The sequence below is a fragment of the Achromobacter insuavis genome, from assembly GCF_902859645.1.
GTDB classification, from domain to species: domain Bacteria; phylum Pseudomonadota; class Gammaproteobacteria; order Burkholderiales; family Burkholderiaceae_B; genus Achromobacter; species Achromobacter insuavis.
Genome location: NZ_CADIJR010000033.1, coordinates 1 through 55,225, shown reverse-complemented (window position 1 = coordinate 55,225; position 55,225 = coordinate 1). Strand labels below are relative to the sequence as shown.

The following is a 55,225-nucleotide window of genomic DNA, read 5'->3' as shown; positions in this document are numbered from 1 at the left end:
AGACCGCGCGCGCCCAGGTTGTCGCCGTGGTCGGAGGTGTACATCACGCGGGTGTCATCGGCCAGGCCGGCGTCCTCCAGCGCGTTGAGGATCTTGCCGATGTTCTCGTCCAGGAACGAGCACAGGCCGTAGTAGCCGGCGACGGCGCGCTTGACCGCGTCGCCCTCGAAATAATCGTCGTAGTTGAAGCTGTTGCGATAGTCGACCAGATAGGGGTGGTCCGGCCGCTCGCGCCGGTCGTACAGCTTGGGCAGCGGCAGGTTCTGGTTGAAATAGCGGTAATAGTGTTCAGGCGGCGCAGTCAGCGGGAAGTGCGGCGCCACCAGCGACACGAACAGCACCCACGGCTTGTCCGATTCGCGTCGCGCCGCCTCGCGCAGCCAGACCTGGGCGCGGGCCGTGATCTCACGGTCGTAGAAGGTGTAGGAACTCTCGCCGGGCCCCGCGAAGTGGGCCATTTTGTAGGCGCCCTTGCGCACCGGCAGTTCGCTGCGGACCAGGCCCATCAGATCGCCCTTGCCCTCGATGATATGCATGGGGATGATCTCTTCCGAAAACCCGTGGTCCTCGCCGGGCTGGCGGAAATGGAGCTTGCCAATCGAAACCACGTCGTGATCGCGTTCGCGCAACCGATGATGCCAGCTGGGCACCGCGCCATCGTAGGCGTCGGCGTTGTCCCAATAGCCGATCTGATGAATGTACTTGCCCACCGCGAACGAGGCCCGGGCGGGAATGCACACCGGGCTGGCGCAATAGGCCGAGCGGAACAGCGTGCCGCGCGCGGCCAGGGCATCGAGATGAGGGGTCTTGACGATCTCGCTGCCATAGCAGCCCAAGGCCTTGGGCGAGTGTTCGTCGGACATGATGATCAACAGGTTCTTCGGTTTCACGGTCATGGCTCTACTAGGTTGAATGGCTGATGTCAGCCGCTTGATAAATTCGAATCGGGAAACGCGAGATCGCGCGAGGTCGGGCCCAGGAAGAATTCCTGGTAGTACACGCACTGCCCGCGCCCGGACCGCGCCACGGCCTGCATGTAGATGCCGCGGTAGGGATGCGGCACGCCGATGCGCTCGCAGGACTCGGTGTCGAAATCGACCAGCTTCACCAGGTGGGTGATGTTGGTGATCGGCAACTTGAATTGCTGGATGATGACTTTCTTGAAATTGGCGCCGTTGAGCTTGTCCATGGGCATGTCCCACAGGCGCTTGAGCAATTGCCGGTCGGCGTAGAACCGGCTGGAGATGCGGAACTCGTCGTTGATGATGATGATGCGGTCAAGCCGCATGACATTGGCCTCGGTTCCCAGGTACTCGTTCCAGGGCCCCGCGCCGGTCACGGGCGTGCGCAGCACCGCTTGCGAAAAGATCGGCAGCACCGCGCCATCGTCGTCCAGGAAGCGGCAATGCCAGGGATCCTCGATCTGGCGAGGCGCCTCCGCGATGAAGCTGCCCAGGCCGTGCATGCGCACCACCAGGCCCTGCTCCACCAGGTCGCGCAACGCCCGCTGCACGGTGCCGAGGCTGAACGGCGTGAGCTGCGCCAGCTCCTCCTCGGCCGGCAACTGGTCGCCCGGCTGCCAGATGCCGCGCCGGACCGCGTCGACCAGCACCTCGACCAGCCGCTGGTACTTGGGCCGGCGGGTCGGATCGGGTGCATGCAGCGTCTCGAAGATTTCCAGACGACGTTCCAAGGTACTCATGAGATTTTCTCCCTGTCTTGCATGATCATGTCGGCGCCTTTCTCGCCGATCACGATGCTACCAGCGTTGGTATTGCCGGAAAGCAGCAGGGGCATGATCGAGGCGTCGACCACGCGCAGCCGGTCCACCCCGCGGACCCGCAGCCGGGTATCGACCACGGCATCGGCGTCGGCCCCCATGCGGCAGGTGCCGACGGGATGGAAGATGGTGGTGGCGTACCCACGAATGAAACGCAGGACGTCGTCGTCCGACTCGACGTTGAAGCCGGGTCGGTATTCATCGGCAACGTACGGTGACAGCGAACGGGTCCGCACCAGTTGGCGCGCCATCCGCACCCCTTCGACCATGGTGCGCCGGTCGAATTCGGTGTCCAGGTAGTTGAAGCGAGCCCGGGGCGCGGCCAGCGGATCGGGCGAGGCCAGGTCGAGCCGGCCGCGGCTGGTTGGCCGCAACTGGCAGACCGACAGGGTGAAACCGGAGAAATCATGCGGCCGGCCGGCCGTCATGTCGGCGCTGATGGTGCCGAAGTGGAATTGCACGTTGGGGGTCTGCTCGGCGTCGTTGGTGCGCGCGAACATGCCACCCAGCTGGATGCCGGCCGCCACCGGCCCGGCGCGGCGCAGGATCCATTGCAGGCCGATGCGGGCCGTGCCCCACCAGGTGCGCAGGGCGTCATTGGTGGTGATCGGCCGGGTGCAGCGGTACATCAGCCGCGATTGCAGGTGATCCTGCAGGTTGCGGCCGACTTCCGGCAGATGGTGCACCGGCGCGATGCCCAGCGAGCGCAGCGCGTCGGCGTCGCCGATGCCTGACAGCATCAGCAACTGCGGCGACTGGATCGCGCCGGCGCTCAGCACCACCTCGCGCCGGGCGCGGGCCTGGCAGGCCTGGCCCGCGCGCAGGTACGACACCCCCACGGCACGGCGGCCCTCCAGGATCAGGCCGGTGGCGTGCGCATCGGATTGCACGCACAGATTGTCGCCGGCGATGCCCGAGCGCAGATAGGCCTTGGCGGCCGAGCAGCGCAGGCCATTGCGGGTGGTCAGCTGGAAATAGCCGGCGCCTTCCTGCCGCGCGCCGTTGAAATCGTCGGTGCGCGGCACGCCCAGTTCATTGGCGCCGCCGATGATGGCCTCGATCAACGGGTGGCGGCCGCGGATATCGGACACCGCCAGCGGACCATCGCCGCCATGGCTGGCGTCGGCGCCGCGCTCGTTGGCCTCGGAGCGCTTGAAGTACGGCAACACATCGTCCCAGCCCCAGCCGACGTTGCCTTGCGCCCGCCAACGCTCGAAATCCTCTTTCTGGCCGCGGATGTAGACCAGGCCGTTGATCGAGCTGGACCCGCCCAGGGTACGGCCGCGCGGGATGTAGATCCTGCGGTTGTCGAGATTGGGCTCGGGCTCGGATTCGAATTGCCAGTTCAGTTGCGGGTTGAACATGGTCTTGCCATAGCCGATGGGGATGTGGATCCACATGTTGCGGTCCCGCGGACCTGCCTCCAGCAGCAGCACCGTGGTCTTGCGGTCCTGCGCCAGCCTGGCGGCCACGGCGCATCCGGCCGAGCCCGCGCCCACGACGATGTAGTCAAACTCCCTGGTCTCCACGTTCCTTCCCCTCAGATGTCCAGTACCACGGCGCCCTCGCGGACACGCGCGCAGCAGATCAGTACGCTGTCGGCGCGTTCGTCGTCGCTCAACAGGTAGTCGTTGTGTTCGATCAGGCCCGACAGATAGTGCAGCCGGCATTCACCGCACAGCCCGGCCTCGCAGGATGAATTGCAGGCCACCCCGGCGTCGCGCAGGGCCTGCAGGATGGTTTGCCCCGGCGCCACCGGCACCGACCGGTCGCTGCGGCGCAGCGTCAGGCTGGCCGGCTCGCTGTCCGCCGCGGGCGGCGGCGCCGGCGCCAGGTCTGCGCCGAAATGCTCCGAATGCACCGCCCCCGCCGGCCAATGGGCGCTGGCGGCCTGCACCGCGCGCATGAAGCCGGGCGGGCCGCAGAAATACAGTTGGCCATCGTCCGGCCACTGCGCCAGCAGTTGGCCGAGATCCAGGCCGTTGGCGGGGTTGCCGCCATCGTGGTGCAGGAAGACACGGCCGCGCCACTTGTCGCCGGCCAGATAGCCGGCGAAGGCGGTGCGCTCGGGCGACTGGGTGCAGTAGTGCAGCGTGTACGGCCGGCCCAGCGCGTGCAGCCGTTCGGCCATCGCCAGCAACGGCGTGATGCCGATGCCGCCGGCCAGCAGCAGCGAATGGCCGGCGTCCTCGCGCAGCGGGAAGTAGTTGTGCACGCCAGCCACCTCCAGCAGGTCGCCGGGCCGCACCTGTTCGTGCATGGCGCGCGAACCGCCGCGGCTGTCCGGCACGTGCAGCACGGCGATGCAATAGCGGTCAGTGCTGCCCGGCACGTTGCACAGGGAATAGCGGCGATTGACGCCGCCCGGCGTACGAATATCCAGGTGCGCGCCGGCTTCGAACGCGGGCAGCGGCGCGCCGCCCGGATCAACCAGGTCGAAAGCATAGATGCCTTGCGCCTCATACCGGATCGCACTGACTCGCAACTTCAGCATGGCTCTCTCCACATCCCTCAGCCGGCGGTGGCCGCCTGGCCCGCGCGGTCGATGCCGTCGAGCCGGACGCGCACGTGCGCATCGCGCTGGTCCGCCGGCAGCGCGTCGGCCGACCGCATGATCTCCAGCACCTGCTTGCCGGCGGCCGCCAACTGCTTGCGGTCCGCCTGCTTGTCGGCCAGTTCGGGAATGTCCAGCACCGAATCCTGGGCATAGATCGGCAGCGTCCGGCCCTGCTCCTGCAACTGCTGGTAGAGCGCGTAGGGCGCGGTCCTGTCCTGCACGGCGTTGCGCAGCAGCTTGCGGCACATGTACACGCCCACGTCCGAGACGCCCGGATGCTCGGCGCCGTGCGCGGCGATCCGGCCCTGGCTGACGATGGCCTCCCAGTCCCCCGGCGCGCGCTGTCCCTCGTCGTAGCTGCGGTTGCCGGTCTGCCCTTCCAGGAAGTCGATCTTGTCGACGCCGCAGTCCGCTTCGTTGCCCAGGCCGTCCGGGTCGACGGTGCTGTTGAAGTGGCGATAGCCGAAGATGATCATGTTCTCGTCGTCGACCGGCACGCTCCAGCGGGTGCAGCCGGCGGTGCCATGGCGTTCGCGCGCGGCGGTCGGCAGCAACGAGCCGATCTGCAGGTAGTTGGGGAACACCATTTCGGTGATGCGCACCCAGATCTTGTCGCCGGGCAGGCGGCGCGAGGCGATGAACACGCAGCCGTTGCCGTCGCGCGTCGCTTCCCATTGCATGACCGGCATGTCGCCGAAGCCTTCCAGCGACACGCCCGCCGAGGTCGCGGCGTCCACGCCTTCGACCACCATGTGGTTGTGCAGCACGGCGGTATGCATGTGGTCCATGATGTTCTCGTAGACCTGCAGCCAGTTGCACGGGTAGATGTTCGAGAACGGCACCAGCCGGGTATCGGCGGGCAGGCTGTAGGTATCGAATTGCGGGAACGGCGGCGCCTGGCCCGGGCCCATGTAGGCGAAGACCAGCCCATCACGCTCGAACGCGGGATAGGCGCCCTGGCACACGGTTTCCTTCAGGCGCGTGGCGTCCGGTTCGCACGGCGCGTCCAGCAGCGTGCCGTCCACACCGTAGTGCCACCCGTGATAACAGCAACGGATGCCGTGCTCGGCGATGATGCCGAACTCCAGCGAGGCGCCACGGTGGGCGCATTGGCGGTGCATGACGCCGACGTCGCCGCTCTTGTCGCGGAACGCCACCAGGTCCTCGCCCATGATGCGGATGGCCTTGGGCACGTCCGTCAGCTCCTGCGACAGGCACACCGGCTGCCAGTGGCGGCGCATGTACTCGCCCATCGGCGTGCCGGGGTTGCTGCTGGTCAGTTCCAGGTCCGGGCCGGGGCGGTTGCGTTGCTGGTAGCCGGAGAACCGCAACGGATGCTCGCTGCGGGTCGGGGGCACGGAACTCGTGGCTTGCGTCATGTCTTGTCTCCTGATGATTGGAATGGGTCAAACACGCATATTCGATTGGCTGATGAAGCGGATCTGCTGGTAGGCGTCCAGGCCTTCCGGCCCGCCTTCGTAGCCCAGCCCGCTGTCCTTGACGCCACCAACCGGCGCGTCGGCCAGCGAGGGCGTGAAGTTGTTGATGCCGATCCACGCGGCGTCGATGTCCTCGGCAAAGGTGGCGGCGCGTTGCAGGTCATTGGTGAACAGGTAGGCCGCCAGCCCATACTCGACGGCATTGGCGCGCGCGATGGCGGCGTCCAGGTCGCCGAAGGACAGGATTGGCGCCACCGGACAGAACGGTTCCTCGCGCAGGATGCGGGCGCTCGCGGGCACGTCGGTCAGCACCGTCGGCGGGAAGAAATAGCCCGCGCCCGCCCCACGCGCGCCGCCCAGCCTGACCTGGGCGCCGCACTGCCGCGCGTCGTCGACCAGTTCGGTCGCCGCGGCCAGGCGCCGCTCGTTGTTCAGCGGCCCCATGCGCACCCCGTCCGCCAGGCCGTCGCCCACCTGGAGCTGACTGGCGTACTCCACGAAGTGCGCGACAAAGGCCTCGTAGAGACTGTCCTGCACGAAGAAGCGGCTGGGCGACAGGCATACCTGGCCGCTGTTGCGGTACTTGAAGGCAACGCACGCCTGCGCGGTGCGGGCCACGTCGACGTCGTCGCAGACGATCACCGGCGCGTGGCCGCCCAATTCCATGGTGCACGGCTTCAGATGGCGCGAGGCCAGCGTGGCCAGCAACCGCCCCACCGGCACCGAGCCGGTGAACGAGACCTTGCGGATCACGGGCGAGGCGATCAGGCGCTCGGAAATCTGCGCCGGCTTGCCATACAGCAGGCCGATCGCGCCGGACGGCACGCCCGCGTCCAGGAAGGCCCGCACCAGCAGCATGCCGATGGCGGGGGTTTCCTCGGGCGCCTTGAGCACCACGGTGCAGCCAGCCGCCAGCGCCGCCGCCACTTTGCGGGCGGCCAGGAACGCCGGGAAATTCCACGGCACGAAAGCCGCCACCGGTCCGATCGGACGCTTGACGGTGGTCTGCGTCAGCAGCGCCGAGCGGGGCGGCAATTGCCGGCCGTAAGCGCGCTTGCATTCCTCCGCGCAGTAGACGATGCCTTCGATCACCCGGCTCAGCTCGCCGTCCGCATCGGCCAGCGGTTTGCCGTTCTCCAGCGTCAGGACCACCGCCAGCTCGCCGCGCCGCTCGTCGATCAGTTGCGCGGCGCGCATCAGGATCGCCGCCCGCTCCCAGGCGCTGGTGCGCGACCAGGTGGCGAACGCGCCGTCGGCGTGGCGCAGCGCGTCGTCGATGTCCTCGTCCGTGGCCACCGGCAACCTGCCCAGTTCGGCGCCGTTGGCGGGATTGCGCACCGCCAGCGTTTCCCGCCCCTGCGCACCGCGCCACTGTCCGCCCACGTACAGGGCGAGCGCGGGGGGATAGGCCGCCGCGTCCTGGCTCGCGGTCGCCGCGGCGGGCTCGTGTTTCGTTTGCTTCATGGCTCGTGACTCATCGTGGTTCTGGGAAAGGGAAGAAGATCCGTCATGACAGCCGCTGCGCGCCACCCGGCACGGCCCCGGCGACGGCGCCGGGCGCGGCGATCATTCGTGCCTGCATGCGCCGTCGGCTGGCCTGCGGATTGATGAACAGCACGCCAATGACGCTCACGCCGATGGCCAGCACCGCGGACACCAGGAAGCCCTGTTCATAGCCGGCCGCGACGGTGTTGCCGCTACCGATGAAACGGCCCATCAAGGCCGGCGCCACCAGGCCGCCGGTAGTCGCCAGCGCGCTGCTGATCGACATCGCGGCCGAGCGCTGCGAATCGAAGGAGATCTCGGCGACGATCGCCGAACTCAGCACGAAGGTCAGTTGCGGCAAGTTGCAGCCCAGCGCCAGCAGCAACACGCGCAGCGTGGGGTGTTCGGCCACATACAGGGACAGCAGGATGCAGGCACCGCCCAGCAGCACGAACGCACAGCTGAGCCAGCCGCGGGCGTAGATCGACGCGATGCCGCGCTTGAGCATGCGCTGCGACAGCCACGACCCGACCAGCACCAGCGGAATGTTGATGCCGGTGAAGATCATGAACATCCAGCCGGTTTCCTGCGTGGAGTAGCCCAGCGCCTTGCTCATGTAGGCCGGGATCCAGGTGAACATCACCGAGAAGATCCAGTACGTGGTCCAGTACAGCAGCATGTTGGCCAGGAAGGTGCGGTCCGTCAGCAGCACCCAGTACGGCACGCGAGCCTGCGATGCATCGGCGCTGGCGCCGGCGTTGCGGACCTGCCCGTCGCCGCCGAACAGCAGCCACAGCACCATCCAGACGATGCTCAGGACGCCCAGCAGCAGGAACGCCGCGTGCCAGCTGTGGTTGAGCATGATGTAGGTGAGCACCGGCCCGGAGATCAGCAGCCCGACCGTCACGCCCTGGAAGATCACCGACGATGGCACGTTGCGCTGGTCGTCGGCGAACCAGGAGTAACAGGAGTGCAGCGCCAGCGGATACGCCGGCCCCTCGCCGATGCCAAGCAGAATGCGCGAGAAGTACAGCAGCGGCACCGAGGCGAAGAAGGCCAGCGGCATTTGCGACACGCCCCAGATGCCGGCCAGCACCACCAGCACGATCTTGGACGACACCCGGTTGGCGAGGAAGCCGAAGCCGATCGCCGACACCGAAAAGAACAGGAAGAAGCTGCTGGCGATCATGCCGAACTGCGCCGGCTCGATGCTCAGTTCCTGCATCAGCGGCACGGCCACGATGCCGAGAATCGCCTTGTCCATGAAATTGATGACCATGAACAGGGCCAGAAGCACTGTCACGACCCACCCTCGTACATTCACCTGCGCTGGTGCTGCTGTTGCCATGTCTCGCCCCTTGTTTTTCGAGATCCGCCGCGTTGACGCCGCGCCGTGTCAAAACTATAGTCCTATATAGTTCTTAAATTCAATCCCGGGACTCACTAGGACTAACCCTAGCCCGACCGATCACCCCTCTTTTCGAGCCTCGAAACCCATGCAACGTCCCCACTGGCGTGACCACGGCAGCGACCCCGACTACCGTTACTCCCTGGCCAACGAGCGCACTTTCCTGGCCTGGATCCGCTCGGCGCTGGCGTTGCTGGCGGCCGGCCTGCTGCTCGACCAGCCCGGCATGGCGGGCAGCCCGATCGTGCGCACAGGGCTCGCGCTGGGCCTGTGCCTGCTGGCGGTGCTGGCCTGCGCCAGCGCCTATCTGCGTTGGCGCGGCAACGAAATCGCCATGCGCCACGCCAGCGGCCTGCCACACAGCCCGGCGCTGGCGCTGCTGTGCCTGGCCATGCTCGCCATCGGCGCCGGGGTGTGCTGGCTGGTGTTGGAACGGGTCTGATGCTCATGCCCTGCCGACCTGGCGCCGCCAGCCGATGAGTTATCCCCGCGATCCGGGCCTGCAGCCCGAACGGACCCTGCTGGCCTGGCGGCGCACCTGCCTGGGCCTGGTGATGAACAGCTTCCTGTTGATGCGCGGCGGCGCCCTGCACGATGAGCCCGCCGGCATCGGTGCGGGCCTGTTCGTGATCGTGCTGGCCGGCTGGCTATATGCCCGAATCCGCACCCGGCTGCGTTGCGCGCCGGATGATTGCACCCGCTCGCCGGATCGCCTGGCCCTGATGGCCGCCGCCGGCGCCGCCCTGCTGGTGTGCCTGGCCGGCGCCTGGCACGGCGCCGCCCTGCTTCATGCCACGGTCCGTTGAATGCTCAGGTCGACCTCTTCACGCTTCGCGCATCAGTCAGCCACCAGATACGCCTGCCCACCCGGTTTCAAATAGGGTTGCAGCGTCTTGAACGGCACGCTGCCGTGGGTGCCCAGGCAAGCGCCCGAGGCATGGCCCACGCCCGACACCGACAGGCTCAGCGCGCCCGGCGTCACGGCGCCCAGGGCCAGGTACTGCGGCCACAGATCGGCGCAGTCTTCCAGGTTGGGGCGCTGGTCGGCCTGGCTTTCGGGCGGGCCGGCCTTGACCACCTGGTCCACCAGCCCCAGCAATGCCGCGCTCGGTTCGCGGCCGACGCTGCGCTTGCCCGGCACGTAGGCGTCGAACACGCGGTTCCAGTCCAGGTACTCGCCGCGCAACAGGTCGAAGGTGTACGGCTCGAAATGATTGGCCGGATGGGCGCCGCCGCAATCCAGGCTGCCCGCCTCCGTCACGGTCATCAGTGCGCGCGACAGCCAGGTGACGTTGATGTTCTCGTCGTCGAACCCGCCCAGCGTGCCGCCGGCCTCGCTCTGGCTGGTGTAGGCAAACGCCATGCACTCCAGCGCGCCCAGGCTCTTGCGCCAGTGGCGTTGTTCCAGCAGATCGTTGACGCGCCGCATGACCTGCGGATCGGGATGGCGGCTCAACCGCGGATACGCGAACTGGGTGCGCGGGTCCACCCACATGCGGTAGGCCACCGCGCCCGCGCCGATTTCCTTGCCCACCGGCTTGGCGTGGCCCGCCAGCTTCAGCGTTTCATAGGGCGCGCGCTTGGCGTCGATGCCGGCCTTCAGGTCGACATCGCCCAGGTCGACCTGCTCGGCCCGCGCGCGGGCGCGGTCGCGTTCGAGCTGCTCGGTGTCGTAATGCGCAACCGGCCGCAGATCGAAGCGGCGCTGCTTGCCGGTGCGCGTGTCGGTCCATTGCCCGTGATAACCCTTGGCGTCACGCGTGCCTTGCCAGCTGGCCGCGCGGTCGGCCGCGTCGATCGTGGCCTTGTCCGAGGCGGGCGGCCGCGCCGGGTGCGGCTTGGGCTCGTACAGGACGTCGTCCGTGCCGCGCAGGGGAATGTCGACGCCGCTCCTGGGATAGAAGTAGCGCCCGCTCACGACCCCGTTGGCGCCGGCCGCGTCGTCCAGTTCCAGCACCACTTCACCGGCCCCTTGCAGGGTGCCCTGGTAGACGGTGCGCGGGGTGGCGCCGGCATTGAACGCGGCCAGCGACAGCATGGCGAGGATCAGCGCAGCCGGCGCGCAACGGAGATGGCGGGCGGGTGTCGAGGACATCGGGCAAGGCCTGCAAAAGTGGGCGTGGGGCTGACTATACCCGAGGCGGCATGGCGACCGCCGCCCGCCCCGGCCAAGCCGCTCAGCCCGCGGCGCGCAAGGCGTCGAGCACGGCATCCAGGTCCAATGCCGCCACGCTGGCCGAGCGCGGCATCGATTCGAGACCGCGCAGCAGCCATGCCGCCACATCGGGTTCTCGCTCCGCCTCGGCATCGCGCCGCGACACGTAAATGGCGACGGTCAGCTTTTCCGGCTTGCGCAGATAGCACGCCTGCGCCGTGAAGCCCTGCGCCGCGAAATCGGTGATGCTGCCGCCCACGTGCAGCGTGATGTCCAGCACGGCCAGGCCGTCCACGGCCAGCGGCGCCAGCGCGGCCTTCAGCCGCTGGCGATACGCGACGATGGCGGGCAGGCATGCGATGCCGGCCTCGGGTCCCCCCATCCTGCCGCTCAAGGTCACTTCCATCGGGTCTCCTCTCTTTTGGTAAAGGCTTGCAAACGATGACGTCCGGGCGGCTCGGCTGCGGTATAAACAAGGCCCTGTCGATTGCACACAGAGGAACGACTTGTCGAACGCACGCGGAGCACTTTCATTCTTCAACGCGACGGCGGGCGCCATCCGGCGCCATGGCCGCGCGATGCTGGCCGCCGCGCCGTGGTCGCTGGCGGTGTTCCTATTATCGCTGCCGTTCGCCATCCTGGCCGCGTCGCTGTACTGGCTCAAGGGCGGGCTGTTCCTGCTGTTCGCGCTGGTCAACCTGATTGCGTTCTCGCGCATGACGTTCGCCTGGCACCGGGTCATCGCGCGCGCGGACGATACGCGGATCGATGCCGGCGGCAGTACGGCGCAAGCCTGGCACCTGGTGATGCTGGGCCTGCTGGCGGTGGTCGTGACGGCGCTGGCGCGCGCCACCGGCGACCTGCCCTACGTGTTGTTCGCGCTGATGAACGGCCCGGCCTCGGGCCTGTTCTTCGCGGTGCTGGTGCCCGTGGTGCTGGTGCTCTGGCTGCCGATCCTGTACGGGCTGGCGCTGCTGGCGCCCGCCCTGCCGCGTGCCGCCGTGACCGGCGCAACCGGCTTGCGCGGCGTGCGCGCCGCCATGCCCTACCCGCGCTGGCCGCTGATGCTGGCCCTGGGCATCCTGGTGAGCGCGGGCGGCCTGGCCCACAGCGCGCTGTACGAGTACCTGGGCTACGCCGTGGACGGCGGACCATATTGGATCGTGGCCTATCTGACGCTCTTCATCGTGATGACGTTCGTCGTGGGCGCCATGGTCTCGGTGGCCTACCGGGACGGCGCGCCGGCGCGTCCCGCGCCCGACAAGGGCGGCGACAGCGACAGCATCAAGGATGCAGCGACAGCCCCTTGACCGCCTTGTCCACCGCCTTCTTCGGACCGCGCAGGGCGATGCCGACCAGGTCCAGATCGTCGGCCGGCTCGGCGCGGAACACCGCGCGGTTGGCCTCGTCGTGGCCGGTGGCGAACATGGCATGGACGAACGGCGCCAGCGTCAGCTCGCGGTCGCGCGCGATCCGGTGCGCCGCCTGCAGGCCGGCCCGGTCCCCCTCGAACACCAGGATCGGCTGCACCGACATGCCGGCATAGCGATGCCCCGCCGCGTCGACATAGGGTTCCCCCAGCATTTCGGGCGCGGCGCTGGCCAGGCCGGTGGACAGGAAAGCGACCACATTCAGGCGCTGCCAGGTCGCCAGATCATTGCGCACGATGATCGCCACTTTGGTATCAAACACGTCGAAACTCCCATTCAGGACAAAACGCCCATCCTGGCCCGACGGCGCGCGCGGATCTAGAACGTTTGTGCGCTGCGCAGGTACTTCGCGGGGGTGATGCGATAGGCGCGCTTGAACCAGCGCCCCAGGTGGCTCTGGTCGGCGAACCCGACCTGCGCGGCCACGTCCGCCGGCGAGATGCCGCGCGCCAGCAGCTCGCGCGCGCGCCGCAGGCGCAGGCTCACCAGGTAGGCGTGCGGCGCCAGGCCCAGTTCGCGGCGGAACTGGCGCGCCAGGGCATAGCGGTCCATGCCCGAGTCGTGGGCGACCTGGTCCATGCTGATGTCGGCGGCCATGTGCGCCTCGATGAACGCCTGCGCCCGCCGCAGCTTCACCGGCGCGGGCCGCGGGGCCGGCATGAGCAGGCGCTCGCCGTCGGCGGCCAGCTGCGCGATGAGCCGGTCCAGCGCCTCGTCGCGCGCCAATTGCAGGCCGCCCGGCGCGAAGCTGTGCAGCGTCCCGACGATGGCGTGGATCAGCGCCGGATCGCGCGACAACGAGGTCCGGAACATCGAGAACGCCTGACGCGCGGGCTTGCCCTCGCGCCGCGCCAGGGCGCCGTCGACCCAGGACAGCGGCAGATAGAGCATCGAATAGGTGAACCCCTGCTCGGTGCCGGCATGGCCGTCATGCACGGCGCCGGGTTCGATCAGCATGGCGTGACCCACCGTGCTGGTGACGGTGCGCCGCGCGCACTGGAACTGCTGCACGCCTTGCAGCGTGACGCCGACCAGCATCTCGTCGTGGTCATGCGGGTCGTAGGCATGCCCGCGAAAATGCGCATGCACCACCTCGATGCCCGTCGCGGGGTCGCGCCTGACCTGGATCCAGTCGTCTGATGTCATGGAGATGGGATGGCGGCGACCGGCCGGCGGCCGCCCTCAGTTGGCATACTGGGCCAGGCCATTGCCGAAGGACCAGTTTTCCTTCTTGACCTCGACCAGGCTGATGAAGACGTCTTCGCGGCGGATCGCCAGCTCGGCGTGCAGCCCGTCGGCGATGGCCAGGTAAAGCGCCTTCTTCTGGTCCAGCGTGCGCCCCTCGTTGAGGGTGATCTGGAGATAGACCAGCCCGTCGGTGCGCGCGATGTCCAGGTACGAAGGATCGTAGACGAAATGGCCGCCGTCATGTTCGTTGAGGATCTGGAAATTGTCCTTGTCGGGCACGCCGATGGTGGTCCGCATGGCGCGGTAGACCACCTCGCCGATCTTCCTGGCGAACAGGGGGTCGGCGTGCTTGCGGATATCGATGCGGACCAAAGGCATGGCGTCATTCCTTGCGTGGCGTGGGACGGGGACGGCAGCCGCGTCGGGTCCGGCAATGGCCGGGCGCGGCTTGCGCGTCAATTAGATTACATCAATAATCTATTTTGCAGCACCCCCGTCCCTTTGCCCGCAGGAGATTGCCCATGGCGCCCGCCTCATCCCCCGACCGACTGTATCTGGACGACCTCGCGGTTGGCGACACCTACACCAGCGCCACGCATCGGCTCGACCTCGACCAGGTGCGCCGCTTCGCCACCGAGTTCGACCCCCAGCCCTTCCACCTGGACGAGACCGCGGCGCGCGACTCGCTGTTCCAGGGACTGGCCGCGAGCGGCTGGCACACCGCCGCCATCACGATGCGCCTGCTGGTCGACAGCATGCCGCTGGCCGACGGCGTCATCGGCGCGGGCGCCGAACTGGCCTGGGCGCGCCCGACGCGGCCGGGCGACACGCTGCAGGTGAAAAGCACGATCCTCGGCATCACCCCTTCGCGCAGCAAGCCGGACCGCGGCATCGTCGTGGTCGAGAGCATCACCTACAACCAGCACGGCGAGGAAGTGCAGAAGCTGACCAGCAAGGTGGTCAGCTTCCGCCGCCGCTGAGCGCCATGGGACGCGTATCGCGGGAACAGGCGGACGAAAACCGGGCGCGCATCCTGGCCAGCGCCGCGCGGCTGTTCCGCGCGCAGGGCATTGACGGCGTGTCGGTCGCCGACATCATGCGCGACTGCGGCATGACCGTCGGCGGCTTCTACCGGCATTTCACGTCCAAGGAAGACCTGGCGGCGCAGGCCGTCTCGGCCGTCTTCGCGCAGGCGTCGGCCGCTTGGGACAAGGCCTTCGAGGCCGCCGGCAAGCGCAACGAGAACCCCGTGGCCGCGCTGGTGCCGCGCTATCTCGGCAACCGGCGCGCGGCGCATCGCTGCCCCTTGCTGGCCTTCGCGCCGCATGCGGACGGGGACGAGGCGGCCGCCGCCGTGGCGCAGGCCTACGCCGCGGGCGCGGGCAGGCTGTATGAACAGTTCATCGGCCAGGCGCCCGCCGCGCAGGGCGACGACACCGACGCCATGGTGCTGTTCGCGGCGATGATCGGCTACCGCGTGCTCGAACAGGGCGCCGGCCGCACGGACTGGGTGCGGGCCCTGGAGGCCGCGATCAACCAGAAAAGCGCCGCGCTCGATGCGGCGTCGACCGACGCGTAACCGGCGCTATGCCAGCGCAATCCCCGTCGCCTGGCGCAATGCGGCGAGCAACCGCGCCTGGAAGGACTCATCGCGCACCGCCGGATGGGGGTCGAGGCGCGCCTGGTGATGCCAGTATCCGCCGCTCTGGCCGATGGCGGAATCGTCGCCCGTCGCCAGCCAGGCCTGCGTGACGTGTCCCAGGCTGAGATCGCCCGGCGCATCCGGCCCGCCCATCTTGGTGGGCACCCAGCCGGGGTCCACCGCGTGGCTGGCCACGTCCGGCCACAACCGCGCCACCGCCGCCGCCAGCGCCGTCACGAACAGCTTGCTGTCCGAATACGAGCCGCTCTCGCGGCTGCCGTCCCACGCCATGCCCGTCAGGTCGGGCCGGCCGTCGTCATGCATTTCGCTGCTCAGGTAGACCAGGCGCCGCGGGCGCTGCATCAACGCGGTCAGCACATACGGCGCGATGACATTGACCGGCAGGATGGCGGGGCCGGTGAAGACCCCGGCATTGTGGATGACCGCGTCCATCCGGCCCAGGGCGTTGAGCTGGTCCGCCAGGTCCCGCGTCTGCGCCAGGTCGGCCAGATCGCCCACCACCGCCAACGACCCTTGCGACAGCAATTCCCGCGCGGCGCCCAGGCGCTCGCGATTGCGGCCATGCACGACCACCATGTGGCCGTCGGCCAACAGTGCGCGCGCGGCCGCCAGGCCCAGGCCGTCGACTGAACCGGTAATGAAGATGCGTGCCATGAATCCACTCCTAGAAAACCGGGCGCGGGCGGCGCGCGTCGCGCGCGACCGCCGCCGATAACGCGCCATGCAGAGGCGTTGGCAGTGTATCGGCATCGCAAGCGCCGCGTCGCCTTGACCCGCCAGCGCGTCCGGGAATTCCGGCGCCGGCCGGCGTGGCAGCGGCCCCACGCGCAGTATAGTGAGCCACGCGGCGCAGGCGCGCCCGACTTCCCCGATCACGAACTTCGCAGCAGGAGCCCCCCCATGTCCACCGAATCCCAGGCCCCCGTCATCCTGATCACCGGCGGCAGCCGCGGCGTCGGCGCCGCGACCGCGCGGCTGGCGGCGGCACAGGGCTATGACGTGGCGATCAGCTACGTCTCGAACGAGGCGGCGGCCCAGGCCGTGGCGGCCGATGTGCGGGCCGAGGGGCGCCGCGCCCTGGCCGTATGCGCCGACAGCGCGGATCCCAACCAGGTGGTCCGGCTGTTCGCTGCCATCGACGGCGAATTCGGCCGCCTCGACGTGCTGGTCAACAACGCCGCGATCATTGCGCGGCAATCGCGCGTGGAGGACCTGACGTTCGAGCGCATGCAGCGGATCTTCGCGGTCAACGCCATCGGCCCCATGCTCTGCGCCCAGCAGGCGGCCCGGCGCATGTCCCGACTCCACAACGGCCGGGGCGGCGCCATCATCAACGTGTCATCGGGCGCGGCGCGGCTCGGCAGTCCCAATGAATACGTGGACTACGCCGCCTCCAAGGGCGCGCTGGAGAGCTTCACGATCGGCTTTTCCAAGGAAGTGGCGCGCGAGGGCATCCGCGTGAACGGCGTGCGCCCGGGCCACATCTACACCGAGATGCACGCCAGCGGCGGCGAACCGGGACGGGTGGACCGCATCAAGGACACCGTGCCCATGGGCCGCGGCGGCCAGCCCGAGGAAGTGGCGCGCGCCATCCTGTGGCTGGCGGGCGCCGAGGCCTCGTACGTCACCGGGACGTTCGTCGACGTCACCGGCGGCAAGTAGGTCGCTGGCGGGGATCCCGCGCGGCGGGCGGGACGCTAGCGCAACGCGGCGACGTCCACCACCGCCGCCCCGCAGGCCTGCACCAGCTCGGGATCGTGGCTGGCGAACAGCACCACCCGGTCCCTGCCCCAGGCCTTGAACAACTCGGCCAACGCACGCCGTGCCGGCGTGTCGAGCCCATTGCTGGGACCGTCGGCGATGACCACCGCCGGGTCGCCCAGGGCCGCCGCGGTCAGGTAGACCTTGCGGCGCGTGCCGGTGGACATCTGCTCGAAGCGCTTGTCCAGGTGCGGCTCCAGCCCCAACCGGGCGGCCAGGTCGAGGATCGCGTCGTCGACCACCACCCGCTTTTCCGCCGCGACCTGCTCGAGCAGCCCGCGCCCGGTCTGCTCCGGCAGCGCCAGGCAGTTGTCGGGCACATAGGCCAGCCGGCCCTTGGCCTGCTGCGGCGACCGGGCCAGCGAATGGCCGTCGATCCAGACCTCGCCGCCATCCGGCGCGAGCACGCCCGCGATGATGCCGAGCAGGCTGGATTTGCCGGTGCTTTCCTCTTCGCACAGCGCCACGCAGCCGGGCGCGAACGTGTGCGTCAGGCCCTCGAAGACGGAGTGGTCGCCGTAGCGTTTGGTGAGATGGTCGATGCGTAGCATGGCGCCAGTGTACGCAGGAACGCCGGGCGCGGCCAGGACCCTGGTCAACGCGCGTCGACCGGCGGCGGCGGTTCCTCCAGGTACTGCTGCGCCACGCCCTCCTGCTGCATCTGGCGCCACTGCGCCACCGACGGCGTGGCCATCTGGAACGCGCGGCTCACCTCGCAATACCAGCCCGGATTGTGCAGCCGGCCGATCAGCTGCATCGGCAAGGGGTCGATGAACATGCGCTCGGCATCGGTCACCGCCGCATCGATCAGGTGCATGCCGACAATGTCGCCGATGACCAGCGTGCGGCGCGCATCGATGTCGACCAGCTGGCGCACGCGGCACTCCATCGAGGCGGGACTGTCCTGGATCCGCGGCACTTCCACGTTGCGGCCGGGCGCCAGCAGCAGCCCGGCCTCCATCGCCTCGTCGATGCTGGCATCGAAGTCGATGGCGGTCACGTTCATGCGCCGCGCCTGCGCCGCCGACACCAGGTTGACCACGAATTCGCCGCGCGCGGCGATATTGCGCGCGGTGTCCTTGAGGCGGCCGTCGCGCGAGCCGACGCAGAAGCACAGGATCGGCGGATCGCCGGACATCACATTGAAAAAGGAAAACGGCGCGACATTGAGCGCGCCGCGCGCATCGCGCGAACTGACCCAGGCGATGGGCCGGAGCAGCACGGTGGAATGCATGAGTTTGCTGCGCTGCTCGCCGCTGAGCGCTTGCATGTCGAAGTACATGGGTAGGCGGATCCAGAAGGTTTATTCGTTGCCCGCGCGCGCCGGATCCTGCTCCGGCTTGTCGATGCCGGCCCGGCGGGCATTGGACTGGTGCAGCTCGACCAGATTGCCGGCCGGATCGTGCAGGAACAGTTGCTTGAGGCTGGGCGAGGCGACGTTGTCGAGCGTGAAGTAGGCGATGCCGCGGGCGATCAGTTCCTGTTCGGCGGCCAGCACGTCTTCGACCGCCAGCGCGATGTGGTTCGACACCGGGTCCTGGCCCGGCCCCTTGGCGTAGCGCGACGGACCTTCACTGCCGAGGATGTGCAATTGCGTGCCATTGGGCAGGTTGATCCACGACCCGTAGATGCCAGGGATCTTCCAGCGCGCCGGATCCTGCGGCAGGCTCAGGACATCGCGATAGAAATCGAGCATGGCGTCGGCCTGGGCATGATTCACGCCGAATCCGACGTGGTGAAGTTCGAGCACTTTGACGGGCATGGCAGTCTCCTCTTGAAGATCAACGCGGCCTGCCGGGCAAGGCCCCGGGGTCGCGGAAATGGCGTGAACGCCGATGCGGCGAATATAGTACGTTAGACGTACTATATGCAAATCGTATTATTTGAGAAACGTATAATCCATGCCATCCACGCCGCCCTCGAACACGACCGCCCGCCGATTGCCCATGCCCGCCCGCAAGCCCGCCGCCCCGACCGCCAAGCCCCAACCCGCCCGAAAACCCGCCGGCGCCGCGCCCCGCGCCTCGGCCAAGGCTGGCGTCCCGCCCCCTTCGCAGGCCGCGCCCGACAGCGCGACGACACGCCAGGCCCAGGCCATGCGCGACGGCGCGGCCGCCGCCGCCCGCCCCCACCTGGCCTTGATGGCGCAGACCGCCGCGCGCGGCACCGACACCGGCGCCGCCGGCCTGGGCCTGTTGATGCTGTGGCTGGCCGACGACGTGGAGCACCGCGCCAACGCAGCGCTGGCGCCGTTCGGCGTATCGGAAAGCAAGCTGGACGTGCTGATGATCTTCGGCCTGGCCGAGCGCGGCCTGATCGACGGCCGCGCGGTGACGCCGTCGTACATCGCCGACTACTTCGGCGTCACGCGTTCGACGGTCACGGGCTTGTTGGACTGGCTGGAGAAACGCGAGCTGCTGACGCGGGCGCTCAACCACGACGACCGGCGCAGCATCTCGCTGACCCTGACCGACGCCGGCCGCGACCTGCTGGCCCGCGCGCTACCGGCGTTCTGGACGATGTGCGCGTCGCTGGTGGATTGCCTGGATGAAGCGGACCGGACGGCCTTGCAGGGCATCCTGGCGAAGGTCTGGAAGCATCTGAAGCGATAAGCCGCGTGACGGCGGGCCGTCACTTCCTCGGATATGACTTTTTTCCGCTATCGGTATAGCAGAAGGTGCCGCCTCGCGGCCCCGTGCAGTATTGGCCGTCGCGGCAGTGGCACGTACCGGCCGAACCGGTCGCGGGTGGCGGCGACACCAGGGATTGGGCGCCGCCGTCCGGCGCCGTGCAGACACGTTTCGATGCGCTGATCGAACCATCACGGCAGAGAAACCGCTCCCCGACACAACGTTCCACGCCGCCTTTCTTGCCGGAACAGGGGTAGTTCGCCGCATGGACCGTCGTCGCAAACAATACGGCCAGCGCCAGGAACACGGCGCGCATCGTCAATTTCCTGCCGGTCGGTCGCCGACCCAGGCCGAAAAGCGCAGCAGATAGCCATCGGGGTCCTGCACCAGGAACTGGCGTACCCCCACTTCGATGGCATCGCTGCGATACCAGCGCGCTTCGGGTTCGCGGTACAACGGCCAGCGGGCGGCCGCCAACCGCTCCAGCAAAGGATCGATGCAAGCCACCTTGATCTCGAAATTGATGCCGCGTCCTCGCGGCGCCTCCAGCGCGCCCGTGATCCAGTTGTCATCGCCGCGCACTTCCTCCAGCATGAACTGGGCGCCGTCCAGGTCCAGGTATGCAAAGCCCTCCGCCTCGCGTCGATAGGCAATCTGGAAACCGCACAGGTCCATCCAGAAAGCCAGGCTTCGCGACAGGTCAGCCACCAACAACTCCGGAACCATTCGGGCTCGGCGCAATTCGGTCATGCGTGTCTCCGCTTTTTTTGAGTGTTCGACATGATGACAGAATCGACGGCGGCCGCATTCCATCCCAGTAATGTCATCCCCCTCCCGCCCACACCAACGCCGCCAGCAGCCCCACCGTCCCCAGCAGATACAGCCACGCCCGCCGCACGGCGAACACCCACATCACCGCCACCCCATAGAACAGGAAGGCGCACAAGGTGCCCGCCACGACGGCCACCGGCCGGCCGACCCCACCCGCCGATGACAGCCATTGCGCCATGGCGGTCGCGGCCAGGGTGGCCAGCGCATAGCCGCCCACCACGGCCACCGCGACACGCGCCAGGACGCGCCAGCGATAACCGGGCGGCGCGGGTGGCGTGCGGCCCGCCAGCGGCGGCGACCAGCGTGCTCGCCCCGCCTTGCCGGCCAGCCACAGGAACAGCAAGCCGGCGAGCAGCACGACGCCCTCCACCGAGGCGGCGATCACGTCGCCCGCCCTGACATAGGTATGAATCGACTGCCCGGTGGTCAAGCCCTTGACGAGCGGCAGCGACAGGCACAACAGCGCCGCCATGCCGAACTGCTCGCGCCACGCGCGCGACGGCGGCCGGAGCAACGCGTGCAGCAGGGTCGCCAGCCAGGCCAGGAAGAACACCCGGATCTCCCACTGCCCGCGCGCGGGCCAATCCGCCGGGATCAGGCGGTTGCCGTGGAAATAGGCGATACAGGCCACCGCGCCGCCCGCGATGGCCGCGACATTGAGCGACTCGACCACGCGCTGGAAGACCGGCGTGGCCGCGCCGAACGCGCCATCGTGCCGGGCGCGCCGCTTCACGGCATACAACACCGCCCCGGTGGCGATCATCACCGTGCCCGCCAGGCCGAACAGGAAGTACATCCAGCGCAGGGGCCAGCCGCCATAGGTCGCCAGGTGCAGCCGCTCCATCACGCCATGCGCCACGTCGGCGCCGGACGGCGCGTCGGCCCGGCGCAGTTCGGTCATCTCGCCGCCGGCCGCGCGGAACGCGGCGCGGCCGGCCTGTGCGGTGAAACGGCGCACGGACGCCTCCTCGTCGACGCGGCCGAACACGCGGATCGTCTCCGTCGCCTGCCCGGGCCGTTCGACCATCAGCATGCGGGCGGGGCTGTCCATCGCGGTCTGCGCCGCCGCCAGGAACGCGCCCAGTTGCCGGCGCGCCGGCACGCCGGGCGCCAGCCGCGCGTCCGTCATGGCGTCGCGGGAGGCGGCGGCCGGCCCGGCCGCCGCCAGTTCCTGGTGCCACCCCTTCATGCCCTGTTCGCCGTACAGGACCCGCAGCGGCCCCGGCATGTAGCTGGTGTAGAAGATCGCCAGGCCGGTGTAGACGATCATCAGCTGGAACGGCAGCGTCAGCACCGCGCTGGCGTTGTGCCCGTCCAGCCAGGCGCGCGCGCCCCGGCCCGGCCGGAAGGTGAAGAAGTCCTTGAAAATGCGCTTGTGCACGATGACGCCGCTCAGCAACGCCACCAGCATGCCGACCGACAGCCAGCCCACCAGCCAGAAGCCGAAGTCGCCGCCGTACAGGGTGTAGTGCAGCACCATGAAGTGGCGGCCGCCCTCGGTCTTGCGGCCCCAGGGCCGCGGCAGCCGTTCGCCGCTGCGCGGATCCATCGCCGCCTCGTGGGTGGCGCCGGCCGCGTCGCGCCAGAACACGCGCAACGCGCGGTCGGTGGCCGGCGGCAGCTCGATGCGCCAGAAGCGCGCCCCCGCGCCCTCCTGGTCGAGCAAGCGCCCGGCCGCCGCCAGCACGGCGGGCATGCCGACGTCCCGCGCGTCGCGCGGCAGGGCCGGTTCGGCGCTCATCCAGTGCGAGATCGGCGCGCGGAACACGCTGAGCGTGCCGGCCAGGAAGATCAGGCATAGCAGCCAGGCGCAGACCAGGCCGCACCAGGTGTGCAGCCAGGCCATGCGCTGGCGCAGCCCGCCCTGGCGCATCAGAACGTGCCGCGCAGCGTCAGCATGGCATTGCGGGGATCGCCGTAGTGCACGCCGTTGACCATGTTGCCAATGGCGCTGTAGTAGGTCTTGTCGAAGATGTTGTTGAGATTGAGCGTGGCGGCCCAGTTGCGGTTGATCTGGTACTTGGCGTAGGCGTTCCACACCGCGCGGCCGCTGGCCTTGGCCGTCAGCGTGCCGATCTGGCGCGACTGGCCGCTCTGCACGTTGACGCCGCCGCCCACCGTGAAGGCGTTCAGGTCGCCCGGCAGCTGGTACGTGGTCCAGAGCCGGAAGATGTGCTTGGGCGTGTGCCAGGCGAACGCCTGCCCTTCGCTGCTGACGTCCTTCAGGTAGCGGGTGGTGTTGAAGGTATAGCCCGCGTAGACGTTCCAGCCGCGGGTGACTTCGCCGTTGATTTCAGCGTCGAAGCCCTGGCTGCGCACCTTGCCCGCGTCGGTGTAGCAGTAGTAGTTCTCGGCGCAGGTCGGGCTGGAGCTGAAGTCCACCTGGGCGCGGTTGCTCTGGTCGATGCGGAAGATCGCGAACGCCGTGTTGATGCGGCCGTCCAGCAGCTCGCCCTTCAGGCCCAGCTCGTAGTTCTCGCCGACGATCGGCTTGAGCGACTGGCCGGACGCGTTGACCTCGCTCTGCGGCTGGAAGATGTCGGTGTAGCTGACGTAGGTGGTCCACTGCGGCGACAGGTCCAGGATCAGGCCCGCATAGGGCGTGAAGTGGGTGTTGGCCTGCACCGTCTGGCCGTTGGTCAGCCTGCCGGCGCTGGTGGTGTCGGTGGTCCAGATGCGGTTGGAACGGCTGAAGCGGCCGCCCAGCACCAGTTTCAACGGATCGGTCAGCTGCAGGCGGGTCGCGCCGTAGAAGCCCACTTCGCGGGTGGTGCCGAGGCGGACTTCGTCGGTGAACGCACGCAGCGCGGCCGTGGTCGGCTCGGGCAGGTCCGGATTGAACTGGAAGGCGTTGAAGGTGGCGTAGTTGGTGAGGTAGGAATACGACGTGTCGATCTTGGTGTGGGCGTAGTTGGCGCCCACCACCACCTCGTGGGTGCGGCCGAAGGCCCGGAACTTGCCGGTCAGGTTGGCATCCATGCCCGAGGCGTCGAGGTCGGCGACCGTGCGCGCGACGTTGACCAGGGCCATCTGCGTGACCGGATTCACGCCGCGGCTGGACGCGGTGTACTTCAGGTACTGCTTTTCCTGCACGTAGGCGCCCGTGGCCTTGAAGCGCCAGTCGTCGTTGAAGGCGTGCGTGAAGTCGGCGTAGAAGCCCTGGTTCGAGGTCCGCTGCCGGTTCCAGTTGGCGCCGTAGCTGGTGGAGCGCTTGAAGTCGATCTCTTCGCCGTCGCTGTAGCGCGGCAGGCCCGAAATCGACGGGCGGCCGCGCAGGTCTTCGTAGCTGTAGCCCAGGTTCAGCTGCGTATAGGGCGTGAAGTCGTATTCGAGCGTGCCGTAGAAGGTCGTGTTCTTCATGTGGACGCGGTCGATGAACGAATGGTTGTCCTGGCGGTCCACCAGCGCGCGGCCGCGCAGGCTGCCATCGGCATTGAGCGCCCCGCTGCCATCGACCTGCAGGCCATAGCGGTCCCAGCTGCCGGCCTTGGTCTCGACCATGAAGCGGTCTTCCGCCAGCGGACGCTTGCGCACCAGGTTCACCGCGCCGCCGGGCGAGCCCGAGCCCTGCAGCAGGCCGGCCGCGCCGCGCAGCACCTCGACGCGGTCATACATGGCGGTGCCGCCCGAGTAATTGCTGGCGCGGCCGTAGAAACCGCGTTCCAGCGGCACGCCGTCGTACTGGATGACGCTGTCCTCGAAGCCGCGCGAATAGATGTACTTGCCGCCCTGCGGACTCTGCTGCAGGGTCACGCCGGTGGTGTTTTCCAGCGCGTCGTAGACCGAGGTCAGGTTCTGCTCGTCCAGCCGCTGGCGCGTCACGACGCTGACGGACTGCGGGATGTCGCGCAGGCGCTGGTCGCCCTTGCCGATCATGACCGAGGGCACGGTGTAGGAGCCGGAGCCTTCGGACATGCTGCGGTATTCCTGCCCGGTCACCGTCACCGCGTCCAGCGTGACGGCGCTGCCGCGCGCGGCGCGCCGCACCGCGTAGCCGCCGCTGGGCTGGCGCACGCCCTCGAAGCCGGTGCCGGCCAGCAAGGCCGCCAGGCCGCCCGCGGTGGTCCAGCGGCCGTTCAGGCCCTGCGTCTGCGCGCGCTCGACCTGGGACGCATCGAACGACACATTCACCCCGGCGGCGCGCGCGAACTGGTTCAGCGCCTGGTCCAGCGGGCCGGCGGCGATAGCGAAGCCGCGCTCGGCCTCCTGCACCGCGGGCGCGGCTTGCGCCCGCACGGCGGCGACCGGCCAGGCCGCCAGGGCGGCGCCGCACAGGATGCCGGACAGGGCCGTGCGCAGCACGGTGGGAACGGGCGTCAGGCGCGCCGTCTTCGGGGTACGAGCGAGTGTCATTGCGTAGTCTTGAAGGCCAGGTTGAAAGGTGTCTTTCCCTGTAGGCCGGACAAGAACGCGAATCCCCTCATTTTTTCAGCAACTTTTTTTTCGGCCCTTTTCAAGGCCGGATGGTGACGCGGCATGAGGGCCTCAGGCCGGGCCGACCGTCACCCAGTAGCGCGTCCAGTAGCGCACCCGGACCGGCAGGGTCTGCGCCAGGAAGGCCAGCGTCCGGTCGGTGTCGTCGACGTGGTAGGTGCCCGATACCCGCAGGTCCGCCACCTCGGGGGCACAGTTGATGCGCCCGCGGCGATAGCGCGACAGTTCCGCCAGCAGGTCGGCCAGCCGCATGTTCTTGCCGGAGATCGCGCCTTCGACCCAGGCCGCGCTTTCCATGGCCGGCGGCTGCAGGGGCTGTGCGTGCCAGCGGTCGAGCCAGCCCTGCTGACCCGCCTGCACGATGACACGGTCGCCGCCCTCGGCCGGCGTCAGGGCCACGGCGTGCTCCTGCACGCTGACGCGGGCGCCATCGTCATCCAGCCGCACGACGAAGCGGGTGCCCAGCGCCTCGACGACGCCATAGGGCGTGCGCACCCGAAACGGCCGCCGCGCCGGCGAGCCGGGGTCGCTGCCCGTGTCCAGCGATATCTCGCCGCGATGCAGCACCACCACGCGTTCGGCGCCGTCCAGCAGCAGGCTCACGGCGCTGTCGGTGTTCAGCACCAGGCGGGTGCCATCGGCCAGCGTCAGGGCCCGGCGTTCGCCCAGGCCGGTGCTGACATCGGCCACGAGGCGCTGCCACGGCACCTGCTCGCGCGCCGCCCAGCCCGTGCCCAGCGCGCCGCCGGCGAGCAGCAGGCTCTTGAGCACCACGCGGCGCTGGCGCCGGCGCGCGCCGTTCAGGGCGGTCAACGTATCCAGCGCCAACCCCTGCGGGACCGCGTTGAAATCCGCGTTCAGCGACTGCACCCGGGTCCAGGCCAGCTCGTGCTCGGGCGCGGCCCGGCGCCAGCGCTCGAACGCCGCGCGGGTGCGCGCGTCGGGCTGGCTGAAATTGAGCCTGACCGACCAATCGATGGCCTGGTCGACGATGGTGGCGGCGATCGGCGCCGCCGCGCCCGGCTCTCTCATGTCGGCTCGAACCGGAACTGGTAGCACTGGCGCAACCCGCTGGCGACGTAGCGCTCGGCGGTGGCCAGCGACACGTCCAGCCGCTCGGCGATCTCCGGGCAGCGCAAGCCTTCGAGCTGGGCCCAGAGAAAGGCCTGGCGCACCTTGGGCTTGAGGGTGTCGAGCATCTGGTCGATCCTGACCAGCGCCTCGAGGATGAGCATGCGGTTTTCAAGGGATGGGACTTGCGCCCACGGCGCGTGGGCCAGCGCCTCGAGCCAGGCGCGTTCCAGTTCGCGGCGGCGCCAGTGGTCGACCAGCAGGCCGCGCGCGATAGTGCTCAGGAAGGCCCGCGGCTCGCGCGTGTCGGCCACGGCCGGCCGGCGCAGCAGGCGCACGAACACATCATGCGCCAGATCGGCGGCCTCGAACGAATTGCCCAGCTGACGGCGCAGCCAACCGTGCAACCAGCTGTGGTGATCCACATAAAGCGATTCGATTCGATCCTGCGTCGTGGGGGGCATGGCCGCGCGCCCTCGCGGGCAAATGAATGATAACCATTCTCTATTGTAATAACGAGACACAGCCATCGGCAAGCGCGAGTCCCGGCGCGGCTGCGCGCCCCGCGGCGACGCGTCCGGTTCAGGCCTTGGGGCCGTCCGAGGCAAGCCTGTCCGCGACAGCGGCTGGCGCCCCGCTTTCGCGGTGAAAGAACAGCGGCGCCAAGCCGCCCTTGCCCCGGTCCAGGTACTCGAACGCCACCCGCTCCCCGGGATGCGCCGGGCCGCCGCCGTGGCTGAGGTGATATAGCTCACCGCCCAGTCGATAGACATACAGCGGGGTCCACGACGCCTCCTCCGGCATCTGCACCTGATAGGTCAGGACCTCATCCACCCGGCCGCGCACCCCGTACTTGACGGTGGCGCGCCGCAGGGCCCGGCCCGGCCGCCCCGCCCACCATGCCGCCGCCAGGCACAACGCGGCGGCGCCATACAGCGGCCACGCGAACCACCCCGCGGCCAGCAACGCCAGCGCCACGCCCAGCAACACATTGCGCAACAAGGTCGCATCCCGCCGCAGCCGCGCCCGGTCGGCATCGCTGATAGTCTCGTAGGCCTTCTGCACGTCGCCCGGCCCGTCGTATTCCGCGCGCAGCAGCACCGGCGCCCGCCCCGGCCACAACGCCAGCAGGTGCAGCCGCACCGGCGTCTCCAGCCTGGCGGCGCAGCGTTCGGGGTTCTTGCCGCCATCCCCGGGCATGGTGAAGCCGTTCATGAACGGCAACGCCACCTCCAGCTTGCGCCCATCGATGCCGTACCGCACACTGCCCGCCGCGCCTGGTTCGAAGCCGGTGAGCACGCCGCGGACCACCTGCTTCGGGACGCCGCCGCGCAGCACCTGGCGCCAGCGCCGGCGCACCGCCGGGCCGCGCAGCAGGCGGAGGCCGAAATGCAGCGTGAAGCCGGCGAGCGCCAGGATCATCACGCCCAGCACCGGATCGCGCGCCGTGGTCGAAGGCCCCCACCACCAGAGCCCGGCCAGGGACGCCGTGATGGCCAGGAACACCGTGAAGAACACCGCCGTCAGGGCCGTGTCCGCGCCGTGATGGCGCGTATGCCGGCGCAACCAGGCCAGATCCTGCTCGGTCAACGCCTCATCGTGGGTCTGCATGCCGCGCGCCTCCTCGTCTCGATCCGATTGCCCGCCATGATGACAGAAGCGCCGGCCCGCCCGGCTTGACAAGTCCCCCTTGCGCCTCCGAACATAGGGCCATCCACCCGGGGAGCTTCGGCAAGAAGCTGAGATTCCGATGGCGGCCGCGCCTGTCGCGCGGCACGCGGCGCGCGAGACCCGTCGAACCTGATCCAGACAATGCTGGCGTAGGGAAGGTGCGCATCCCGCCGGCCCCCGCTGCCGCGCCACGCCGCCCTGCCCCGCCGCTTGTCCCCTTGCAAGGACCCCTCGGCATGGCTTCTTCCGCCCTCTCCCCCTCCCCCTCCCCGTCCGCGCTGGCGCTGGCCTCGCGCGACCTGTACGCCGCCGTGCGCCGCGACGCGCCGCTGGTGCAGTGCCTGACCAATTTCGTGTCCATGAACACCGCCGCCAATACGCTGCTGGCGATCGGCGCCTCACCCGCGATGGTGCATGCGGTGGAGGAAGCGCCCGAATTCGCCGCCCTCAGCGGCGCGGTGGTGATCAACATCGGCACGCTCTCGGCGCCGTGGCTGGACAGCATGCTGCTGACGGCCGCCGCAGCGGGCAAGGCCGGCACCCCCTGGGTGCTGGACCCCGTGGCGCACCACGCCACGGCGTTCCGGCGCGACGCGGTGCGGCGCCTGCTGGACCTGCGGCCCGCGGTGATCCGCGGCAACGCGTCGGAGATCATCGCGCTGGCCGGTGGCCAGAGCGCGGGCAAGGGCGTGGATGCGCGCGACCCGGTGCAACAGGCCGAGCAGGCGGCGCGCGACCTGGCGCGGGCGCACGCCACGGTGGTGGCCGTGACCGGCGAAGTGGATTATGTGACGGACGGCCGGCGCGACGTGCGCGTGACCGGCGGGTCGCCGCTGATGCCGCAGGTCACCGCCACGGGCTGCGCGCTGACGGCGGTGGTGGGCGCCTTCGCGGCGGTGGCGCGCGATGACGCCTACACGGCGGCGGTGGCGGCGTTGTCCTGCTTCGGCATCGCCGGCCAGCGCGCCGGCGCGCTGGCGGACGGCCCCGGCTCTTTCGCCTGGCGCTTCCTCGACGCGCTGGCGGCGCTGGAAACGGACAGCCTGGCGGCGGAATCACCGCTGCGCTGACCCGGCGGCCGCGCGCCAGCCCCGCGCGCGGCGCCCTGATGCCTTACATGCGGTACTGCAGGCTCAGCATCGCGTTGCGCGGCGCGCCCGGCATGTTCAGGTTGGGGCTGGTGCCGTGGGCCGAGACGATATAGCCGGCGTTGAACAGGTTGTACACGTTCAGCTGCACCGAGTACGGCCCCTGGCGCCACCACGCCGCCGCGTCCGCCGTCAGGTAGCCCGGCAGCGTGACCGTGTTGCCCGGGTTGGCGAAGCGCGCGCCCACCAGGTTCAGGCCGGCGCCGGCGCCGAAACCGTCGCCCAGATCCTTGGTGATCCAGACGTTGCCGGCATGGCGCGGCGTCAAGGTCGCGCGCTTGCCTTCCACGCTCTTGCCGGCGTCCACCGCGACCGACTGCGTCACGCGCGCATCCAGGTAGGCGTAGCCCAGCACCGCGCGCCAGCCGTTGGACAGGTCGCCCGACAGCGTCCATTCGGCGCCGTCGGTGCGCTGCGTGCCCACCGGCACCAGCGTGTTAGTCACCGGATTGGTGACCTTGATGTCGGTACGCTCCAGGCGGAACACGGACACGGTGGTCGACAGCTTGCCGTCCAGGAAGTCGTACTTGGCGCCGACTTCGTAGTTGGTGGTCTTCTCGGGCGCCAGGTCGACGTTGTTGGCGGCCAGCGCGAAGGCCTCGCCCGAGGGCTGGTACGAACGGCTCCACGACACGTAGTACGACTGCACGCTGTCCGGCTGGAACACCAGGCCCAGGCGCGGGCTCAGGTTGGAGTCGGTGCGCTGCAGGTTCTGGCCGCTGCGGCGGTCCTCGGTCTTCTGCTCGAAGCGGTCATGGCGCACGCCGCCCAGCACCTTCCAGTGCTCGCCCAGCGACACCATGTCCTGCACATACAGGCCGAGCGTGCTGAAGCGGCCCAGGCTGTCGGAGCCGGGCGCGCCCACGGCCTGGCGCTGCAGCGTCGGCAGTTGCGGATCGAACAGGTTGACCACCGCCACGTTGGCGTTGGAATAGCTCACCAGGTCCTTGTTCTGCTGCCCCACTTCGACGCCGTACAGGATGTCGTGGCGCACCGAGCCCCACTGCACGCGCTGCATCAGCTCGGTCTGGTTGGTCCAGCCGTGTTCGTCGCGCAGCACGTTGCCGTGCGTCAGCGAAACGGTTTGCGCCGCTTCGTTGACCGAGCCCGGCAGCGTGTTGTTGCGGTTCAGCGTGTAGTGGTAGTAGCGCGTGGCGTTGCGCAGCGACCAGTTCTCGTTGAAGCGGTGCGTCAGCGTGCCGGCATAGGACTGCACGCGGGTCTGCGTGTAATCGGTGTCGCGCGCGTTCTCGGCGCCGTAGTAGGTGGACGGGTCCACGTCCACCGGCCGGCCGTGATAGGCCGGAATGCCGAAGTCGGTCAGGCGGCGGTCTTCCAGGAACTCGGTCTGCAGCAGGAAGGTGGTGTTCTCGCCCAGCTTGAACTGGGCCGACGGCGCAATCGCCTTGCGGTCGATGAACTGCTTGTCGCGGTAGCTGTCGCCCTTCTCCACCGCGCCGGTCAGGCGCCACGACATGGAGCCGCTCTCGTTGGCGCGGCCCAGGTCCAGGTCGAGCCGGCGGTCATTCCACGAGCCGTAGCTCAGGCCGACCTGCGAGATGTCCTCGCCCGGCTTCTTGGTGACGCGGTTGATCAGGCCGCCCGACGAGCCGCGGCCGTACAGCACCGCGGCCGGCCCCTTGATGACGTCGATGCGCTCGACGTTGGAGAGGTCGCGGTAGTACAACGCGTCGTCGCGGAAGCCGTCGACGAACTGATCGGCGATGGCGGTGAAGCCGCGGATCGAGACCTGGTCGCGCTGGCCGTCGCCGGTCGAGAAGCTGACGCCCGGCACGTTCTTGAGCGCGTCCTGCACCGACATGGCGTGCTGGTCGCGCAGCACCTGCGCCGGCACCACGTTCACCGTCTGCGGAATGTCGCGCAGCGGCGCGTCGATCTTGGTGGCGCTGGTGGAGGCGGGCGGGTTGTAGCTCTGCGCGCTGTCGTCGGTGCCGACGACGCTGACGGCGGGCAAGGTGGCGGTGGGCGCGGCGGCCTGGCCGTGCGCGGCCAGGGGCGCCACGACGAACAGGGCGGCGGTGAGGGGGCGAAGGACGTGCATGGCCAGCGGGTCTTGTCGAAGTCGTTTGAAATGGAAGGATTCGCCATTCTCTTGACAACGAGAATCAATCGCAATGCTTTTATCATTACGTTGCCTTGCGGCCACGATAAATGAGACACGCGTCCAATTCAGATGCTTTTCAGCCGCCTTGTGCCACGCGTGCGCGCCGATCTCGTCCCCGTGATCGCACCCCTTTTTTTTCGCGGCAACCCTTAGCGGTAGTACACGCAGATGCGCTTGCCGCTGATCTCGTGCACGTCGATGGGCAGCTCGTACAGCGCGCCCAGGATTTCCGGGCGGATCAACTCGGCCGGGGCGCCATGGTGCGCCACCCTGCCCGCCTTCATCGCCACGATGCGGTCGGCGTAGGCCGAGGCGAAGTTGATGTCGTGCAGCACCAGCACCACGGTCTTGCCCAGTTCGTCGGCCGCGCGCCGCAGGGTGCCCATCATGGCCACGGCGTGCTTCATGTCGAGACTGTTGAGCGGCTCGTCCAGCAGCACATAGCGCGTGTCCTGGCACAGCACCATCGCCACGAAGGCGCGCTGGCGCTGGCCGCCGGACATCTCGTCCAGGTAGCGGTCGGCCAGCGGCTCCAGCTCCAGATAGGCGATGGCGCGGTCGATATGGGCCTTGTCGTCCAGCGTCAGCCGTCCGCCGGTGTGCGGATAGCGGCCGAACGCCACCAGGTCGCGCACCGTCAGGCGCAGCGGCAGGTGGTTGTCCTGCCGCAGGATGGCCAGGCGGCGCGCCAGCTCGCGGCTGTCGCTGCGCGCCACGTCCAGGCCGTCGACCAGGATGTGGCCGGCCGACGGCGGCAACAGGCGGCTGATCATCGACAGCAGGGTCGACTTGCCGGCGCCGTTGGGGCCGATGATGGCGGTCACGCCGCCCGCGGGCAGCGCCAGCGACACCTGGTCCACGACCACGCTGTCGCCATACTGCTTGCTGATTTGTTGGATATCGATCATTGGCGTCCCCTGCGCAAGATCAGGGCCAGGAACATCACTCCGCCCACGAATTCGATGACCACGCTGACCGTGGTGCTCAGCTGCAACACCCGTTCCAGCAGCGTCTGGCCGCCCACCAGGAAGATGACGCTGAGCAGCACCGCGGCCGGCACGGTGTGGCGATGCCGGTCCGACCCCATCGCCTGGTAAGCCAGGTTGCTGACCAGGAGGCCGAAGAAGGTCACCGGCCCCACCAGCGCGGTGGACACCGACACCAGCACGGCAATGGCGGCCAGCGTCAGCAGCAAGGTGCGGCGGTAGTCCACGCCCAGGTTCAGCGCGATCTCGCGCCCCAGCGCCAGCACGTCGTAGCGGCGCCGCATGCGCCAGATCAGCAGCGTGGCCACGGCCACCGCCGTCAGCGCGATCGGCAGGAGGCCGGTGCGCACCGAATTGAAATTGGCGAACATCCGGTCCTGCAGCACCAGGAACTCGTTCGGGTCGATCAGGCGCACGACAAAACTGGACAGGCTGCGGAACAACAGGCCGAAGATGATGCCGACCAGCATCATCAGATGCAGGCTGCGCACCACGTCGGTGAACAGCCAACGGAACAGCAGGCAGGCGAACGCCGTCATCGCGCACACCTCCAGCACGAAGGCCGCCACCGGATGGCTGACCGCGCCCGCCGCCTGGCCGAAGCCGAACACCACCACCGACTGGATCAGCAGATAGAGCGCGTCGAAGCCCATGATGGCCGGCGTCAGGATGCGGTTGTGGGTGACGGTCTGGAACAGCACCGACGACACCGCCACCGCGTACGCCACCAGCAGCATCGCCGCCAGCTTGCCGCCACGGAACGGCAGCACGAAGTCCCACTGGCCGTTGGCGCCGAGCATCATGAAGCCGGCCACGCACAACAGCGCCAGCGCGGCCAGCACGGCCAGGCGCCAGGCCTGCGGCGAACGCGCCGCGGCGGCGCGCGATACGGCGGAATCAGCCACGGCGGTTCCTCCGGCCGTGCAACAGGCACAGGAACAGGATGCTGCCCACCACGCCCACCACCGTGCCGAGCGGCACCTCGTACGGATGGATCACCAGGCGGCCGATGATGTCACAGGCCAGCACGAAGACGCCCCCCAGCGCCGCCACCCATGGAATCGAGCGGCGCATGTTGTCGCCCAGCACCAGGCTGACGGCGTTCGGCACGATCAGGCCCAGGAACGGAATGCCGCCGGCCGTCACCACCACCACCGCGGAGATCGCCGACACGATCAACAGCCCCGTCAACGTCAGGCGCGCGTGGTTCAGACCGAGATTGGCGGCGAACTCGCGGCCCATGCCGGCCACGGTGTAGCGGTCCGCCGCCAGATAGGCCGCGGCCGCCAGCGCGAAGCCGATCCACAGCAGTTCGTAGCGGCCGCGCAGCACGCCGGAGAAATCACCCGTGGTCCAGGCATGCAGCGACTGCAGCAGGTCGTAGCGATAGGCGACGAAGGTGGTGACGGCGTGGATCACGCCGCCCAGGATCAGGCCGATCAGCGGCACGATGAAGGGCGTGCGCAGCGGCACGCGCCGCAGCAGCGCCAGGAACAGCAGCGTGCCCGCCAGCGCGAAGCCGGTGGCCGTCAGCATCTTGCCGATCACCGGCGTGTCCGGCGCCAGCAGCGTCACCACCAGGATGCCGAGCGTGGCCGACTCGACGGTGCCGGCCGTGGTCGGCTCGACGTAGCGGTTGCGCACCAGCATCTGCATGATGAGCCCGGCCACCGCCAGCGCCATGCCGGCCAGCAGCAGGGCCAGCGTGCGCGGCACGCGGCTGACCAGCAGCAGGCGCCAGGCGCGCTCGGCGTCCGGCCCGCCCGCCAGCGCGGCGAACGAGAACGACCCCGCGCCCAGGCTGACGCTGGCCACGCACAACAACAGCAACAACAGCAGCAACGCCGCCAGTCCGGCCCAGCCGGTGATCATGCCACCCTGCTTCACCCGGCCGACTCCGGTTCCATCCAGTGAGCCATGCGCCTACTTCGTGCCCGACAGCGCGCGCGCCAGGTCATCCACGTTCTGCTGCATAGCGGTCAGGCCGGCACTGCCCAGCAGGTACCAGTTGTAGCCGTTCAGGTAGACCACGCGCTGCTGCTTCCAGGCCTTGGTCGGACGGATCAGCTCGTTGTCCAGCATGCGCTGGGCCGACGTGCCCTCGCGGCCGATGGCGGCGTCACGGTCGATCACGAACAGCCAGTCCGGATCGGTCTGGGCGATGAACTCGAACGAGATCGCCTGGCCGTGGTTCGACACGTTCAGGTCCTTGGCGGCCGGCGCGATGCCGAACGCGTCATGGATGACGCCAAAGCGCGAGCCCGGGCCGTAGGCGCTCATCTTGCCGCCGGTGGTCAGCACGATCAGGCCGGTGCCGGCGCCGGCGGCCTTGCCGTGCAGCGCGGCGATCGAGGCGCGCAGGGCGTCCAGCTTCTGCTTGGCCTGCGCCTGTTTGCCGTAGATGGCGGCCAGCGTTTCGGTACTGCGCACCACGCTGCCCACCAGATCCTTGGCGTCGGCGGTCAGGTCCACCGTGGGCGCCAACTTGGCCAGCTCGTCGTACTTGGGCGCCGAGCGGCCGGCCACGAAAATCACCTGCGGCTGCGCCGCGTGGATCACTTCGTAGTTGGGCTCGAACATGCTGCCCACCTTCAGGTAGCGCTTGTCGGCATATTGGGCCAGCTGCGGCGGCAGCTTGGCGGCCGTCGGCACGCCGGTGACGTCCACGCCCAGCGCATGCAGGGTGTCCAGCACCGCCAGGTCCAGCACCACGGTCTTGGTCGGGTTGGACGGCACGGCGGTTTCGCCGCGCGCATGCTTGACCGGCACGGTCTGGGCCGCGCTCAGCGCGCTGGCGGTGCCCAGGACCAGGGCCGCGGTGGCACACGCCAGCCAGCGGCCGGCGCGTCGCGCTTGGGTTTGTTTCATCGTCATGCTCATCTCTCCAGGTTGCGGGAACGCCGCCTGGCGGCGGCGGTCCCCGGGTGTTGCACGCGGGCTCAGAACTTCACGCCCACGCCCAGCCAATAACGGCGGCCGTCCTCGACATAGCCGTAGTCGTCGTAGCCGACCTTTTTGTCGAACAGGTTGTAGATGCCGGCGTACACCGACACCTTCTTGTTGACGGCGTAGGAGCCGCCCAGGTCGACGAAGGTGTAGGACGGCGCCACCAGCGACGACGAGGACGGGCCGGTGATCGGCTGGCTTTCCTTGCCGCGGTAGTTGACGCGGGCCCACGCTTCCAGCGCGTCGGAGGCCTGCCAGTTGACCGTGGTGGTGAACAGGTGCTTGGGCAACTGGTTCAGCGGCTGGCCCTGGTACTGGCCGGTCTTCTGTTCCGACTTGGTGAAGGTGTAGCTGCTGCTCAGCGACCAGTCGCGGCCCAGCGGCAGCTTCAGGTTGGCCTCGACGCCGCGCGACACCGCCTTGTCCACGTTCATGTACGTGGTGGGGTTGGCGCCGAACTGGTTGGGGCCCTCGGTGCACTGCGACAGCGGGCACGCGACGCGCGTGATCTTGTCCTTGAAGTCGTTGTTGAACAGCGTCAGGCCGGCGTTGAAGCCTTCGCCATCGTCATACAGCAGGCCGATTTCCTCGGTCACCGACTTCTCGGGCGTCAGGTTGGGGTTGCCGTACATGTTGCCGCCGCGGCTGACCTGGCCCCAGCCCGCGACCGTCTGGCGCAGATCGGGCGCGCGGAACCCGGTGGAGACGCCGCCCTTCAGGGTCCAGCGCTCGGCCATGTGCCACACGCCGTACAGGCGCGGGCTGAAATGGCTGCCGAAGTTCTCGTCCTGGTCCATGCGCAGGCCGCCGGTGAGCGCGAAGCTCTCGGCCAGGCGCCATTCGTCCTCTGCGAACAGCGCCCACTGGTAGCGCTCCACCTTGCTGGGGCCGCCGGCCAGCTGGTTGCCGGTCTGGTCGGTCAGGCGCTGCGTCAGGTAGCTGCCGCCCAGCGTCAGCATGTGCGAACCCAGCGGCAGCGACCAGCTGGTCTGCAGGTCCAGGTTCTTGATCTTCATCTGGCGCGAGCGGTTGTCGAATTCTTCCTGCTGCACGTAGCTGTCGGACACGCCCCAGCCCCAGCGGCCGGTGTGCGACAAGGCCCACTTGTTGCTGCGGTAGTCGGTTTCCGACGAGGCCGGGCAACCGGTGCGCGGGCACGCCACGCCCGGCGCCAGCGGCGCGACGGTCTTGCCCAGCGTGTTCTCGTATTTCTGGCGGCTGGAGGTGGCCTCCAGCACGATGTCGTGGTCGCGGTTGGGCGTGAGCGCCAGCTTGGCGGTGATGTTGGTGGCGTTGCGCTTGCGGTAGCCGTCGAAGATCTTGTCTTCGTCGCGCTGGGTCGCCTGGCCGTAGATCTGCAGGCCAAGCAGGTCGTTCTTGATCGGGCCGGCCAGGTAGAAGTTGCCCTGGTAGATGTCGCCGGACTTGCTGCTTTCCTGGATGGTGGTGTCCATGCGGATCTCGCCGCCCCACTCGCTGGGCACCTTGCGGGTGATGATGTTGATCACCCCGCCCATGGCGTCGGACCCATACAGCGACGACATCGGCCCGCGCACCACTTCGATGCGCTCGATGGCCGAGATCGGCGGCGTCCAGCCGCCTTCCACGCCGCTCGAATCGGAGTTGGTGCGGGTTTCACGCGAGTTCTGGCGCTTGCCGTCGATCAGGATCAGCGTGTACTTCGGGCCCATGCCGCGCAGGCTGATGTCCTGGCGGTCGCCGCCGCCGGTGACCACCACGCCCGGCACCTCGACCAGCGCGTCGGTGACGTCGCGGTAGAACTTCTTTTCGAGGTCCTGGCGCGTAATCACGCTGATCGACGCCGGCGCATCCTGGATCTGCTGCTCATAGCCGCTGGCCGTGACGACCACGGTGTCCAGCGTCCTGGTGTCGGCCGCCTGCCCCCAGGCCGGCTGGCCCATGGCGAGGCCCGCGCCGCACAAAGCGACGGCCAGGCGGGTGCGCGGGCCCAGTGCGCGACGCACGGCCAGATCGTTACTGCTCATGATTTCAACCTCTCCCGTCCCGGGTGACTACCGCGCCCCGTGCGCGGCGCCGCCCGCTCTCAATTTTTAATGAAAACCATTCTCATATTAGAATTGAGCCGGTCCGGGGGCTGCAACACGCTTTCCGCAACTTTTACTTTCTTCGCACTTCTTGACACTTCGGCCGCTGGCGACCCGCTATGCTGCCTCAGCAACAGAACCCAAGCGCATGTCCATCCCACCCTCTTTGACCACGCGCCGCATCCTGTTGATCGACGACGACGTCGACCTGGCATTGATGCTGCGTGAATACCTCGAACCCGGCCAGATCGAGCTGACCCTGGCGCACAACAGCGCCCAAGGTCTGCCTCTTGCAATGCAAGGTTGCTTCGACCTTGTCCTGCTCGACCTGATGCTGCCCGACGGCAACGGCCTCGACCTGTTACGGCGGCTGCGCCAGCATTCGCGCCGTCCGGTCATCATGTTCACCGCCCATGGCGGCGAAACCGACCGGGTGCTGGGGCTCGAGCTGGGCGCCGACGACTACCTGGCCAAGCCCTTCAGCCCGCGCGAGCTCAAGGCCCGCATCGGCGCGGTGCTGCGCCGCTTCGAGGAGACGCCGCAACCGCCGTCGCCCGAACTGAACGTGGGCGCGCTGTCGCTCGACGCCGCCAGCGGCCGCGCCCGCCTTGGCGCGCAAGAGGTGCTGCTGACCGGCGCCGAACAGCGCATCCTGGAAATCCTGATGCGCGCGCCGGGCCAGGTGGTGGCGCGCGACCAGATCAGCCTGTACGCGCTGGGCCGCAGCGCCGACCGCTACGACCGCAGCATCGACACCCACATCAGCAGCCTGCGCAGGAAACTGCAGCTGGACCAGGCCGGCGACGCCCCCGCCATCCGCAACCTGCGGGGGCTGGGCTACGTGCTGGCGGGCGCGGCCTGATGGCCTGGCTGCCGATACGCTCGCTGTTCTGGCGCGCCTTCCTGACCTTCTGGGGCGCGATGGCCATCATCACGGTCTGCGGCATGATGCTGACCGCGGCGGTGGCCTGGTACCGCGTCGATTCGCTGGACGGCCTGAATCCCGGCAACCTCACCCGCGATGCGACGCAGATCGCGCGCACCGACGGCGCCGACGGCCTGCGCCGGTGGCTCGCCGCCATGGATGCGCGCTATTCAGCGCTGAAGATCTATATCGTCGACACGCAGGACCGCGAGATCCTGGGGCGCCGCCTGCCGACCCGGCTGGGCGACTGGCTGGCGGCCTTCCGCGCCTCGCCCGATGCCAGCATGCTCACCGCCATCGACGTGGCCGCCGATCCCGACGCGCTGCGGGTGTCCTGGTGGGACCCGCAGCTGCTGATCCTGCCGGACCGCAGCCAGCTGCTGATGCTGTTCCTGCCATTCGATTCCTCGCACTGGGAGATGCTGGGCCTGACGCCGGTGGCGCTGGGGCTGCTGCTGTTCGCCCTGGCCATCACCGCGCCGTTCTGCTGGGCGCTGACGCGCCACGTGGCGGCGCCGCTGGATCACCTGCGCCGGGCGGCCCGCGCGCTGGCCGCCGGCCGGCTGGAAACGCGCAGCCCCGACGCCCTGGCGCTGCGCCAGGACGAAGTGGGCCTGCTGGCGCGCGACTTCGACGCCATGGCCGGCCGCCTGCAGGCGCTGGTGGACACCCGCGAACAGCTGCTGCGCAACATCGCCCACGAGCTGCGCTCGCCGCTGGCGCGGCTGCGCCTGGGGGTCGAGCTGGCGCGCCGCAAGGATGAACGCCAGGACCTGCAACTGGACCGCATCGAGCGCGAATGCGAGCGCCTGGACGCCCTGGTCGGCAGCACCTTGCGGCTGGCCCGCATGGGCGCCCTGCCCTCGCCGACCGAAACGCTGGACCTGGCCGAGGTGGTCGATGACGTGGTGCAGGATGCGCGCTTCGAAGCCGGCGACCGCGACATCACGATCGGCTGGCGCCGCCCCGCGCCGCTGCGCGTGGCCGCCGACCGCGACAGCCTGGCCAGCGCCATCGAGAACGTGCTGCGCAACGCGCTGCGATTCACGCCGGCGGGCGGCGCCATCCAGGTGCGCCTGCTGGCGGACGCCGGCGAGGCCAGCCTGGAAATCGAGGACAGCGGCCCCGGCGCGCCGGAAAAGGAACTGGCCTATCTGTTCGAGCCGTTCTACCAGAGCGCGGCGAACGCCGACGTCCCGCAAGGCGGCGCCGGCCTGGGCCTGAGCATCGCCCGCGCCGCCGTCGCGGCGCACAAGGGCCGGATCTCGGCGCGCAACGTCGCGCCGAACGGCCTGAGCGTGCGCATCGAGCTGCCGCGCGCGACGGCCTGAGCGCTAACGGAAAACGCCTGGCCGGCCCGCGGCGCGTGCGCCCGCGTCAGTCGTCGTCGGCCAGGATGGCGGCGGACAGCCGCGGCAACACCCGCAGGGCATTGGCCGTGGTGGCCTGCGCCACCTGCGCCACGGCAATGCCGCGCAGGTCGGCCAGCACCTGGGCGATGCGGCGCAGCTCGCCGGGCCGGTTGCGCCGTTGCGGCGGATGCAGCCAGGCCGGGGGGATATCGGGCGCGTCGGTTTCCAGCACCAGGTGCTGCAGGCCGACATCGGTGGCATGGCGGCGGATCTGCAACGCCCGCTCGTAGGTCATGGCGCCGCCCAGCCCCAGCGCGAAGCCCTGCTCGACAAAGGCCTGGGCCTGCTGCGCGCTGCCGTTGAAGGCATGCGCGATGCCGCCGATGCGGCCGTGGCGCCGCAGGTATTTCAACAGAATGTCCTGCGATTTGCGCACATGCAGCAGCACCGGCAGCTTGAATTCCGCCGCCATGGCCAGCTGGGCCGCATAGAAATGTTCCTGCCGCGCGCGCGGCTCGCCCGAGGCGATCTCGGGCACGAAGAAATCCAGGCCGATCTCGCCGATGGCGACGAAGCGCGGGTCGCCCAGCGATTGCCGGATGGCCTCGCGCAGGGCGTCCAGGTCGGCATCGACCGCGCGCTGCACATAGAGGGGATGGATGCCGAGCGCGTAGGCGCCGCCGGCCACCTGCGCCGCCAGGTCGCGCACCACGCCGAAGTTGGCGCGCTCGACGGCGGGAATGACGATGGCCTGCACGCCGGCGTCGAGCGCGTGCTCGGCCACCTCGCGGCGGTCGGCATCGAACTCGGCGGCATCCAGGTGGCAGTGGGTGTCGATCAGCATGGGCGCGGTCTCCTTGCCCGGGTCTCTTGCTCGATTATCGCGCCGCCGGCGGGGCAGCGTCAGCCCGAGACCAGCTTGCCGTTTTCCATCAGCAACTGGCGATCGGCGCGCGCCGCCAGCTCGGGATCGTGGGTGACGATGGCAAAGGCCGTGCCCGACTCGCGGTTGACCCGCGTCAGCAGCTCGAACATGTTGTGCGCGGTGTGGCGGTCGAGGTTGCCGGTGGGCTCGTCGGCCAGCACGCAGACCGGCCGCGTCACCAGCGCGCGCGCCAGCGCCACGCGCTGGCGTTCGCCGCCCGACAGCTGGCCCGGGTAATGGCCTTCGCGCGCCGCCAGGCCGACCAGGCCCAGCACCTCGCGCGCTGCCTCGCGGGCCTTGTCGCGGTTCTCGCGGCGCACGATCAGCGGCATGGCCACGTTGTCCAGCGCCGAGAATTCCGGCAGCAGGTGGTGGAACTGGTAGACGAAGCCCAGGCTGCGGTTGCGCACCTGGCTCTTCTTCGCTTCGCTCAGCCCCACGGCCAGCTGGCCGTCGACCGAGACCGAACCGCTGCTGGGCACGTCCAGCAGGCCCAGGATGTGCAGCAGCGTGCTCTTGCCGGAGCCGGACGCGCCGACGATGGCGACCATCTCGCCGCGCGCCACGGTCAGGCTGACGTTGCTCAACACCTCGATGCGGGCCGGGCCCTCGTCGTAGATCTTGACCAGCTTGTCGGCCTGCAGCGCCGGAGTCAGGGTATCAGTCATGGCGCAGCACCTGTGCGGGTTGCAGGCGCGAAGCGCGCCAGCTGGGGTACAAGGTCGCCAGCAACGACAGCACCAGGGAGGTCACGCCGATGGTCACGATGTCGCCCACCTGCGGGTCGGACGGCAAGGCGCTGATGAAATAGATCTCGCGCGGCAGGAAGTGCACGCCCAGCAGGCGCTCGATGAACGGCACGATCACGTCGACGTTGTAGGCGATGACGATACCGCCGGCCACGCCCAGCAGCGTGCCGATGACGCCGATCAGCGCGCCCTGCACCAGGAAGATGCGGGCCACTTCGCCCGGCCCGGCGCCCAGCGTGCGCAGGATGGCGATGTCCGACTGCTTGTCCTTGACCGCCATCACCAGCGACGACAGCAGGTTGAACGCGGCCACCGCGACGATCAGCGCCAGGATCAGGAACATCATGCGCTTTTCGGTCTGCACGGCGGCGAACCAGGTGCGGTTGTTGCGCGACCAGTCGCTCGCCATGACATACGGCGGCAGCACGTTGCGCAGCTCGGCCGCGACTTCGGGCGCCTTCTGCATGTCGGCCACGCGCAGGCGCACGCCGGCGGTGCCGCTGTCGCGGAAGACCTTGGCGGCGTCGTCGTTGTCGACGAAGGCCAGCGAGGAATCGTATTCGTAGTGGCCCGACGAGAACACGCCGACCACGGTGAACTGGCGCATGCGCGGCGCGAAGCCGGCCGGGCTGATGGAACCCTGCGGCGCCAGCATCAGCAGCGTGTCGCCCACCTTCACGCCCATGCCGTCGGCCAGCTCGTTGCCCAGCACCACGCCGAAGCCGCCCGGCTTCAGGTCGGTCAGCTTGCCCGCGACCATCTGCCGCGGCAGGTCCGAGACGTTGCCCTCGGTGGCCGGGTCGATGCCGCGCACCTGCACGCCGCGCAAGGCCTGGCCCCGCACCAGCATGCCCTGCGCCGCCACGAACGGCGCGCCGGCCTTGACCTCGGGGTTGCGCTTGGCGGCGTCGGCGAACTGCTGCCACTGTTCGAGCACCCGCTCGGGCGCGGCGCCCGGGATGTAAAGCTCGATGTGCGGCAGCACCGACAGCATGCGGTCACGGACCTCTTTCTGGAAACCGTTCATAACCGACAGCACCACGATCAGGGCGGCGACGCCCAGCGCGATGCCTGCCATCGAACTGGCGGCGATGAAAGAGATGAAGCGATCGCGGCGGCCGCGTCGCTGGCGGATCCGGGCCAACCCGGCATAGCGGGCGCCGATCCAGAGTTCGTAGGGTATTTTCAGCACGAGCGCATTATGGCATTAACCGGCCGGAAAACCGTCCCCGGATTGCGGGAATGGAAGACAAGCCATGACAAGCTATGGCAAGCGGGGCCGGGCTTAGTTCCCGCGCTGGGTCGGCATCCCGCCAGCGACTACAATCGCGGCCATGTTGATCGTCATTCCGGGCGCCTTGCCCGCCCTTCCCGTCGCCGCAGAACTGGCCAAGCTGCTGCCCGAGCGCGCGCCCACGCTGCACCGCTGGCTGCAGGCCGGCAGCGCCCGGGTCCAGGCCCACGACATCCGTACCCAGGGCTGTACCGCGTTCGAAGCCTGGCAGTTGCGTCAGGCGGGCTACACGCCCGAGGCCGGCCTGCTGCCGGGCGCCGGACTGGGCCCGCTGCTGGCCGGCGGCCAGGCCGGAGACGGCCCCGTCTGGCTGGCCGAACTGGTGCACCTGGCCCTGGGCACCGACCAGGCCACGCTGCTCGACCCCGCCCTGATGGAACTGCGCGACGAGGAAACCGCCGCGCTGTTCGAGACCGCCCGCCCCCTGTTCGACGGCACCGGCTTCGCGGTCGAAGCGCTGTCGGCCACCCGCTGGCGCCTGCGCCTGCCGGACGGCCTGCGGCCCCAGACCGCCAGTCCGCTGGCGGTGGCCGGCCAGCGCCTGAACGACTGGTGGCGCCAGGATGCCGAGACCCGGCCATGGCGCCGCCTGCTCAATGAAATCCAGATGTCGTGGCATGAGCATCCGGCCAACGAGGCCCGCGCCGCGCGCGGCCTGCCGCCGGTCAACGCCCTGTGGCTGTATGGCGGCGGCACCCCGTGGGCCATGCCGCCGGCCGGCCAGGGACAGGTCATGACCGACCTGGACGGACCGCAACGCGCCGGCGACTGGGCCGCCTGGCTCGACGCCCTGGCCGCGCTCGACCAGCGCCTGCGGCCGCTGGCCGGTCCCAAGGGCCTGCCGGACGCGCCCGCCGAACTGCTGCTGCTGGGCGACGACCGCAGCGCCACTCTCACCCTGAAACCGCGCGGGGGCCTGCTCGGCTTGCTGCCCGCGCCCAAGAAAAACTGGAGCGCCTGGTGGTCTCACCCCGCTTAACCGTCCGCCGCGCCGACCTCGCCGCCTGCCATGCCCTGGAAGCCTCGGGCATCCACCCGCTGCTGGCGCGCCTGTGGGCGGCCCGCGGCGTCACCCATCCCGACCAGACCAAGCTGGCCTGGCCGGCGCTGCTGCCGCCGGCCGGCCTGACGCATTCGGCGCACGCCGCCGGCGTGCTGGCCGACGCCATCCAGGCCGGCAGGAAGCTGCTGATCGTGGCCGACTATGACTGCGACGGCGCCACCGCCTGCGCCGTCGGCCTGCGCGCCCTGTCGGCCATGGGCGCCGATGTCGACTTCCTGGTGCCGAACCGCTTCGAGACCGGCTACGGCCTGTCGCCCGCCGTGGTCGAACTGGCCTGCCGCCACCGCGCCGGCAAGCCCGACATCATCATCACCGTGGACAACGGCATCGCCAGCGTCGACGGCGTGGCCGCGGCCAATGCCGCCGGCATCGGCGTGGTGATCACCGACCACCACCTGCCCGGCGACACGCTGCCGGACGCCCTGGCCATCGTCAACCCGAACCAGCCGGGCTGCGGCTTCCCGTCCAAGAACCTGGCGGGCGTCGGCGTCATCTTCTACATGATGCTGGCGCTGCGCGCCGAGCTGCGCCGCCGCGGCGTCTACGCCCCCGATGGCGGGCCGCGCCTGGACGCGCTGTCCGACCTGGTGGCGCTGGGCACCGTGGCCGACGTGGTAAAGCTCGACGCCAACAACCGCCTGCTGGTGACCCAGGGCCTGCAGCGCATGCGCAGCGGCCGCCTGCAACCCGGCCTGCGCGCCCTGTTCGCCGTGGCCGGCCGCGAGCCGCGCGCCGCCAACGGCTTCGACCTGGGCTTCGCGCTGGGCCCGCGCATCAACGCCGCCGGCCGCCTGGCCGACATGAGCCTGGGGATCGCCTGCCTGACCACCGACGACGAGGCCCAGGCGCTGGAGATGGCGCGCGAGCTGGACAACATCAACCGCGAGCGCCGCACCATCGAGGCCGAGATGCGCGAACAGGCCATGGCCGCCATGGAGGCGCCCGACGCCGCGCCCGGCGCCACGGTCTGCGTGTTCGACCCGGGCTGGCACCAGGGCGTGGTCGGCCTGGTGGCCTCGCGCCTGAAAGAGAAATTCTGGCGCCCCACCCTGGCCTTCGCGCCGGCCGGCGACGACGAGATCCGCGGCTCGGGCCGTTCGATTCCCGACGTGCACCTGCGCGACGTGCTGGACCTGGTGTCCAAGCGCCACCCCAACCTGATCCGCAAGTTCGGCGGCCACGCCATGGCGGCCGGCCTGACGCTGGGCCGCAACGACTTTCCGGCCTTCGCCCCGGCCTTCGACGCCGCCGTGCGCGAACTGACCGGCCGCGACACCTTCGAGCCCGTGATCGAGACCGACGGGTCGCTGGAATCCGGCTACGCCAACGCCGAGGTCGCCGGCCTGCTGCAGCAGCAGGTCTGGGGCGCGGGATTCGCCGCGCCGCTGTTCCTGGACGAATTCGTGGTGCGCAACCAGCGCCTGGTCGGCGAGAAGCACCTGAAGCTGTCGCTCGAACGCGGCCAGCAGCGCTTCGACGCCATCTGGTTCGGCCACGACCAGTCGCTGCCCGAGCACATCCAGGCGGCCTACCGGCTGGAGCAGAATGTGTGGAACGGGATGGTGTCGGTCCAGCTGGTGATCGAACACGCCGCATGATGTTGCCCCCACGCCGCGCCCGCTACGCGGGCTAGCTGCCCCCCGAGGGGGCGCTTTTGCCTTGGGGCGGCCCGGCGGCAAAGTAGGCCCCCACGCCGCGCCCGCTACGCGGGCTAGCTGCCCCCCGAGGGGGCGCTTTTGCCTTGGGGCGGCCCGGCGGCAAAAGGCCTTCTCGCCGACACCGAATAAAAACGGGCGCATCCTCGCGGATGCGCCCGTTTTTTTTGCCAGCCCCCGCCGCGCGGGGTCCGCGCGGCTACTTGTTGACCAGCTTGGCCGGCTGCGCCAGCGCCACCAGCGCGCCGACCACCAGGCACGCCGACAGCATGTACAGGCCGGTGTTGGTGGTGCCGGTCATGTCCTTGAGCCAGCCCACCAGGTAGGGACTGACGAAGCCCGCCAGGTTGCCCACCGAGTTGATCAGCGCGATCCCGGCGGCGGCGGCCGTGCCACCCAGCAGCGCGGTCGGCAGGCTCCAGAACAGCGGCAGCACCGTGCAGATGCCGATGTTGGCCACCGTCAGCGCCAGGATGGCCAGCACCGTGTTGCCGCTCCAGATCGCCGAGAACAGCAGCCCCACCGCGCCGCACAGCGCCGGGATGGCCACGTGCCAGCGGCGCTCGCGGTTGCGGTCGGAGTTGCGCGCGATCAGGATCATGCCGATCACCGCGAACAGGTTGGGCACGGCGGTCAGCAGGCCGATCGCCAGCGGGCTTTGCACGCCCGTGCTCTTGATCAGCGTCGGCATCCAGAACCCCACGCCGTACAGCCCCATCACGAACGAGAAGTAGATCAGCGCCATCGCCCACACGCGCGGACGCGTCAGCGCGGCGCGGATCGGCGGGTCTTCCTTGTGCTGTTCCTCGGCCGCGATGTTGCGGATCAGCACCGCCTTTTCATTGGCGGTCAGCCACTTGGCCTTGTTGATGCGGTCGTCCAGGTAGATCAGCACCAGCACGCCGATGATGACCGACGGGATGCCTTCGAGCAGGAACAGCCACTGCCAGCCGGACAGGCCGTGGTCGCCGTGGAAGGTGCTCATGATCCAGCCCGAGATCGGGCCGCCGATCAGGCCGGACATCGGCACCGCCGTCATGAAGAAGGTGGTGATGCGTCCGCGCCGGGCGGCGGGATACCAGTACGTCAGGTAGAGGATGATGCCCGGGAAGAACCCAGCCTCGGCCGCGCCCAGCAGGAAGCGCAGGAAATAGAACATGTGCACGCTGGTCACGAACATCATGCACGCCGAGATGATGCCCCAGGTGATCATGATCCGCGCGATCCAGACGCGCGCGCCGACTTTGTGGAGAATGATGTTGCTGGGAATCTCGAACAGGAAATAGCCGATGAAGAATATCCCCGCGCCCAATCCGTACACCGTCTCGCTGAACTGGAGTTCCTGCAGCATCTGCAGTTTGGCGAAGCCCACGTTGACGCGGTCCAGGTAGGCCACGACATAGCAGACGACCAACAGCGGCACCAGCCGCCACCCCACCTTGCGATAGATCCGGTCCTCCTCAGCCGCCGGGATCGCCGGCGAGACCCCGGGGGCCATAGTGTGTTCCATCAATGTCTCCTCCTCTGACGGGATAGGCCGGTCATGGACCGGCAGCTTGTCCGGTCCCGCGCCCCCAGCGGGGACATATGGGCCGGCAGACCAAGCCTAGAACCCCGTAGTTGACAAAAAACTGAACAACTATGCCCTCTGCGCGCAAACCCCTAGAACGAACCGGCGGAATCGGGCGGAACCTTGTCCGGACGGGTTTTCTGCTTCATCCGTCCCCCTGTGTACCGGCGCGTCCCACGGGACGGCGGCTTACACGGTAAAATGCCCGGTTTCGCACAAAAGTCATCAGGAATCATCATGGAAGCCGAACGTCAGAACCAGCTCGCAGCCCGCCTCGCCGACTACGCGGAGCGCGAACAGGCTCTACGGAGGTATCTTTGACTACGATGCCAAAACCGAACGCCTGCAGGTCGTAAACGCCGAGCTCGAAGACCCGGCCGTCTGGAATGACCCCAAGCACGCCCAGGACCTGGGCCGTGAAAAGAAATCCCTCGAAGAGGTGGTAGAGACCCTCACCGCGCTCGGCACGGGCCTGGCCGACTCGAACGAACTGTTCGAACTGGCCGCCGCCGACGACGATGACGCCACGCTCGAATCCATCGAACTGGACGCCAACGGCTTCCAGGAAAAGCTGGAAGGCCTCGAATTCCGCCGCATGTTCTCGAACCCGGCCGATCCCCTGAACTGCTTCCTGGACATCCAGGCAGGCGCGGGCGGCACGGAAGCGCAGGACTGGGCCTCGATGCTGCTGCGCCAGTACCTCAAGTACGCCGAGCGCAAGGGCTTCAAGGCCGAAGTGCTGGAAGAATCCGAGGGCGAAGTGGCCGGCATCAAGTCCGCCACCATCAAGCTCGAGGGCGAGTACGCCTTCGGCTACCTGCGCACGGAAACCGGCGTGCACCGCCTGGTGCGCAAGAGCCCGTTCGACTCGTCGGGCGGCCGCCACACCTCGTTCGCCAGCGTGTTCGTCTACCCCGAGGTCGACGATTCCTTCGAAGTCGAAGTGAATCCGGCCGACCTGCGCGTGGACACCTACCGCGCCTCGGGCGCGGGCGGCCAGCACATCAACAAGACCGACTCGGCCGTGCGCCTGACGCACATCCCGACCGGGATCGTGGTGCAGTGCCAGAACGACCGCTCGCAGCACCGCAACCGCGCCGAAGCGATGCAGATGCTCAAGTCCAAGCTGTACGAACTGGAAATGCGCAACCGCATGGCCGAGCAGCAGAAGCTGGAAGACTCCAAGACCGACGTGGGTTGGGGCCACCAGATCCGCTCGTACGTGCTGGACCAGAGCCGCATCAAGGACCTGCGCACCAACGTCGAAATCTCCAACACGCAGAAAGTGCTGGACGGCGACCTGGATCCCTTCATCCAGGCCAGCCTCAAGCAAGGCGTGTAAGTTCCGCGATACTTCCGTCCACCGTACCCCGAGGGTTCACGCATGTCTGACACCATCGCAATTCTCACCGGCGCTTCGCGCGGCATCGGCGCCGCCATGGCGCGCGGCCTGGCCAAACCGGGCACCCGCCTGATCACCCTGGCGCGCCGCGAAGACCCCGAGCTGGCCGCCTACGCCCGCTCGCAGGACGCGCAGCTGGAGCAGCTGTCCGTGGACCTCTCGGACCTGGCCGCGGCGGAAGCGGCCGCGCGCCGCATCTGCGACACGCTGCCGCGCGACGCCGGCCGCTACCTGCTGATCAACAACGCCGGCACCGTGCACCCCGTGTCCGGCACCGACGCGCTGATCGACGGCCCGGCGATTGCCGCCGCCTTCAACCTGAACGTGACGGCCGTGATGCTGCTGACCGCGCGCTTCCTGGCCGCGGTCGAAGACCTCAAGGCGGACCGCCGCGTGCTCAACATCTCGTCCGGCGCCGGCCGCAATCCCAACGCCGGCTGGGGCGTGTATTGCGCCACCAAGGCCGCGCTCGACATGTACTCGCGCGTGGTCAAGCAGGAACAGGGCGAGGACGGCGCGCGCGTCGTCTCGCTGGCGCCCGGCATCGTCGACACCGACATGCAGGCCGCCATCCGTTCCAGCGATCCCAAGAGCTTCCCGGCGCTGGCCAAGTTCCAGGACTTCCACGCCACCGGCAAGCTGTCCTCGCCCGCCAACGTGGCCTCCCGCATCCTCGCCTACCTGGATCGCGACGACTTCGGCACCACCGAAATCGACGACATCCGCAATTACGACTGATCCCCCGACCATGACCGACCACACGACCGCTCCGGCCCCCGCCCAGGATGAAAACCGCTTGATCGCCGAACGGCGCGCCAAGCTGGCCAAACTGCGCGAGACCGGGGTCGCGTATCCCAACGATTTCGTCCCCGACGCCCGCGCCGCCGCCCTGCACGACAAGTACGACGACCAGGAGCAGGAAGCCCTGGCCGCCGCGCCCGTCACCGTCAAGGTCGCCGGCCGCATGATGCTCAAGCGCGTCATGGGCAAGGCCAGCTTCGCCACGCTGCAGGACAGCACCGGCCGCATCCAGATCTACCTGGACCGCGGCACGCTCGGCGAAGACAGCTACGCCGCGTTCAAGCAATGGGATATCGGCGACATCATCGCGATCGAAGGGTCGGTCTTCAAGACCAACAAGGGCGAGCTGTCGGTGCACGCCGCCACGGCGCGCCTGCTGTCCAAGTCGCTGCGCCCGCTGCCGGACAAGTTCCACGGCGTGGCCGACCAGGAACTGCGCTACCGCCAGCGCTACGTCGACCTCATCATGACCGACGCCACGCGCCGCACCTTCGAGGCGCGCAGCAAGGCCGTGGGCAGCATCCGCCAGTTCATGCTGAACGCCGGCTTCCTCGAAGTCGAAACGCCCATGCTGCACCCGATCCCGGGCGGCGCGGCGGCCAAGCCCTTCGTCACGCACCACAACGCGCTGGACATGGAAATGTTCCTGCGCATCGCGCCCGAGCTCTACCTCAAGCGCCTCATCGTCGGCGGCTTCGAACGCGTGTTCGAGGTCAACCGCAACTTCCGCAATGAAGGCGTGAGCCCGCGCCACAATCCGGAATTCACGATGATGGAGTTCTACGCGGCCTTCGCGGACTACCGCTGGCTGATGGACTTCACCGAGGAACTGATCCGCCAGGCCGCCATCTCGGCCACCGGCAGCGCCGTGCTGACCTACCAGGAACGCGAGCTGGATCTGTCCAAGCCGTTCGACCGCCTGACCATCTGCGAAGCCATCCTCAAGTACGCCCCGGGCTACACCCAGGCGCAACTGGACGACCCGGCCTTCGTGCGCGCCGAGCTCAAGAAGCTGGGCGCCGACGCCGACGGCCCGGTGCTGTCGCGCGCCGGCCTGGGCGCGCTGCAGCTGGCGCTGTTCGAAGAGACCGCCGAAGCCAAGCTGTGGAACCCCACGTACATCATCGACTACCCGGTCGAAGTGTCGCCGCTGGCGCGCGCCTCCGACAGCCGCGAAGGCATCACCGAGCGCTTCGAGCTGTTCATGACGGGCCGCGAGATCGCCAACGGCTTCTCCGAACTGAACGACCCCGAAGACCAGGCCGAGCGTTTCCGCTCGCAGGTCGAGGCCAAGGATGCCGGCGACGAGGAAGCGATGTACTACGACGCCGACTACATCCGCGCGCTGGAATACGGCATGCCCCCGACGGGCGGCTGCGGCATCGGCATCGACCGCCTGGTCATGCTGCTGACCGACAGCCCCAGCATCCGCGACGTCATCCTCTTCCCGCACCTGCGCCGTGAAGACTAAGACGCGGGCGGCGTCATGATCGTCAAGATCCTGATGCTGGCCGCGGTGGTTGCGGCGCTGTTCTTCATGGTGATGCAACCCCGCCGCGGCCGCGGCGGCTACGCCACGGGCCCCGCGCCCGTGCGCCGCACGCCGCTGTTCATCGCGCTGTGCCTGGCCACCGCGCTGGCCCTGACCGGCACGCTGGTCACGGCGGTGATCTGGATGGGCAGCGTCGCTGGCGGCGTGACCGGCGGCGGCTACCACGGCGAAGCCGATTTCCTCCTGACCATCGCGGCCGCCCTGCTGGCGATCGCGGTGGCCTGCGGCGTCGGCGCCTTCCTCAAGCGCAAGGGCTGATCCCGCGCGACGGGCGGCCGCCGTGCGTGGCGCCGCCCTACCCCTTCTTCCTTATCGCGACCGCCAGGCGCCGCATGGCGAGATCGATCTCGTGCGCGCTCAGCGAGGCATAGCCCAGCAGCCAGCCTTGCAGCGCCGGCGTGCCCGCATACAGCCGCGCCAGGCCCGGCAACACCAGGCCGGCCTGCGCGGCGCGGCGGATGGTGTCCGCCTCCGACCACCCCGGCTCCAGCAGGCAGGGCACCTGCAGCCCGCCCTCGGGGCGCAGCGCGCGCGCCACCCCCGCCAGGTGTTTGCCGACCGCCGCCAGCATCGCCTCGCGCCGCGCCGCGTACAGCTTGCGCATGGCCCGCACGTGCGCGTTGTAGTGGCCGTCGGCCATGAAGCGCGCCAGCGTCAGTTGCAGGATCTGCGGCGTATGGCCGTCAACGATGCTGCGCGCGCGGCTGAAGGCGCCGACCAGCTCGTCCGGCAGTGCCATGTAGCCCATCCGCAGGCCCGGATAGAGCGTCTTGCTGAAGGTGCCGAGGTATATCGTGCGGCCATGCCGGTCCAGCCCCTGCACGCAGGCGGTCGGCAGGCCGTCGTAATGGAATTCGCTGTCGTAGTCGTCCTCGATGATCCACTTGCCGCTCTCGGCCGCCCAGCGCGTCAGGTCGAGCCGCCGCTCCAGCGACAGGGTCGCCCCGGTCGGATACTGGTGCGACGGCGTCACGTAGACGCAGCTGGCGCCGCTGCGGTCGGCCCGCAGCAGGTCGGTGCGGATGCCCTGCGCGTCGACATCGATCGGCACCACCCGGGCCTCGGCGAATTCGAATGCCTTGCGGGCGCCGAAGTAGCCCGGATTCTCCAGCAGGATCGGCTTGCCCGCGTCCACCAGCAGCTGCGCGCACAGGAACAGCGCCTGGCGCGTGCTGCTCAGCACCACGATCTGCTCGGCGCGGACCTTGGCGCCGCGCTCCAGGTTCAGGTAGGTCGCGATAGCCTTGCGCAAGGGCTCGGCGCCCTGCGGATCGCCATGCAGCAGCACCGTGCCGCGATGATCCTTCATCACCTGCCGCTGCAGCCGTTCCCACACGCCGGTCGGAAAGGTGCGGGTCTCGGGCAGGCCGGTGGCGAAGGCCTGGATCGTCTGCTGGTCGGCCACGCCGCCGCTGTCGAAGATCGCGCCCCCGCGCCGGCTCAGGCCCGCCGTCGGCGCGGCCGGTTGCGGCGCCTCGGGCCGGCGTTCGCGGGCCGGCGGGCGGCGCCGCGCCGATCCGCGCAGTTCGGTGCCGATGGTCTCGGACACGTAGCTGCCCGAGCCCTTGCGCCGCGCGATGAAGCCGTCGCGCTGCAACTGCACGTAGGCGTTTTCGACCGTGTCGCGGGCCACGCCCAGCGACTGCGCCAGCGCGCGCGTGGCGGGCAGTTTCACGCCCGGGTCCAGATCGCCGTCCAGCACCAGCGCGCGCAGGGCACGCTGGATGCGCAGATGCAGATCGAGCGGCGCCAGGTCGGCGTCGCCCATGCGGATCTTCAGGGTATCCAGCGCGAAGGTCTTGCTCATGCGGTCTGTCCGAAGGCCATGAAAGCGTCGATGAAAGGCGACCATTCTAGTCGCGGCCGGCCGCGCCGGGCTAAAAAAGTGGTCTGGCCTGGAACGATAAAGTGTACTGACGTGACAGTCCAATACGGCGCTACAAAGTGGGCTGCCACTCAACCCATCCCGCATCCCCTCGCCCCCCATGTCCTCCCCCAGCGCCTCCTCCCTGCTTCCGCGCGATCTCGTCCATCCCATCGTCGCCGGCCTGATCTCGGTGATCGTCAACTACGGCGGCACCTTCATCCTGGTGTTCCAGGCCGCCAAGGTCGCCGGTCTCAGTCCGGCGCTGACCGCCTCCTGGGTCTGGTCGGTGTCGATCGGCGTGGGCATCACCGGCATCGTGCTGAGCTGGCTCAGCCGCGAACCGGTCATCACCGCCTGGTCCACGCCCGCCGCCGCCTTCCTGGTCACGGCCCTGGCGACCACGCCGTATGCCGAGGCCATCGGCGCCTACCTGATCTCGGCCGCCGCCTTCGTCCTGCTCGGACTGTCCGGCTATTTCGACAAGGCCATCCGCCTCATCCCCCCGGGCGTGGCCGCCGGCCTGCTGGCGGGCATCCTGCTGCCGTTCGGCATCGGCGCCTTCGGCGGCATGAGCCTGGACCCGTTGCTGGTGGGCTGGCTGATCCTGGCCTATGTCGCGCTCAAGCGCTATACGGCGCGCTACGCCGTGGTCGGCATCCTGGTGTCCGGCCTGGCGCTGCTGCTGGCGCAGGATCGGGTCGACCTGTCGGGGCTGCGGCTGGAATTCGCCGCGCCCGTCTTCACCGCGCCCGCGTTCTCGCTCAACGGACTGCTGAGCGTGGCGCTGCCGCTGTTCCTGATCACGCTGACGGGCCAGTACATGCCCGGCATGCTGGTGCTGCGCAACGACGGCTTCAAGACCAGCGCCAACCCTATCGTCACCCTCACCGGCCTGGGCTCGCTGCTGATGGCGCCGTTCGGCTCGCATGCCTTCAACCTGGCCGCCATCACCGCCGCCATCTGCACCGGCCGCGAAGCCCATGACGACCCGTCCAAGCGCTGGATCGCCGGCGTCGCCGCGGGCGTCTTCTACATCCTGGTCGGCATCTTCGGCGTGACGCTGGCCGCCGTGTTCATGGCGCTGCCGGCCGCCTTCATCACCACCTTGGCGGGCCTGGCCCTGCTGGGCACCATCGGCGGCAGCCTGGCCAGCGCGCTGGCCGACGCCAAATCGCGCGAGGCCTCGCTCATCACCTTCCTGGCGGCCGCCGCCAACATCAAGCTGTTCGGCATCGGCGGCGCCTTCTGGGGCCTGGTGATCGGCCTGCTGGCGCACGCCCTGCTCAACGGCCGCCTGCCATGGCGCGCGGCCCGTTACACTGCATCGACGCGTTCCGACTCCGCGCACAAGCAACTGGTGAAATGATGACGACTTCCCCCGACAGCGCCGCGGCCACGCCGGCCGACGGTGACACCCAGACCCGGCACGACCAGCATGGCCGCTACCCGCAGGCCCTCAGCGTCGAGGATTTCCAGCACAACCTAGCGACGATCCACGCCCGCATGGCGGCCGCCTGCGATCGCGTCGGGCGCGATCCGGCCAGCGTGCAATTGCTGCCGGTCAGCAAGACCATGGACGAATCCCGCATCCGGCTGGCCCACGCCGCCGGCTGCCGCCTGCTGGGCGAGAACAAGGTGCAGGAAGCCCACCGCAAATGGGAAAACACCGCCGACCTGGCCGATCTGCGCTGGTCGGTCATCGGCCACCTGCAGACCAACAAGGCCAAGCTGGTGGCGCAGTTCGCCAGCGAGTTCCAGGCGCTGGACAGCCTGCGGCTGGCCGAGGCGCTGGACCGGCGCCTGCAGGCCGAGGGCCGCGCGCTGGACGTGTTCGTGCAGGTCAACACCTCCGGCGAGCCCAGCAAGTATGGCCTGGCGCCCGACGACGTGGCGGCCTTCCTCCAGGCGCTGCCGGCCTACTCCGCGCTGCGCGTGCGCGGCCTCATGACGCTGGCGCTGTTCTCCAGCGAGGCCGAACGCGTGCGCCAGTGCTTCGTGCTGCTGCGCGGCCTGCGCGACCGCCTGCGCCAGGAAGCGCCCGCGGGCATCCACCTGGACGAACTGTCGATGGGCATGTCCGGCGACTTCGAGATCGCCATCGAAGAAGGCGCCACCCTGGTGCGCGTCGGCCAGGCGATCTTCGGCGCGCGCGCGCTGCCGGACAGCCATTACTGGCCGGGCAGCGCCTGATCCGCCGGGCGCTTCATGCCACCGGCCAGCGCCCCGCCCCCTCCGGCAACGCCGGCAGGCTGGCCCGCAGCATCTCATCGATGAACGCCGCCGGCCGCAGCCGGCCGTCGGGCTTGTACCACTGCACCGTCAGGTTCATCGCGCCCAGCACGCACCGCTTGATCACGCGCGCGTCGCCGCGCAGCAGGCCGGCGGCCACCGCCGCCGCCACTGCGTCCTGCCACATCGCCTCGTAGCGGTCGCTCAACCCCTTGACGCTGGCCTGGCTCGGCGCCGACAGGCTGCGCCACTCGTAGACCAGCGCATTCATGGCATCGCCGCCAGCGCCGTGCAGCATGCTCCACATGTGCACGCGAAACAGCGCCGCCAGCCGGTCGGCCGGCGCCTGGTACAACGCCAGGGCCTGGCGGCCCGCATCCAGCACTTCCTGGATGCCGTTGTTCATCACCGCCACCAGGATTTCCTCCTTGCTGCGGAAATGGTGGAACAGACTGCCGGACTGCAGGCCCACGGCGCGCGCCAGCTCGCGCACCGTGGTGCGCTCGTAGCCATGCTTGCGGAACAGGCGGGCCGCCGTCAGGATCACCTCGGCGCGACGCAGCGATTCCGCGCCGTCCTCGTGTCCGATCGGCGCCGCGCCCAGGTCGTCCCTGTCGATCCGGCTCATAGGCGTTCGATGATCGTCGCGGTCGCCATGCCATGGCCGATGCACATGACCTGCAGCCCGAACTGGCCGCCGGTGGCGCGCAGTCCCGCCAGCATCTTGGCCATCAACGCCGCGCCGGTCGCGCCCAAGGGATGACCATGGGCGATGGCCCCGCCCCACGGGTTGACCTTCGACGGATCCGCGCCCAGCGTCTTCAGCCAGGCCAGCACCACGCTGGCGAAGGCCTCGTTGATCTCGATCCAGTCGATATCCGCCAGCCGCAGGCCGGCGCGCGCCAGGGCCTGATCGGTGGCGGGGATGACGCCAGTCAGCTGCAACACCGGGTCCGAGCCGATCGCCACGCGCGCGCGGAACCGCGCCTGCGGCCGCAGCCCGTCGGCCAGCGCCACGGCGCGATCCGCCAGCAGCACCGCGGCGGCGCCGTCGGCCAGCTGGCTGG

The 55,225-nt window shown here is 69.1% G+C and carries 53 protein-coding genes, 1 pseudogene and 1 riboswitch (1 of these 55 cut by a window edge); of the genes and pseudogenes, 18 read left to right on the top strand and 36 right to left on the bottom strand.

All coding sequences use genetic code 11. From position 1 onward, the window contains the following. The 7 genes in view from H0523_RS17395 to H0523_RS17365 are tightly spaced (at most 43 nt apart) and all read right to left on the bottom strand, a layout consistent with a single transcriptional unit that may run on beyond the window. On the bottom strand, positions 1-896 hold the 5' portion of the coding sequence (locus H0523_RS17395; protein WP_054429844.1) for a sulfatase family protein. The gene continues 562 nt to the left of window position 1, outside the view; only the first 896 of its 1,458 coding nucleotides appear in the window; its start codon is at positions 894-896; the stop codon falls past the left edge of the window. A gap of 26 nt (positions 897-922) precedes the next feature. Continuing rightward, positions 923-1,702: a GntR family transcriptional regulator gene (locus H0523_RS17390; protein WP_054429846.1), complete on the bottom strand. Its 780-nt coding sequence runs from the start codon at positions 1,700-1,702 to the stop codon at positions 923-925. Continuing rightward, complete coding sequence (locus H0523_RS17385; RefSeq protein ID WP_054429848.1) at positions 1,699-3,309, bottom strand: GMC family oxidoreductase; 1,611 nt, start codon at positions 3,307-3,309, stop codon at positions 1,699-1,701. Before H0523_RS17385 ends, H0523_RS17390 begins: the two co-directional genes overlap by 4 nt. A gap of 11 nt (positions 3,310-3,320) precedes the next feature. Then, a complete protein-coding gene (locus H0523_RS17380) occupies positions 3,321-4,274 on the bottom strand; it encodes a PDR/VanB family oxidoreductase (protein WP_054429849.1) in 954 nt (317 codons plus the stop codon). A 17-nt stretch (positions 4,275-4,291) separates the two neighbouring features. Beyond that, entirely contained in the window at positions 4,292-5,716 is a 1,425-nt protein-coding gene (locus H0523_RS17375) for a Rieske 2Fe-2S domain-containing protein (RefSeq protein ID WP_054429852.1), read from the bottom strand. Between the two features lie 27 nt (positions 5,717-5,743). After that, on the bottom strand, positions 5,744-7,240 hold the full coding sequence (locus H0523_RS17370; protein WP_082404392.1) for an NAD-dependent succinate-semialdehyde dehydrogenase: 1,497 nt from the start codon (positions 7,238-7,240) through the stop codon (positions 5,744-5,746). A 43-nt stretch (positions 7,241-7,283) separates the two neighbouring features. Beyond that, positions 7,284-8,564: an MFS transporter gene (locus H0523_RS17365; protein ID WP_231689755.1), complete on the bottom strand. Its 1,281-nt coding sequence runs from the start codon at positions 8,562-8,564 to the stop codon at positions 7,284-7,286. A 193-nt stretch (positions 8,565-8,757) separates the two neighbouring features. Here H0523_RS17365 and H0523_RS17360 point away from each other — a divergent pair, with 193 nt between their 5' ends. Together H0523_RS17360 and H0523_RS17355 are read left to right on the top strand one after the other, a co-directional pair. Continuing rightward, positions 8,758-9,111, top strand: coding sequence for a DUF202 domain-containing protein (locus tag H0523_RS17360; RefSeq protein ID WP_054429855.1), 354 nt, complete (start codon positions 8,758-8,760; stop codon positions 9,109-9,111). A gap of 34 nt (positions 9,112-9,145) precedes the next feature. Continuing rightward, positions 9,146-9,475 (top strand): DUF202 domain-containing protein, encoded by a 330-nt coding sequence (locus tag H0523_RS17355; protein ID WP_054429857.1) that lies wholly within the window; start codon positions 9,146-9,148, stop codon positions 9,473-9,475. Positions 9,476-9,507: 32 nt separating this feature from the next. On the opposite strand, the gene H0523_RS17350 is transcribed toward H0523_RS17355, so the two are convergent. Then, on the bottom strand, positions 9,508-10,764 hold the full coding sequence (locus tag H0523_RS17350) for a hypothetical protein (protein WP_054429859.1): 1,257 nt from the start codon (positions 10,762-10,764) through the stop codon (positions 9,508-9,510). Between the two features lie 82 nt (positions 10,765-10,846). Continuing rightward, a complete protein-coding gene (locus tag H0523_RS17345) occupies positions 10,847-11,230 on the bottom strand; it encodes a hypothetical protein (RefSeq protein ID WP_054429861.1) in 384 nt (127 codons plus the stop codon). Positions 11,231-11,330: 100 nt separating this feature from the next. Here H0523_RS17345 and H0523_RS17340 point away from each other — a divergent pair, with 100 nt between their 5' ends. Then, positions 11,331-12,134 carry a hypothetical protein gene (locus tag H0523_RS17340; RefSeq protein WP_180180101.1) on the top strand — a complete coding sequence of 268 codons (804 nt, stop codon included), beginning with the start codon at positions 11,331-11,333 and terminating at the stop codon, positions 12,132-12,134. Here the strand turns inward: H0523_RS17340 and H0523_RS17335 are convergent. Genes H0523_RS17335 through H0523_RS17325 form a run of 3 tightly spaced genes read right to left on the bottom strand, consistent with a single transcriptional unit; the run spans position 12,109 to position 13,820 of the window. After that, positions 12,109-12,516 carry a DUF2000 domain-containing protein gene (locus tag H0523_RS17335; protein WP_054429862.1) on the bottom strand — a complete coding sequence of 136 codons (408 nt, stop codon included), beginning with the start codon at positions 12,514-12,516 and terminating at the stop codon, positions 12,109-12,111. The genes H0523_RS17340 and H0523_RS17335 overlap by 26 nt on opposite strands. Before the next feature lie 56 nt (positions 12,517-12,572). Beyond that, complete coding sequence (locus H0523_RS17330) at positions 12,573-13,400, bottom strand: AraC family transcriptional regulator (protein WP_054429864.1); 828 nt, start codon at positions 13,398-13,400, stop codon at positions 12,573-12,575. A gap of 36 nt (positions 13,401-13,436) precedes the next feature. After that, complete coding sequence (locus H0523_RS17325) at positions 13,437-13,820, bottom strand: tautomerase family protein (protein ID WP_054429866.1); 384 nt, start codon at positions 13,818-13,820, stop codon at positions 13,437-13,439. A gap of 143 nt (positions 13,821-13,963) precedes the next feature. Here H0523_RS17325 and H0523_RS17320 point away from each other — a divergent pair, with 143 nt between their 5' ends. After that, positions 13,964-14,422 (top strand): MaoC family dehydratase, encoded by a 459-nt coding sequence (locus H0523_RS17320; protein ID WP_054429868.1) that lies wholly within the window; start codon positions 13,964-13,966, stop codon positions 14,420-14,422. 5 nt (positions 14,423-14,427) lie between these two features. Beyond that, a complete protein-coding gene (locus H0523_RS17315) occupies positions 14,428-15,021 on the top strand; it encodes a TetR/AcrR family transcriptional regulator (RefSeq protein ID WP_054429869.1) in 594 nt (197 codons plus the stop codon). A 6-nt stretch (positions 15,022-15,027) separates the two neighbouring features. On the opposite strand, the gene H0523_RS17310 is transcribed toward H0523_RS17315, so the two are convergent. Beyond that, entirely contained in the window at positions 15,028-15,759 is a 732-nt protein-coding gene (locus tag H0523_RS17310) for an SDR family NAD(P)-dependent oxidoreductase (RefSeq protein ID WP_054429871.1), read from the bottom strand. Positions 15,760-16,005: 246 nt separating this feature from the next. Between H0523_RS17310 and H0523_RS17305 the strand changes: the two genes are divergently transcribed. Further along, positions 16,006-16,767 (top strand): SDR family oxidoreductase, encoded by a 762-nt coding sequence (locus H0523_RS17305; protein ID WP_054429873.1) that lies wholly within the window; start codon positions 16,006-16,008, stop codon positions 16,765-16,767. A 35-nt stretch (positions 16,768-16,802) separates the two neighbouring features. Here the strand turns inward: H0523_RS17305 and H0523_RS17300 are convergent, their stop codons facing one another. The 3 genes from H0523_RS17300 to H0523_RS17290 are packed head-to-tail and all read right to left on the bottom strand — an operon-like array spanning position 16,803 to position 18,628. After that, entirely contained in the window at positions 16,803-17,417 is a 615-nt protein-coding gene (locus H0523_RS17300) for an ABC transporter ATP-binding protein (RefSeq protein WP_054430327.1), read from the bottom strand. A 44-nt stretch (positions 17,418-17,461) separates the two neighbouring features. Beyond that, the gene (locus H0523_RS17295; protein ID WP_054429875.1) at positions 17,462-18,148 is read right to left on the bottom strand and encodes a flavin reductase family protein; all 687 of its coding nucleotides are present in this window, start codon (positions 18,146-18,148) and stop codon (positions 17,462-17,464) included. 21 nt (positions 18,149-18,169) lie between these two features. After that, the gene (locus H0523_RS17290) at positions 18,170-18,628 is read right to left on the bottom strand and encodes a VOC family protein (RefSeq protein WP_054429877.1); all 459 of its coding nucleotides are present in this window, start codon (positions 18,626-18,628) and stop codon (positions 18,170-18,172) included. Between the two features lie 184 nt (positions 18,629-18,812). Here H0523_RS17290 and H0523_RS17285 point away from each other — a divergent pair, with 184 nt between their 5' ends. Then, positions 18,813-19,478, top strand: coding sequence for a MarR family winged helix-turn-helix transcriptional regulator (locus H0523_RS17285; protein WP_156349995.1), 666 nt, complete (start codon positions 18,813-18,815; stop codon positions 19,476-19,478). Between the two features lie 19 nt (positions 19,479-19,497). Here the strand turns inward: H0523_RS17285 and H0523_RS17280 are convergent, their stop codons facing one another. The 7 genes from H0523_RS17280 to H0523_RS17250 all read right to left on the bottom strand — a co-directional run bounded on the left by H0523_RS17280 (position 19,498) and on the right by H0523_RS17250 (position 27,443). Then, positions 19,498-19,812, bottom strand: a complete 315-nt coding sequence (locus H0523_RS17280) for a YdcA family protein (RefSeq protein WP_082380592.1) — start codon at positions 19,810-19,812, stop codon at positions 19,498-19,500. A gap of 2 nt (positions 19,813-19,814) precedes the next feature. Next, positions 19,815-20,246: a bleomycin resistance protein gene (locus H0523_RS17275; RefSeq protein WP_054429883.1), complete on the bottom strand. Its 432-nt coding sequence runs from the start codon at positions 20,244-20,246 to the stop codon at positions 19,815-19,817. 73 nt (positions 20,247-20,319) lie between these two features. Beyond that, a complete protein-coding gene (locus tag H0523_RS17270) occupies positions 20,320-22,200 on the bottom strand; it encodes a PepSY-associated TM helix domain-containing protein (RefSeq protein WP_054429885.1) in 1,881 nt (626 codons plus the stop codon). After that, positions 22,200-24,680, bottom strand: coding sequence for a TonB-dependent siderophore receptor (locus H0523_RS17265; protein ID WP_054429886.1), 2,481 nt, complete (start codon positions 24,678-24,680; stop codon positions 22,200-22,202). The genes H0523_RS17270 and H0523_RS17265 overlap by 1 nt, the downstream gene beginning before the upstream one ends. A gap of 132 nt (positions 24,681-24,812) precedes the next feature. Beyond that, positions 24,813-25,793, bottom strand: coding sequence for a FecR domain-containing protein (locus H0523_RS17260; protein ID WP_054429888.1), 981 nt, complete (start codon positions 25,791-25,793; stop codon positions 24,813-24,815). Next, positions 25,790-26,296 carry a sigma-70 family RNA polymerase sigma factor gene (locus H0523_RS17255; protein WP_054429890.1) on the bottom strand — a complete coding sequence of 169 codons (507 nt, stop codon included), beginning with the start codon at positions 26,294-26,296 and terminating at the stop codon, positions 25,790-25,792. The genes H0523_RS17260 and H0523_RS17255 overlap by 4 nt, the downstream gene beginning before the upstream one ends. 118 nt (positions 26,297-26,414) lie before the next feature. Continuing rightward, positions 26,415-27,443 carry a hypothetical protein gene (locus tag H0523_RS17250; RefSeq protein ID WP_054429891.1) on the bottom strand — a complete coding sequence of 343 codons (1,029 nt, stop codon included), beginning with the start codon at positions 27,441-27,443 and terminating at the stop codon, positions 26,415-26,417. Between the two features lie 98 nt (positions 27,444-27,541). Then, positions 27,542-27,677: riboswitch (TPP riboswitch) on the top strand. Positions 27,678-27,739: 62 nt separating this feature from the next. Here H0523_RS17250 and thiM point away from each other — a divergent pair. Then, positions 27,740-28,573 carry a hydroxyethylthiazole kinase gene (gene thiM, locus H0523_RS17245; RefSeq protein ID WP_180180100.1) on the top strand — a complete coding sequence of 278 codons (834 nt, stop codon included), beginning with the start codon at positions 27,740-27,742 and terminating at the stop codon, positions 28,571-28,573. A 43-nt stretch (positions 28,574-28,616) separates the two neighbouring features. Here thiM and H0523_RS17240 read toward each other — a convergent pair whose 3' ends face one another. The 6 genes from H0523_RS17240 to H0523_RS17215 all read right to left on the bottom strand — a co-directional run bounded on the left by H0523_RS17240 (position 28,617) and on the right by H0523_RS17215 (position 36,714). Continuing rightward, complete coding sequence (locus H0523_RS17240; protein ID WP_054429893.1) at positions 28,617-30,713, bottom strand: TonB-dependent receptor; 2,097 nt, start codon at positions 30,711-30,713, stop codon at positions 28,617-28,619. Between the two features lie 212 nt (positions 30,714-30,925). After that, positions 30,926-31,684: an iron ABC transporter ATP-binding protein gene (locus H0523_RS17235; RefSeq protein WP_054429895.1), complete on the bottom strand. Its 759-nt coding sequence runs from the start codon at positions 31,682-31,684 to the stop codon at positions 30,926-30,928. Continuing rightward, complete coding sequence (locus H0523_RS17230; protein WP_180180099.1) at positions 31,681-32,667, bottom strand: iron chelate uptake ABC transporter family permease subunit; 987 nt, start codon at positions 32,665-32,667, stop codon at positions 31,681-31,683. The genes H0523_RS17235 and H0523_RS17230 overlap by 4 nt, the downstream gene beginning before the upstream one ends. Next, the gene (locus H0523_RS17225) at positions 32,660-33,634 is read right to left on the bottom strand and encodes an ABC transporter permease (RefSeq protein WP_054429897.1); all 975 of its coding nucleotides are present in this window, start codon (positions 33,632-33,634) and stop codon (positions 32,660-32,662) included. The genes H0523_RS17230 and H0523_RS17225 overlap by 8 nt, the downstream gene beginning before the upstream one ends. 51 nt (positions 33,635-33,685) lie before the next feature. Further along, the gene (locus H0523_RS17220; protein WP_156349996.1) at positions 33,686-34,636 is read right to left on the bottom strand and encodes a siderophore ABC transporter substrate-binding protein; all 951 of its coding nucleotides are present in this window, start codon (positions 34,634-34,636) and stop codon (positions 33,686-33,688) included. Between the two features lie 65 nt (positions 34,637-34,701). Further along, positions 34,702-36,714: a ligand-gated channel protein gene (locus tag H0523_RS17215; RefSeq protein WP_054429899.1), complete on the bottom strand. Its 2,013-nt coding sequence runs from the start codon at positions 36,712-36,714 to the stop codon at positions 34,702-34,704. Positions 36,715-36,922: 208 nt separating this feature from the next. Here H0523_RS17215 and H0523_RS17210 point away from each other — a divergent pair, with 208 nt between their 5' ends. Together H0523_RS17210 and H0523_RS17205 are read left to right on the top strand one after the other, a co-directional pair. Further along, complete coding sequence (locus H0523_RS17210) at positions 36,923-37,636, top strand: response regulator transcription factor (RefSeq protein ID WP_054429900.1); 714 nt, start codon at positions 36,923-36,925, stop codon at positions 37,634-37,636. Then, the gene (locus H0523_RS17205) at positions 37,636-39,030 is read left to right on the top strand and encodes a sensor histidine kinase (RefSeq protein ID WP_054429902.1); all 1,395 of its coding nucleotides are present in this window, start codon (positions 37,636-37,638) and stop codon (positions 39,028-39,030) included. Before H0523_RS17210 ends, H0523_RS17205 begins: the two co-directional genes overlap by 1 nt. A gap of 46 nt (positions 39,031-39,076) precedes the next feature. On the opposite strand, the gene H0523_RS17200 is transcribed toward H0523_RS17205, so the two are convergent. The 3 genes from H0523_RS17200 to H0523_RS17190 are packed head-to-tail and all read right to left on the bottom strand — an operon-like array spanning position 39,077 to position 41,869. Continuing rightward, entirely contained in the window at positions 39,077-39,895 is an 819-nt protein-coding gene (locus tag H0523_RS17200; protein WP_054429903.1) for a TatD family hydrolase, read from the bottom strand. 59 nt (positions 39,896-39,954) lie between these two features. Then, entirely contained in the window at positions 39,955-40,644 is a 690-nt protein-coding gene (locus tag H0523_RS17195; RefSeq protein WP_054429906.1) for an ABC transporter ATP-binding protein, read from the bottom strand. Beyond that, positions 40,637-41,869, bottom strand: a complete 1,233-nt coding sequence (locus H0523_RS17190) for a lipoprotein-releasing ABC transporter permease subunit (protein WP_231689767.1) — start codon at positions 41,867-41,869, stop codon at positions 40,637-40,639. The genes H0523_RS17195 and H0523_RS17190 overlap by 8 nt, the downstream gene beginning before the upstream one ends. A gap of 190 nt (positions 41,870-42,059) precedes the next feature. Here H0523_RS17190 and H0523_RS17185 point away from each other — a divergent pair, with 190 nt between their 5' ends. Further along, positions 42,060-42,998: a hypothetical protein gene (locus H0523_RS17185; protein WP_054429909.1), complete on the top strand. Its 939-nt coding sequence runs from the start codon at positions 42,060-42,062 to the stop codon at positions 42,996-42,998. Beyond that, positions 42,980-44,680, top strand: a complete 1,701-nt coding sequence (gene recJ / locus H0523_RS17180; protein WP_054429911.1) for a single-stranded-DNA-specific exonuclease RecJ — start codon at positions 42,980-42,982, stop codon at positions 44,678-44,680. The genes H0523_RS17185 and recJ overlap by 19 nt, the downstream gene beginning before the upstream one ends. Before the next feature lie 256 nt (positions 44,681-44,936). On the opposite strand, the gene H0523_RS17175 is transcribed toward recJ, so the two are convergent. Continuing rightward, the gene (locus H0523_RS17175; protein ID WP_054478507.1) at positions 44,937-46,247 is read right to left on the bottom strand and encodes an MFS transporter; all 1,311 of its coding nucleotides are present in this window, start codon (positions 46,245-46,247) and stop codon (positions 44,937-44,939) included. A 297-nt stretch (positions 46,248-46,544) separates the two neighbouring features. On the opposite strand from H0523_RS17175, the gene prfB reads away from it, so the two are divergent. The 4 genes from prfB to H0523_RS17155 all read left to right on the top strand — a co-directional run bounded on the left by prfB (position 46,545) and on the right by H0523_RS17155 (position 50,320). Next, a protein-coding gene (gene prfB, locus H0523_RS17170; protein WP_156333266.1) for a peptide chain release factor 2 occupies positions 46,545-47,649 on the top strand; the annotation gives its coding sequence in 2 pieces (ribosomal slippage) (positions 46,545-46,625 and positions 46,627-47,649; 1,104 coding nt in all). A 42-nt stretch (positions 47,650-47,691) separates the two neighbouring features. Continuing rightward, positions 47,692-48,447: an SDR family oxidoreductase gene (locus H0523_RS17165; RefSeq protein ID WP_054429915.1), complete on the top strand. Its 756-nt coding sequence runs from the start codon at positions 47,692-47,694 to the stop codon at positions 48,445-48,447. A 10-nt stretch (positions 48,448-48,457) separates the two neighbouring features. Further along, positions 48,458-49,981, top strand: a complete 1,524-nt coding sequence (lysS, locus tag H0523_RS17160) for a lysine--tRNA ligase (protein ID WP_054429917.1) — start codon at positions 48,458-48,460, stop codon at positions 49,979-49,981. A 15-nt stretch (positions 49,982-49,996) separates the two neighbouring features. Then, positions 49,997-50,320, top strand: coding sequence for a hypothetical protein (locus H0523_RS17155; RefSeq protein WP_054429919.1), 324 nt, complete (start codon positions 49,997-49,999; stop codon positions 50,318-50,320). Positions 50,321-50,357: 37 nt separating this feature from the next. Here H0523_RS17155 and pdxR read toward each other — a convergent pair whose 3' ends face one another. Next, positions 50,358-51,869, bottom strand: a complete 1,512-nt coding sequence (pdxR, locus tag H0523_RS17150; protein WP_054460480.1) for a MocR-like pyridoxine biosynthesis transcription factor PdxR — start codon at positions 51,867-51,869, stop codon at positions 50,358-50,360. Positions 51,870-52,047: 178 nt separating this feature from the next. Here pdxR and H0523_RS17145 point away from each other — a divergent pair, with 178 nt between their 5' ends. After that, positions 52,048-53,295 (top strand): benzoate/H(+) symporter BenE family transporter, encoded by a 1,248-nt coding sequence (locus tag H0523_RS17145; RefSeq protein ID WP_054429923.1) that lies wholly within the window; start codon positions 52,048-52,050, stop codon positions 53,293-53,295. Further along, positions 53,292-54,119 (top strand): YggS family pyridoxal phosphate-dependent enzyme, encoded by an 828-nt coding sequence (locus H0523_RS17140; protein WP_180180098.1) that lies wholly within the window; start codon positions 53,292-53,294, stop codon positions 54,117-54,119. The genes H0523_RS17145 and H0523_RS17140 overlap by 4 nt, the downstream gene beginning before the upstream one ends. Before the next feature lie 13 nt (positions 54,120-54,132). Here H0523_RS17140 and H0523_RS17135 read toward each other — a convergent pair whose 3' ends face one another. Together H0523_RS17135 and H0523_RS17130 are read right to left on the bottom strand one after the other, a co-directional pair. Continuing rightward, positions 54,133-54,786, bottom strand: a complete 654-nt coding sequence (locus tag H0523_RS17135; protein ID WP_054429926.1) for a TetR/AcrR family transcriptional regulator — start codon at positions 54,784-54,786, stop codon at positions 54,133-54,135. Continuing rightward, positions 54,783-55,225, bottom strand: a pseudogene (locus H0523_RS17130) (steroid 3-ketoacyl-CoA thiolase); the annotation flags it as partial. The pseudogene H0523_RS17130 and the gene H0523_RS17135, both read right to left, overlap by 4 nt.

What these genes read in the sequence shown, in the direction of transcription:
- H0523_RS17360 (WP_054429855.1), top strand. Translation starts at nt 8,758, where the DNA reads ATGCAACGTCCCCACTGGCGTGACCACGGCAGCGACCCCGACTACCGT.
- H0523_RS17265 (WP_054429886.1), bottom strand. Translation starts at nt 24,680, where the DNA reads ATGACACTCGCTCGTACCCCGAAGACGGCGCGCCTGACGCCCGTTCCC.
- H0523_RS17295 (WP_054429875.1), bottom strand. Translation starts at nt 18,148, where the DNA reads ATGTACTTCGACATGCAAGCGCTCAGCGGCGAGCAGCGCAGCAAACTC.
- H0523_RS17140 (WP_180180098.1), top strand. Translation starts at nt 53,292, where the DNA reads ATGATGACGACTTCCCCCGACAGCGCCGCGGCCACGCCGGCCGACGGT.
- H0523_RS17370 (WP_082404392.1), bottom strand. Translation starts at nt 7,240, where the DNA reads ATGAAGCAAACGAAACACGAGCCCGCCGCGGCGACCGCGAGCCAGGAC.
- H0523_RS17240 (WP_054429893.1), bottom strand. Translation starts at nt 30,713, where the DNA reads ATGCACGTCCTTCGCCCCCTCACCGCCGCCCTGTTCGTCGTGGCGCCC.
- H0523_RS17235 (WP_054429895.1), bottom strand. Translation starts at nt 31,684, where the DNA reads ATGATCGATATCCAACAAATCAGCAAGCAGTATGGCGACAGCGTGGTC.
- H0523_RS17255 (WP_054429890.1), bottom strand. Translation starts at nt 26,296, where the DNA reads ATGCCCCCCACGACGCAGGATCGAATCGAATCGCTTTATGTGGATCAC.
- H0523_RS17145 (WP_054429923.1), top strand. Translation starts at nt 52,048, where the DNA reads ATGTCCTCCCCCAGCGCCTCCTCCCTGCTTCCGCGCGATCTCGTCCAT.
- H0523_RS17290 (WP_054429877.1), bottom strand. Translation starts at nt 18,628, where the DNA reads ATGCCCGTCAAAGTGCTCGAACTTCACCACGTCGGATTCGGCGTGAAT.
- H0523_RS17325 (WP_054429866.1), bottom strand. Translation starts at nt 13,820, where the DNA reads ATGCCTTTGGTCCGCATCGATATCCGCAAGCACGCCGACCCCCTGTTC.
- H0523_RS17390 (WP_054429846.1), bottom strand. Translation starts at nt 1,702, where the DNA reads ATGAGTACCTTGGAACGTCGTCTGGAAATCTTCGAGACGCTGCATGCA.
- H0523_RS17305 (WP_054429873.1), top strand. Translation starts at nt 16,006, where the DNA reads ATGTCCACCGAATCCCAGGCCCCCGTCATCCTGATCACCGGCGGCAGC.
- H0523_RS17215 (WP_054429899.1), bottom strand. Translation starts at nt 36,714, where the DNA reads ATGAGCAGTAACGATCTGGCCGTGCGTCGCGCACTGGGCCCGCGCACC.
- thiM (WP_180180100.1), top strand. Translation starts at nt 27,740, where the DNA reads ATGGCTTCTTCCGCCCTCTCCCCCTCCCCCTCCCCGTCCGCGCTGGCG.
- lysS (WP_054429917.1), top strand. Translation starts at nt 48,458, where the DNA reads ATGACCGACCACACGACCGCTCCGGCCCCCGCCCAGGATGAAAACCGC.
- H0523_RS17225 (WP_054429897.1), bottom strand. Translation starts at nt 33,634, where the DNA reads ATGATCACCGGCTGGGCCGGACTGGCGGCGTTGCTGCTGTTGTTGCTG.
- H0523_RS17185 (WP_054429909.1), top strand. Translation starts at nt 42,060, where the DNA reads ATGTTGATCGTCATTCCGGGCGCCTTGCCCGCCCTTCCCGTCGCCGCA.
- H0523_RS17275 (WP_054429883.1), bottom strand. Translation starts at nt 20,246, where the DNA reads ATGACCGAATTGCGCCGAGCCCGAATGGTTCCGGAGTTGTTGGTGGCT.
- H0523_RS17380 (WP_054429849.1), bottom strand. Translation starts at nt 4,274, where the DNA reads ATGCTGAAGTTGCGAGTCAGTGCGATCCGGTATGAGGCGCAAGGCATC.
- H0523_RS17260 (WP_054429888.1), bottom strand. Translation starts at nt 25,793, where the DNA reads ATGAGAGAGCCGGGCGCGGCGGCGCCGATCGCCGCCACCATCGTCGAC.
- H0523_RS17310 (WP_054429871.1), bottom strand. Translation starts at nt 15,759, where the DNA reads ATGGCACGCATCTTCATTACCGGTTCAGTCGACGGCCTGGGCCTGGCG.
- H0523_RS17210 (WP_054429900.1), top strand. Translation starts at nt 36,923, where the DNA reads ATGTCCATCCCACCCTCTTTGACCACGCGCCGCATCCTGTTGATCGAC.
- H0523_RS17175 (WP_054478507.1), bottom strand. Translation starts at nt 46,247, where the DNA reads ATGGAACACACTATGGCCCCCGGGGTCTCGCCGGCGATCCCGGCGGCT.
- H0523_RS17355 (WP_054429857.1), top strand. Translation starts at nt 9,146, where the DNA reads ATGAGTTATCCCCGCGATCCGGGCCTGCAGCCCGAACGGACCCTGCTG.
- H0523_RS17195 (WP_054429906.1), bottom strand. Translation starts at nt 40,644, where the DNA reads ATGACTGATACCCTGACTCCGGCGCTGCAGGCCGACAAGCTGGTCAAG.
- H0523_RS17345 (WP_054429861.1), bottom strand. Translation starts at nt 11,230, where the DNA reads ATGGAAGTGACCTTGAGCGGCAGGATGGGGGGACCCGAGGCCGGCATC.
- H0523_RS17155 (WP_054429919.1), top strand. Translation starts at nt 49,997, where the DNA reads ATGATCGTCAAGATCCTGATGCTGGCCGCGGTGGTTGCGGCGCTGTTC.
- H0523_RS17300 (WP_054430327.1), bottom strand. Translation starts at nt 17,417, where the DNA reads ATGCTACGCATCGACCATCTCACCAAACGCTACGGCGACCACTCCGTC.
- H0523_RS17135 (WP_054429926.1), bottom strand. Translation starts at nt 54,786, where the DNA reads ATGAGCCGGATCGACAGGGACGACCTGGGCGCGGCGCCGATCGGACAC.
- pdxR (WP_054460480.1), bottom strand. Translation starts at nt 51,869, where the DNA reads ATGAGCAAGACCTTCGCGCTGGATACCCTGAAGATCCGCATGGGCGAC.
- H0523_RS17285 (WP_156349995.1), top strand. Translation starts at nt 18,813, where the DNA reads ATGCCCGCCCGCAAGCCCGCCGCCCCGACCGCCAAGCCCCAACCCGCC.
- H0523_RS17200 (WP_054429903.1), bottom strand. Translation starts at nt 39,895, where the DNA reads ATGCTGATCGACACCCACTGCCACCTGGATGCCGCCGAGTTCGATGCC.
- H0523_RS17375 (WP_054429852.1), bottom strand. Translation starts at nt 5,716, where the DNA reads ATGACGCAAGCCACGAGTTCCGTGCCCCCGACCCGCAGCGAGCATCCG.
- H0523_RS17270 (WP_054429885.1), bottom strand. Translation starts at nt 22,200, where the DNA reads ATGCGCCAGGGCGGGCTGCGCCAGCGCATGGCCTGGCTGCACACCTGG.
- H0523_RS17280 (WP_082380592.1), bottom strand. Translation starts at nt 19,812, where the DNA reads ATGCGCGCCGTGTTCCTGGCGCTGGCCGTATTGTTTGCGACGACGGTC.
- H0523_RS17165 (WP_054429915.1), top strand. Translation starts at nt 47,692, where the DNA reads ATGTCTGACACCATCGCAATTCTCACCGGCGCTTCGCGCGGCATCGGC.
- H0523_RS17330 (WP_054429864.1), bottom strand. Translation starts at nt 13,400, where the DNA reads ATGACATCAGACGACTGGATCCAGGTCAGGCGCGACCCCGCGACGGGC.
- H0523_RS17350 (WP_054429859.1), bottom strand. Translation starts at nt 10,764, where the DNA reads ATGTCCTCGACACCCGCCCGCCATCTCCGTTGCGCGCCGGCTGCGCTG.
- H0523_RS17315 (WP_054429869.1), top strand. Translation starts at nt 14,428, where the DNA reads ATGGGACGCGTATCGCGGGAACAGGCGGACGAAAACCGGGCGCGCATC.
- H0523_RS17205 (WP_054429902.1), top strand. Translation starts at nt 37,636, where the DNA reads ATGGCCTGGCTGCCGATACGCTCGCTGTTCTGGCGCGCCTTCCTGACC.
- H0523_RS17320 (WP_054429868.1), top strand. Translation starts at nt 13,964, where the DNA reads ATGGCGCCCGCCTCATCCCCCGACCGACTGTATCTGGACGACCTCGCG.
- H0523_RS17250 (WP_054429891.1), bottom strand. Translation starts at nt 27,443, where the DNA reads ATGCAGACCCACGATGAGGCGTTGACCGAGCAGGATCTGGCCTGGTTG.
- H0523_RS17220 (WP_156349996.1), bottom strand. Translation starts at nt 34,636, where the DNA reads ATGACGATGAAACAAACCCAAGCGCGACGCGCCGGCCGCTGGCTGGCG.